Genomic DNA, 51,772 nt, shown 5'->3' with positions numbered 1-51,772 from the left:
TGATTAAGGAATTAGCAGACTAGAGCCTTGGGTTTTGCGTTGTTCCAGTGTTTGGTGTGCTTTTTGCACATCTTTCAGCGCAAAAATTTGTGATGAAGGAACATCCACATTGAGTTTGCCACTTAAAATCATATCAAACAGAGCTTTACTTGCTTGGTTTAACTCTTCTCTGTTCGTGACATAACCGCCAAGTGATGGGCGGGTTACATACAGGGAACCTTTTTGATTTAAGATCCCTAAATTAACACCCGTCACGGCACCTGAGGCATTACCAAAGCTTACCATTAAGCCCCGACGTTTCAGTGAGTCTAAAGAGGCTAGCCAAGTTGCCTGACCTACTGAGTCATACACCACATTGACTTTTTCACCCTGCGTAATTTCTTTCACACGCTCAGCAATATTTTCGGTTTGGTAATTAATGACTTCCCATGCGCCTGCGGCTTTCGCACGCTGCGCTTTCTCGTCTGAGCCAACGGTACCAATCATTTTTGCGCCTAACGCTTTTGCCCATTGGCAGGCAATTAAGCCCACACCGCCAGCGGCAGCATGGAATAAGAAAATTTCATCTTTTTGAACTTGGTAGGTTTGGTTTAGCAGGTAATAAACAGTCATTCCTTTCAATGAGCAAGCCGCGGCTTGCTCAAACGTAATGCCATCTGGGAGATGTGCAACCGCACTTTCGGGAACATTATGCACTTCGCTATAAGCCCCTAGTGGACCTTGAGCGTAAACGACGCGGTCACCCGGTTTGAAACCAGTTACTTGAGAGCCGGTTTTAACGATGACGCCAGCGGCTTCAGTACCAAGCCCACATGGCAAGCTTGCAACTGGGTATAGGCCACTACGAACGTAAGTATCAATAAAGTTGATGCCAATTGCGCGGTTTTCAATTTGAATTTCGTTTTCCGCAGGAGCGTTCGGGGAATAGTCAACAAAATTGAGAACTTCAGGACCACCATGTTGCGAAAATTCAATACGTTTTGCCATGATCATCTCCAATAGGTGAGTTTGTTTTTATTAACAGTATCAATAGCGCCATCATAACGCGATGCTTTAATAAGAAGAATTATCGGTTTGTGCGCTGCGTTAAGATAGCGGCTGTAATAATATCTTGTATAGATAACAAGAAAGACGCCACATGACACCTCAGATTGGCGTATACTAACTGTTGGTTAATTATAGACGTGGATATTTCAAGTATGGCTAAAAAACCCTCCTCAGATTACAAGACAAACCCACCGCGCGATCAGCAAATGGAAGGATTAAAACTTCCACCGCACTCTATCGAAGCGGAACAGTCTGTATTGGGGGGACTGATGTTGGACAACGAACGTTGGGACACCGTATCAGAGCGTGTCACTTCAGCCGATTTTTTTAGCCGCCCTCACCGTACTATCTTCGGGCAAATGCAAATCCTGCTGGAGCAGGGCAAGCCGATTGACTTGATCACATTGTCAGAATCCCTTGAGCAACAGGGTGAATTGGACAGTGTGGGTGGCTTTGCATACTTAGCCGAATTATCAAAAAACACCCCAAGTGCGGCGAACATCAATGCTTATGCGGATATCGTCCGTGAACGTGCAATTGTACGCGATATGATTTCTGTCGCTAATGACATCGCGGACGCGGGGTATGATCCTCAAGGGCGTAGTAGTGAAGATTTATTAGATTTCGCAGAGTCCAAAGTGTTCCAAATTGCGGAATCGCGGGCGAATAAAGATGAAGGCCCAAAAGGGATTGAAGCAATCTTGTCGGAAACGGTTGAAAAAATTGAACAACTCTATCAGCAACCTCACGACGGGGTGACTGGGGTTTCTACTGGTTACCAAGATTTAGACAAGAAAACCGCAGGGTTACAAGGTTCTGACTTAATTATTGTTGCTGCACGTCCATCAATGGGTAAAACCACATTTGCGATGAACTTATGTGAAAATGCGGCAATGACCGAAGAAAAGCCAGTTCTTATCTTCAGCTTAGAGATGCCAGGTAACCAGATCATGATGCGTATGTTAGCGTCACTTTCCCGTGTCGACCAAACTCGTATTCGTACAGGGCAGCTTGATGATGAAGATTGGGCACGCATCTCGAGCACCATGGGCATATTGATGGAAAAACGTAATATGTATATCGATGACTCTTCGGGACTCACACCAACGGAAGTACGTTCTCGCGCACGGCGAATCTACCGTGAACATGGTGGATTAAGTCTGATCATGATCGATTACCTACAGTTAATGCGTGTGCCTGCTTTGTCGGATAACCGAACGTTAGAAATTGCAGAAATTTCTCGCTCTCTCAAAGCATTAGCTAAAGAATTGAATGTACCTGTTGTCGCGCTTTCTCAGCTAAACCGTAGTTTGGAGCAACGTGCGGATAAACGCCCAGTGAACTCCGACTTACGTGAATCCGGCTCCATCGAGCAAGATGCTGACTTAATTATGTTTATCTATCGTGACGAGGTCTATCATGACAACAGCGACCTCAAAGGGGTTGCTGAAATTATTTTAGGTAAACAGCGTAATGGTCCTATCGGGACGGTAAGATTGACGTTTAATGGGCAGTGGTCGCGGTTTGATAATTATGCGGGACCGGCCTACGACGACGAATAACCTAACCTCGTCATACTTCACACTGTGGCGTTGTTGGCTGTGTTCGCTAACCTGAGTCACATACTTATGTATGCTCCCCAGGCTTAGCTTCTCTTGCCGCCTAGCCACAGTGCGAATTATTTAGAGGTTAGTAAGCTCGTCATATTTTGAGCTGTAGCTGTGTTGGTTGCTCTCAGCAACCCTAGTCACATACTTGTGTATGCTCCTAGGGATAGCTTCGTTTACCGCCTTGCTACAGTTCAAACTATTTAGAGCTTATACGTATAGAAGATTAAAGATTAAATAAGTTAAATTTTAAAATGAATAATTAAGAGGAAGAAATGAAAGCGGCAACAGCATTAATAAACCGCCGCGCTCTGCGACACAACTTGCAACGGGTTAGAGAATTGGCGCCGAATAGCCGTCTGATTGCAGTTGTTAAAGCAAACGCTTATGGTCATGGATTAATTGGGGTTGGCACAGAAATTCAAGGGAGCGTCGACGGATTTGGTGTTGCACGTTTAAATGAAGCTTTGCTTCTTAGACATCAAGGCGTGACAAAACCGATTATTTTATTAGAGGGTTTCTTTGAGCAATCTGATTTGCAGTTGATGGTGGAATATCACATCGATACGGTGATCCACTGCGTTGAACAACTGGAAATGCTGGAAAGTGCACAGCTCGCTAAAAAAATTAAAGTCTGGATGAAACTCGATACTGGTATGCACCGCCTTGGTATTCTTCCTCAACATGCAGAGAGTTTTTACCAGCGTCTACAAAGCTGTAGCAACGTTGATTTACCTATCAATATTGTTAGTCATTTCTGTCAGGCTGATGCGCCTGAGCTTCCCACAACTCAGAAACAAATCGAATGTTTCCAACAGTTTGTTTCTGACAAGCCCGGTGAGAAATCTATCGCTGCTTCCGCAGGGATTCTGTTATGGCCTGAAGCTCATTATGACTGGGTTCGTCCGGGTATCATGATGTATGGCGCCTCCCCGCAAGAAGGCAAAAGTGCAGCTAGCTTCGGTTTATTGCCAGTGATGACGCTAAAGTCCACTTTGATTGCAGTCAGAGAACACTCGGCAGGGCAGTGTGTTGGTTATGGTGAAACATGGTGCAGTGAACGTAATACCCGCCTTGGCGTGGTCGCAATTGGCTACGGAGATGGTTATCCACGTAACGTACCATCGGGGACACCAGTGCTTGTAAATGGACGAAAAGTGCCAATTATTGGGCGAATTTCCATGGACATGACCGTCGTGGATTTAGGTCCAGATGCCACCGATAAAGTGGGGGATGATGTCATTCTCTGGGGAAATGCTCTGCCAGTAGAAGAAATTGCCACACAAACAGGCATTATTAACTATGAACTTCTAACGAAATTAACCTCTAGAGTCGCAATGGAATATGTAGACGAATAGGTTTTAAAGGGTTATTTTCACTAGACAAAAGCAATAAAGAAAACCTACAAGTGGGAGATATCCTGTGTACCAACATGTTGATGCTTATCCGGGCGATCCAATCTTATCGCTGATGGATGAATTTAATAAAGATACTCGTGAAGGCAAAATTAACCTAAGTATTGGTCTTTATTATGATGCAGAAGGGAAAACCCCTGAGCTGGAAACCGTCGGCACAGCGAAAGCTGCTCTGAGCAAACTTCCAGCAAGTGCATCGTTATATCTGCCAATGGAAGGTTTGAAAGATTACCGTACTGAATTACAAAAATTGGTATTTGGTGCAGATTGCCCACTGATTGCACAAGAGCGTATTGCAACCGTACAAACCATCGGTGGCTCCGGTGCCCTGAAAATTGGCGCAGATTTTTTACACCATTATTTCCCAAATTCTGAAGTTTGGTGCAGTAACCCGACATGGGAAAACCACGCTTCTATTTTCTCTGGTGCAGGTACAAAAGTTCATTACTACCCTTACTTTGATGAAAAGAGCAAAGGGGTTAAGTTTGATGAAATGCTGGAAACTTTCAAAAAGTTACCAGAAAACAGCATTATCTTAATGCACCCATGCTGCCATAACCCAACGGGCTCCGATTTAACACCAGCTCAATGGGATGAAGTGACAAAAGTGGCACTTGAACACAAATTGATTCCATTCTTAGACATCGCGTATCAAGGTTTTGCTGAAGGGATCAATGAAGATGCTTACGCCATTCGCGCGATGGTTAAAGCGGGCTTACCTGTCTTTGTAAGCAACTCATTCTCCAAAATCTTTGGTATCTATGGAGAACGTGCGGGCGGTTTATCCGTTATCTGTAAGGATAAAGATGAGCGTGACCGTGTGTTAGGTCAGCTTAAAGCGGGTGTTCGTCGCCTGTATTCAAGCCCACCGTCTAATGGTGCAAAGATTGTGGCTGCGGTACTCACCGATAGCCAGCAAAAAGCGAAATGGTTGGAAGAAGTCGAAGAGATGCGTCTGCGTATTCTTGAGATGCGTACTGTACTCGTGGATGAGCTGAAAAAAGCGTTGCCAAACAAAAACTTTGACCACCTACTAAAACAGCGCGGTATGTTTAGTTACACCGGGTTCTCTCAACAGCAAGTTGATCGCTTGAAAGACGAGTTTGCGGTTTACTTGGTTGGAACTGGTCGTGTGTGTATGGCTGGTGTGAATCGCCATAATGTGAAACGTATTGTGGAAGCATTTGCGGCTGTTAGCTAATAACAAATTGTTATTTAAGCATTAAAAAGGGGAACAATGAGTTCCCCTTTTTGTATTCGGACTTATTTAGTATCCACGAGCGAGGATCGGTTTTAAAAAGCGTGCTGTATGGGATTTTTCACATTCAGCAACTTCCTCTGGGGTTCCAGAAATTAAAATCTCACCGCCCCCACTACCACCTTCTGGTCCTAAATCAACAATCCAGTCTGCCGTTTTGATGACATCTAAGTTATGCTCGATAACCACAATGGTATTACCTTGGTCTCGTAGCTGATGCAGGACGACTAACAGCTGTTGAATATCGGCAAAATGCAGTCCTGTGGTTGGTTCATCCAAGATATAGATGGTTTGCCCTGTTCCTCGTTTAGATAACTCGCGAGCTAATTTCACGCGTTGAGCTTCACCGCCAGATAATGTGGTGGCGGATTGACCTAAACGAATATATGACAAGCCAACATCCATCAGTGTTTGTAGCTTACGAGCCAGAGCAGGAACAGCATCAAAGAACTCACGAGACTCTTCGATGGTCATATCCAGCACTTCATGGATACTTTTACCTTTATATTTAATTTCTAAGGTTTCGCGGTTATAGCGTTTGCCTTTACATTGGTCACACGGCACATACACATCCGGCAAGAAATGCATTTCAACTTTAATCACGCCATCGCCTTGGCAAGCCTCACAGCGCCCACCTTTCACGTTAAAGCTAAAACGCCCTGGGTTATAGCCACGAGTACGTGATTCTGGTACGCCAGCGAATAGCTCGCGGATCGGCGTAAATATCCCTGTGTAAGTTGCAGGGTTTGAACGAGGCGTTCGTCCAATAGGGCTCTGGTCGATGTCGATAACTTTATCGAAATGCTCTAAACCTTCGACATGAGCATAAGGTGCAGGGTTAATCACCGTTGCACCATTCAATTGGCGCTGCGCAATTGGGAATAACGTATCATTAATCAGCGTTGACTTTCCTGAGCCTGAAACCCCTGTAATACACGTAAATAAGCCAACGGGAATCGTTAAGGTGACATTCTTCAGGTTGTTACCCGTTGCGCCAACGACGGTGAGCACTTTATCTTTATTAAAAGGAACGCGAGCTTGTGGGATCTCAATTCGGCGTTCTCCACTCAAGAATTTACCTGTTAGAGATTCTGGATTAGAAACAATATCGTCCAGTGTACCTTGTGCTACGATTTGCCCACCATGAACCCCCGCACCGGGTCCAATATCAATCACATGGTCAGCGGCACGAATCGCATCTTCGTCATGCTCAACTACAATCACGGTATTGCCGAGATTACGCAGGTGAACCAGCGTTTCGAGTAAGCGGTCATTATCCCGTTGATGTAATCCGATTGACGGTTCATCTAACACATACATGACACCAACCAGACCCGCACCAATTTGGCTAGCCAAACGAATACGCTGAGCTTCGCCACCGGATAACGTCTCTGCGGAACGGGAAAGCGTTAAATAATTCAGACCCACGTTAACTAAGAACCTTAGACGATCGCTGATTTCTTTCAGTACTTTTTCAGCGATTTGAGCTCGCTGCCCGCTGAGTTTTAAGTTTTGGAAAAATTCCATCGCATGACCAATGCTGTAGTCAGCAATTTCTGGCAGTGTTGTATTTTCTACAAACACAAAACGGGCTTCTTTACGTAGGCGGGTTCCGCCACAAGTTACACAAGGGCGATTGCTAATGTATTTAGCCAATTCCTCGCGCACCGCAGTAGATTCTGTTTCTTTATAGCGGCGCTCCATATTGTTAAGAACGCCTTCGAATGGATGGTGACGTACAGTGATATCGCCACGATCGTTACGGTATTTAAACTCAATGCTCTCTTTGCCTGAGCCATATAAAATCACTTTTTGAATGGCTGGACTGAGTGACTCATAAGGCGCTTCAACATCAAATTTGTAGTGCTCACCTAATGACATGAGCATTTGAAAATAATAGAAATTACGACGATCCCAACCGCGAATTGCACCGCCCGCGAGAGAGATTTCTGTATTTTGAAGCACACGCTCAGGGTCAAAGAACTGCTGAACCCCTAAACCGTCACAACTTGGGCAAGCCCCGGCTGGATTATTGAAAGAGAACAGGCGTGGCTCTAACTCCATCATGCTATAGCCACACACCGAGCATGCAAAATTGGCGGAGAACACGAGTTCTTCGGCTTTCGGGTCGTCCATATCGGCGACAACTGCAGTACCACCCGAAAGTTCTAGTGCAGTTTCAAAGGATTCAGCAAGTCGCTGAGCAATATCCTCACGCACTTTGAAGCGGTCAACGACTACTTCAATGGTATGTTTTTTCTGTAATTCAAGCTTTGGTGGATCGGATAAGTCACAAACTTCACCATCAATACGGGCGCGGATATAGCCTTGACTCGCCAAGTTATCGAGTAACTTAACATGCTCACCTTTACGCTCTTTTACCACAGGGGCAAGCAGCATCATTCTACTGTCAGTGGGTTGTGCGAGAACGTTATCCACCATTTGGCTGACAGTTTGCGCGGCTAGCGGAATATTATGATCAGGGCAGCGAGGTTCACCAACGCGGGCAAACAGTAAACGCAGATAATCATGAATTTCAGTAATTGTCCCGACAGTTGAACGCGGGTTATGAGAAGTCGATTTTTGTTCAATGGAGATAGCGGGGGATAGCCCTTCAATATGGTCGACATCTGGCTTTTCCATTAAGGATAAGAACTGACGAGCATAAGCGGATAGAGACTCAACATAACGACGCTGACCTTCGGCATAGAGGGTATCAAAGGCAAGGGATGACTTCCCTGAGCCAGATAGCCCCGTAATAACTATCAGCTTGTCTCGGGGGATGATGAGATTGATGTTTTTTAGGTTATGCGTGCGAGCGCCGCGGACTTCGATATTCTCCATTTACCACTTCCCGAATGAATTGATAGTGAACAAAAATAAACTTGGCAGTACGAATAAACGAAAGAGCAAGTATTAACGAACAAGTTAGTATTGCACAAAATTTGCTGAATGGATATACAGTATATGTGCTCTTTATATTTCATTCCAGAGGGTGAAGATGACAACTTATCTGTAGTGTGAATAATTAGCGTCTATACTAAAAACCAGTAATGCAGATTTCACTTAAATTTGGAAAGTGCTTCGCAACTTCTCATCAAGCAATCTCAATTTATGGTGCAATACAGATAGGTCGTGTTAAACTTCACGGTCAGTCCAGAGATTAAAAATTCAATGCATCAGGAGTAACAAATGGCCAGCAGAGGCGTAAATAAAGTAATTCTTATCGGTAACTTAGGACAAGATCCAGAAATCCGTTATATGCCTAACGGCGGAGCTGTCGCTAACCTGACTCTGGCAACTTCTGAAAGTTGGCGTGACAAGCAAACCGGTGAAATGCGTGAAAAAACAGAATGGCACCGTGTTGTTATTTTCGGCAAATTAGCGGAAGTTGCCGGCGAATATCTGAAAAAAGGTTCACAAGTTTATATTGAAGGTTCACTGCAAACGCGTAAATGGCAAGACCAAAGTGGTCAAGATCGTTACAGCACCGAAGTTGTGGTGAATATCGGCGGTTCAATGCAAATGTTGGGTGGTCGCGGTGGTGATGCACCATCACAAGGCCAAAGCGGCGGACAAGGCGGTTGGGGTCAACCACAGCAGCCACAAGCAGCGCAACAGTTCAGTGGCGGCGGCGCAGCACCAGCGCGTTCACCAGCACCACAATCGAATGAACCACCAATGGATTTTGATGACGATATCCCGTTCTAATTTTTCTATTAGAAAATTCAAGTCATTAAATAAAGCCCTTAAATTTAAGGGCTTTATTTTTTTATGGAAAACTTAATTCAAGTTATCACAACACAACAATATTTTGTGATGCGTCTCTCATTTGAAATCCGCAACCAAGAAAAACGAAAAAAAGGGTTGTGAAGGTTAGGATTTTATGGTTTCTTAAATGCAGCAAACACAATAACGAAAAATCAGACAGACTTTAACTAGACAGAATTAAATTACAGGAAAACCCCGTGAAAATGACTGCTAACCGTTCAAACCTACTACTTACCGCGCCACTAGCCGCGGTAGTCGTGCGTGTGGTGGTGGTCGTGGGCTTAGCGCCGTAACGGGAACAAATCACGCGATTTAGAAACCCCGCCGGCGCAAACCGAGCGGGGTTTTTTTATGACCTAAAACTCGGATCCGCAGGCTAGTGAAGGAATAAAAAATTATGAGCGAGTCGGGCACAACATCACCACAAAAAACCTGTTTTACAGGCGCAGAATTAATCGTCCATTTGTTGGAAGAACATGGAATTACTCTTGTTTCTGGGATTCCGGGCGGGGCGGCATTGCCATTCTACGATGCACTGGGGCAGAGCAAAAAAATTCGTCACATACTGGCGCGCCATGAGCAAGGCGCTGGCTTCATTGCGCAAGGAATCGCGCGTAGCACAGGTAAAGCCGCGGTCTGTATTTCTTCAAGCGGTCCCGGTGCAACGAACTTAGTCACTGCCATTGCGGATGCCAAACTGGACTCTATTCCATTGGTTTGCATCACTGCGCAGGTGCCTTCTTCTATGATTGGTACTGATGCATTTCAGGAAGTGGACACTTACGGTATTTCAATTCCGATTACGAAACACAACTATTTGGTGCGTAGCATTGAAGACCTGCCTCGGGTTATCTGCGAAGCCTTTCGCATCGCTGAATCAGGGCGTCCGGGACCTGTTTGGATTGATATTCCGAAAGATGTTCAAACAGCAACCATTGAATTAGAGACCTTGCCAGAGGTTTTACCGAAGGATAAAACACCAAGCTTCGATATGGAGAAAGTGATCCAAGCGGCGGAGATGATCAACCGAGCTAAGCGACCAGTGCTTTATTTTGGTGGTGGGGTGATTAGCTCAGACTCGACTGCGACGGCTATCGCATTTGCAGAAAAAGCCTCGTTACCAACCACGATGACGTTGATGGCATTAGGAACCATTCCAATGCGCCATCCGCTGTATTTGGGTATGTTGGGTATGCATGCGGCGCGTAGTACTAATATGGTAATGGAAGAGTCTGATTTGCTGATTGTTATTGGTGCACGTTTTGACGATCGTGCTATTGGTAAAGCAGAAAAGTTTTGTCCAAATGCCAAAATTATTCATGTGGATATCGATAAAGCTGAAATCAGTAAAATTAAGCGTCCTGATATTGCGATTCATGCGGATGCAGGGCAAATCTTAGAATTACTGCTGCCATTAGTTGAGCGTAATGATCGCCAAGAATGGGTGCAGCAAGTTAATGATCTGAAAACTCATTATCCGCTGAATTTAGCGAATGCGGATGATCCGTTAGATCACTATGGTTTAGTCTTAGCGACGGCAAGAGCTGCGGGTGAAGAGGCGATTGTAACAACAGATGTGGGGCAGCATCAGATGTGGGCTGCACAAGTTTACCCATTATCGCGCCCTCGCCAATGGTTGACGTCAGGTGGTTTGGGTACGATGGGCTTTGGATTACCAGCCGCCATTGGTGCTGCCTTAGCTCACCCAGATAAAACTATCGTGTGTTTTTCTGGCGATGGTAGCTTGATGATGAATATTCAGGAATTAGCCACTGCTGCCGAGCATCAGTTAAACATTAAAATTATTCTAATGAATAACCAAGCATTGGGAATGGTGTACCAGCAGCAAGATCTGTTTTTTGAAAATCGGATATTTGCTGCAGCTTATCCTTATCAGACGGATTTTATTAAGATTGCTTCTGGGTTTGGTTTCCAAACGTGTGATTTGAATAATGAGGCCGATCCTGAAATGGCGCTGGAAGCGATTATGAACACTAAAGGACCGTGCTTAATTCATGCCTTGATTGATGTGAATCAGAAGGTATATCCAATGGTTCCTCCCGGTGCCGCTAATATTGATATGATCGGAGCGTAATTATGGTATTTGAACATCATCCAATCGCCTTAGAATTAATTGTTCGCAACCATCCGGGCGTCATGTCACATATTTGTGGGTTGTTTGCTCGTCGAGCATTTAACGTGGATGGCATTTTGTGTATGCCAATTAAAGATAAGGACGAAAGTAGAATCTGGTTATTAGTTCAGAAAGATGAACGCTTATCTCAAATGGTTAACCAAGTTGAAAAGCTAGAAGATGTCCGTGAAGTGCGTTTTAGCGATGACCTTCGCGTATTTGAAATTATGCAGGATTATGTGCAGTAATTCTTAATGAGCATGATTGGCCTACAGGGATGGTAGGCTGATAAATTAAACGCCATCACTTAAATGAGCATAGGTCATCACGACAGTGGCATGGACATCCCCTTCAATACATAAATAAGCGTGAGGAAAATCTCCGCTGAAGGCATAAAAATCCCCAGCGTCAAGTACCACACTATGTTCATCGTCCAATCGCAGCATTAAGGAACCTGAGTGCACCATAATATGCTCATGGGTACCCACCATGTGGGCGGGACTGTTAATAATCGCGCCTCTCTTCATACTTAGCTGCCAGATCTCAGACACATTTCCCATGCTAATGCGGAATTTAAATTGTTCTAAATAGTCGCCTTCGAGTGGTGTCGATTTTACTAAATAGGGATAGGATTCATTTTGGCGTGTAAATAAATCACTGAGAGGAAAACGCAGTGCGGCAGCTATGGATTCTAAAGTGTCGATACGCGGGTTCGAATCTCCCGATTCAAGCTTAGAGAGGGCGGCTTTAGAAATGCCCGATAAGTGCGATAGCTCACTGAGAGACAAATTTCTCGCTTGGCGCAATAAACGAACTTTCTGACCAATTTTTATATTTATTTTATTTTCCATGATATTACTTTCCTACATCTAGCTTCCATGAACTCTAATTTCTGCTGCCAATTCTAACATCTTAAATATGAAATGTCAGAAATTCGATATTATGAAAATAATATTTTGCTGGTAGATGATAAATGGAAAGATAAATTTTTAATACATTGTTGTAAATATAATATTTCTTATTTTTGAGTGTCTTATTTTGTTGATTAAATTCGTGGTATAATTTATTTGCATTATTCTGATAGATAAACATACAACAGCTTTTTATTTCAATTAAATAATAATATTTTGGAGTTTATATCCGCTGGGTGATTCTAATTTAGCGGATTAATACAAAAATGAGCCCTGACAATCAGCGTTTCCAACATTTTCGACGTTCCGCCTCTTTTGCTATTTTTACGATTACAACCAGCATTGCTGTTATCGGTATTGTGATTGGTCTCAGTATCCCTATGGTGGCGCTGAGACTGAATAATTTTGGTGTCGGGGAATTGTATATTGGCATTATTTCTGCCGCGCCCGCGTTGGGAATGTTTTTAATCGCGCCAGTGGTACAGCGTATTGTGCGGTGGAGTGGTAAGCGCAAAGCGATGCTTATCGCTACGATTATTTCCGCTATCAGTTTATTACCTTTATTGAGTTCACTACCGTTATGGTTACTGTTTCCGCTACGGTTGATTACGGGGTTAGCCAGCGGAGTGATGATTTGCTTAGGAGAGACATGGATCAATGAGCTATCTCCGGAAAACAAACGTGGGCGTATATTAGCGATTTACACGACCGTGTTTACTGTCAGCCAGCTATTAGGTCCCTCTTTTATTGCTTACTATGGCGTGGAAGATAAATCGCCACTATTCATTTGTACGCTAATTCACTTAATTTCAGTTGCTTTATTCCTACTGATGGATCAGAAAATCGGGGATAAGCTAACCGAAACAGCCTCTGAATCTCATTTTTCGATCACGCAGTTTGTGAAAGTCGCCCCCGGAATCTGTGCTGGCATTTTATTTTTTGCTTTTTTTGATGGCACGATTCTATCTATGTTCCCAATTTATGGCATGGGAATGGGGCATACAGAAGCAGTTGCTGCGATGATGATCAGTGCGATTCTGGCAGGGGATGCCATCATGCAATTGCCTTTTGGCTGGCTTGCTGACCATATGAATCGCGAAAAATTGTACCGCATTTGTGGTGTTGTCACGCTAGGGGCGAGCATCTTGTTGCCCTTCTGGATTACGCATACTTACTTTATTTGGGTATTACTGTTTGTGCTAGGCGCAACGGCGGGAGCAATTTATACCATTGCATTGGTGCAAATAGGGCAATATTTCAGGGGTAATGAGCTCATTATTGCGAATGCCGCAGCAGCTATGTTATGGGGAATTGGTAATCTTTCAGGTCCGTTATTAGCGGGTGCTGCAACTGCGATTTCACCTTCTGGTTTACCTATTTTGCTGATTGGGATTGCCGGATTATTTTTATGGTTTACCCGTGAAAAATACGGTGCACAAGCAATTCAGCAGCAAGCGCAATAGAATCTACTCATTTCAACAGATGAAAACAATCCCCGAGTTTTTAGCTCGGGGATTGTTTTATTCGGTCGCGCGGTAAACCACTAAATTTTCGTGGAATTCATCAGGGCGGTGATTCGACCAAAAGAATTCCATGCCTTCAGGTGCAGGGTTTACTGCTTTGGAATAGACAATAAGCCAGCGGCAGTGTTGCGGTTTTTCAAAGTGCATCTGCCTTTGGTGCAAAATACCCGTGTAATAATAGAGCATAGGTGTTTCCGACTCCCCAAGACCTTGAGATGCCATACAGTCATTGGGGGCGAATTGCCCTTCCAAGTGGTGACGAAGATCCACGAATACACCTTCGTAGCCTTTCGAGTAATCAATCCAACCAACAAACAGCGTCAGGATAATGCTCCAGACACTCACCATACCGAGTGACCAATTTCTCATGGCGAGGAACGCTGTATTGGAAGAAGAGATTAAGCGATGACGAAAGAACCAAAAACAGGTAATAAACATACCCGAAATCAATGAAAAAATTGAAAATTCCAGATGATAATCAAGAGGAAGCCAGCGCCCAAATACAGGTAACCATTGTGCTTGGTGCCCCATAAGCACAATCACGTAACAGATCCACAAAAAGAGAATGAGTCCCGACCAAAATAGTGCCGAGAAACGTGCAAATACGTTTAAGGCTTTATCGGAAAACCAGCCCAAAGTATGTACTGCTAAAATCGCCATCGGAGCAATGAAAGGCAGTAAATAGAGTGCGCGACCACTGGCAGACATTTGCAAGAACGTCACACCCAATACAGGGAAAATGACGAGTAAATATTCATTACGATCGCGAAGGCGTTTCAGTGGGTGGCGTAGGAAATAGGCGGTTGCAAGTAGTCCCGCGGGTAGGGCAAAGAACACAATGGCAGAAGGAATTCGCGTAAAATTCGCTTTTGCGCCGAGTTTTTCAACGGAGAATCCAAGGAAACGACCAATATTATTTTCCCAAAACCAAGTAACAAACAGTTCTGGATGCTGTACATACAGCATGATTGGCCAAGGTAAAATTGCGATGAGAGCAACAACCCCCGCCAATAGAGTAGGTAGCCAAAATAGTTTAATACGGCATTGTGTGATAAATACAGGCGCGAGTAATAGGCTGATCCATAAAACGCCAGGAATAAACACCCCTTTAGAAAGCGTAGTGATGATTGTCCCAAGGGCAAGCCAGCAGGCAGATGCGGTAATTTTTTGCTGTTGAATCAGCCCTAATAAGCCATATAAACCAATTGTCGCTCCCGTCATTAACGAAACATCAGTAAACATTTCATGGGTATGACGTAATACCCCCGGAGCACAAACATACAATGCAAATGCTGTCCAAATACGGGCATCTGCAAAATGTTCAGATTTAAAAAAACGACGTGCTAATAAAACAAAAAAGGAAAAGTTAATAATAGAAAAAAATAGGCTGGCACTGCGTGCTGCATCATACAGTGGCATAACACCTGAAAGCAGATGAGAAAAAACGGTAGCGGTCCAATAATATAATGGTGGTTTTTCCATGAATGGTTCACCAGCATTGGTCGGAACAAGCCAATTTCCGGTTTCATACATGGTTTGGATGATACCAAAACTGTAGTTTTCGTCCTGTTTCCATGGGCTATGACCATAAATTCCAGGAAGAAGATAAATAAGTAAAAACAGAAAAAAAAGCATTAAGGCGCTTTTCTTTGGTGTTGTAATGGATGGTGCAGTCATTGACATGGTATTTATAGAGAATATTTAAATGTTATATTGAAAATATTTTTATAAAAACAATCACTGAGTAAATTAATTATTTAATCAGTGTTGGAAATAAATGCTTTTATAAAAAGATGATTTTTATAAATAATAAAAAATTATTATTAAATAGTTTATCAATACTTTTAAATTTGTCTTTAAACGAAAGGTATATAAAGGTGAATAAACTTAACTATTCTGGATAATCGCAAAGATACAGCTCATTTTTGATATTTTTTGCATTTGTCAGGTTGAAAAATAGGCAGGCATAAAACACTTGATCAATTCCCCCCTTTCGAACGATAATTACGCTCTTCACAATTTGCCTCACTTTGCTCTAAAAGCCAAACGATTGCGTACTGTTCCTAGAGAATAATTTTGCCTTGATAGATATCTCGGTTCAGTGAGTGTTTTCAAAAAAGTAATCGTTTACGTGGATTTAAAGCTGAGACAATGTTCGCTAAGCATTTGGGCAAAATTAAAAAATTGCTTAGTAAAAATAGTGACATAGAATTTTCTAAAATTAATAGCAGAGGTATACCATGGCAGGCCAACAGGCTTCATCCAATTGCAAATTGGATTCATATTTTAAGATCACAGCGCGTGGCTCATCAGTACGCCGCGAAATCATTGCGGGATTAACCACATTCTTAGCGATGGTTTATTCTGTCATCGTGGTGCCAGGTATGCTAGGGCAGGCGGGGTTTCCTCCTACTGCTGTGTTTATTGCAACCTGTTTAGTGGCTGGCTTCGGTTCATTATTAATGGGGCTGTGGGCGAATCTACCGATGGCAATTGGCTGCGCCATCTCACTCACCGCATTTACGGCATTTAGCTTAGTATTAGGGCAACATATCAGTATCCCAGTTGCACTCGGGGCCGTGTTCCTAATGGGGTGTTTATTCACCATTATCTCGATCACTGGGATCCGCAGTTGGATTTTACGTAATATGCCAATGGGTGTGGCGCACGGGACCGGTATTGGTATTGGTCTATTTTTATTACTTATTGCCGCTACCGGTGTTGGCTTAGTAGTGAAAAACCCAAATGCTGGCTTACCTGTGGCATTGGGTGAATTTACGTCATTCCCAGTTTTAATGTCCCTGATTGGATTAGCGGTAATTTTTGGGTTAGAAAAACGCCGTGTGCCGGGTGGGGTATTACTGGTGATTATCGCTATCTCAATTATTGGGTTAATTTTCGATCCTGCGGTGAAGTATCAAGGTTTCTTTAAGCTGCCTTCATTGGGGGAAGATGGTTTGGCTCTGATGTTTAACATGGACATCATGGGGGCTCTGCAAGCTGCGGTTCTACCAAGTGTTCTGGCGTTAGTCATGACAGCGGTTTTCGATGCGACAGGTACGATTCGTGCTGTGGCAGGACAAGCTAACTTGCTGGATAAAGACGGCCAAATTATCGATGGTGGAAAGGCATTAACCGCTGACTCAGTGAGCAGTATTTTTGCAGGGGCAATCGGTGCATCCCCAGCTGCCGTGTATATTGAATCAGCAGCAGGAACTGCTGCGGGTGGTCGTACAGGCTTAACCGCGGTGGTTGTCGGTATTTTATTCTTATTTATCTTGTTCTTATCACCGTTATCTTATCTGGTTCCTGCGTATGCAACAGCGCCAGCGCTAATGTATGTGGGTCTGTTGATGCTGAGCAATGTCTCGAAATTGGATTTCGATGATTTTGTGGATTCGATGTCAGGTCTACTGTGTGCGGTGTTCATCGTATTAACCTGTAATATCGTTACCGGTATTATGTTAGGTTTTGCATCACTGGTTATTGGGCGTATCTGTGCGGGTGAGTGGCGTAAGCTAAACCTAGGTAGCGTCGTTATCGCGGTTCTACTGGTAGCGTTTTATGCTGCCGACCTCGCTATCTAAAGGTAATTCTCATGATAGGGCGGCATCCATTGTCGCCCTTTAACGGATTGTTGCGATTAATTCTAAAGTTAAAATTATTTTCCCGTCAGATAGCTTGTTAAGGATAGAATAGTGGTAAGGCGGAAAATGAAGTGAAAATGCCTATTTTCAATGAGTGACTGCCTTGACTGAAAATCTCATGGTCTGGACGGTGCTATCTCTTACTATGCGGCGGCAGGCAAATTTTGGGTTATCCCGTTATACTTTAAGCTGCGATATTTAGGGTATGCATTAGTCAATAAGTAAGGGCAACATGGAAATTTTCTTTACTATTCTTATTTTGATTTTGGCTGTTTCAGTTTCTGGAGTGGTGACGAAAGTCATCCCTATCCGTATTCCCCTTCCTCTTATTCAGATAGCTATCGGTGCATTGTTGGCGTGGCCTCAATTTGGATTGCATGTCTCTTTTGATCCTGAACTATTTATGGTTCTGTTGATCCCCCCTCTGTTATTCGTCGATGGCTGGAAAACGCCAACCCGTGAATTTTTCCAGAATGGAAGAGAAATTTTTATTCTGGTGTTGGTGCTCGTCTTGGTGACAGTCGTCGGGATTGGGTATCTGATTTACTGGCTAATGCCCGGTATTCCACTTATTGCGGCCTTTGCTCTGGCGGCGGTATTATCCCCAACGGATGCGGTGGCGTTGTCCTCTATTGTGGGTAAAGGGCGCATTCCTAAGCGTATGATGAGCGTTCTAGAGGGTGAAGCATTGATGAACGATGCTTCAGGTCTGGTCGCGTTAAAATTTGCCGTCGCCATTGCGATGGGAACCATGGTCTTCAGTGTCTCTGAGGTTACCATTGAATTTATTAAAGTGGCAGTGGGCGGCTTGTTAGCCGGTGTTGCCGTCACTTGGCTATACAGTAAATCTCTACGTTTGATGAGCCGTTGGAGTGGTGATGATCCTGCAACACAGATCGTATTTATGTTGTTGCTGCCATTTGCATCATACATGATTGCAGAACATATCGGTTTCTCCGGTATTTTAGCCGCGGTGGCGGCGGGTATGACTATCACTAAATCCGGTGTTATTCGCAATGCACCTTTAGCAATGCGCCTGCGTGCGGACAGCGTCTGGTCGATGTTAGAGTTCGTCTTTAACGGTTTAGTGTTCATTATGCTGGGTCTGCAACTACCGGGCATCTGGGAAACGTCGGTCGTTCAAGCGGAACTCGATCCAAGCGTTGAAACGTGGATGCTATTTACCGCAGTCGTTATCATCTATTTCGCCTTACTGATTTTACGTTTCTGTTGGTTGTGGCTGATGAAAAGATTTAGCCGCCTCTTCCTGAAAAAGCGTCCGCTTCAATTTGCAAATTATACTGTGCGTGAGCTGTGGCTAGCTTCTTTCGCGGGGGTTCGCGGGGCTATTACTTTAGCGGGTGTGCTCTCTGTGCCATTGTTTCTAACCGATGGTTCTCCGTTCCCAGCAAGGTACCAGCTGGTGTTTATCGCCGCAGGGGTTATTTTATTTTCCATTTTTGCGGGCGTTGTGGCGTTACCACTCCTGCTGCGCAATTTTAAAGTGGGGGATAAAGAGGCGGATATCAACGAGATCCGTATGGCGAAAGCCGCAATGGCAGAAGTGGCGATTGTCAGCTTGAACAAGATGCAAGAGCGTTTATCGGCGGATGCGGAAGAGCAATTAGATTCGGAAGACATCAACGAGGTCGCGACAAGGGTGATTGGTCATTTACGCCGTCGAACCGCCGACCAAGACGAGATGGAACACAACTTGCAGGTTGAAGACCTTGAACGGCGTTTTCGCTTAACGGCGCTACGTGCAGAACGTGGTGAGCTCTATCACTTGCGTGCAACACGGAAAATCAGTAATGAAACCTTGCAAAGCTTGCTGGTGGATCTGGATTTATTGGAAGCCGTGCTGATCGAAAAAGAGCATTAAAACGAAAAACCGAGTATTCTACGGGCATTCTTGTTTGATAGACAATCGTGCTTAAGAGTGGATAGCAATGTGGTTACTCGTGATTACGACGCTGCTGTGGGCAGCGTCTTTTAGTTTAATGGGGGAATACCTTGCAGGGCAGGTGGATAGCTGGTTATCTGTTCTGATTCGTGTGAGTTTGGCCGCCTTGGTATTCCTTCCTTTCCTTCGCTGGCGTAATTTCAGCGCCAAAGTGATCTTGTTGTACATGCTGGTGGGTGCTTGCCAGCTGGGGATCATGTATTACTTTGTTTTCCAAGCCTATAAATACCTGAGCGTGGCTGAGTTTTTGCTATTTACGGTATTAACTCCTCTCTACGTCACACTGATTTACGACTTTTTAGAGCGCCAGCGTCTACGTATAGGCTACTTATTTAGCTCTATTCTCGCTGTGATTGGCGCTGCCATTATTCGTTATGATCATTTAAGTGAGTCATTCTGGGTTGGATTGATGTTTGTTCAGCTTGCCAACATCTTCTTTGCCCTTGGGCAAGTTGGTTATAAGCGTTTAATGGAAGTGCATCCTATTCCTCAACATCAAGCTTTTTCGTGGTTTTATATTGGTGCAACCCTGATTTCGTTGGTGGGATGGCTGCTGTTTGGTAATAAGGCGATGGTGCCGACAAGCCAAGCCCAATGGATTGTTTTATTGTGGTTAGGCATGGTTGCGTCGGGTATTGGTTACTTTATGTGGAACTATGGGGCAACGAAGGTGGATGCCGGAACCCTTGCTATTATGAATAACATGATGGTTCCAGCAGGGTTGTTGGTTAACTTTGCAATTTGGCAGCAACACCCTAATTGGATCAGCTTTACCATGGGATCGAGTCTGATAATTGCTTCTCTGTGGGTGCATAAGCGCTGGATCCTTGAACCGGCTTCACATAAGACAAATTCTCTACCGCGTGATCAGTAGCTGTATTGGTAAATGTTTCAATGGCTGGCTGACGCTGTTCTCCTTCACGACATGCAGCGTACAGTCGGCTCCATAGCCCATTCCCTAATGTTTTTGTCTTAATCAAACCTTGTTTTTCAAAGGAATCGACTGCCCAGTGAGGCAATGCCGCAATACCCATTTTGGCCGCCACCATCTGAATTAAAATTAATGTATTGTCGACGGTTTTAATGTTGGGTGAAACTCCCGCAGGCTGCAAGAAATGACGCCAGATATCAAAGCGTTGGCGTTGGACTGGGTAAATCAGCAGCGTCTCTTTGGCGAGATCATGGGGTTCAATCAACGGCTTTTGTGCTAACGGATGGTCATTTGCCACCACCAGCTTCACCTCATAATCAAACATAGGGGTGTAATGTAAGTTTTGCTCCGCAAGAATATCCGAAGTCATGACGATATCTAGTTCTCGTGAGAGCAATTCAGGTTGCGGATCAAACGTCACGCCAGATTTAAAATCAACAGTCACTTGCGGCCATGTCTGTCTGAACTGTTGTAAAGCCGGCGTTAGCCACTGGATACAGCTGTGGCATTCAATAGCAATACGCAAAGTGCTTACGGTTGGCTCATTACAGACGCGAATCGCATCTTTGACCATCGGTAAAATGCGTTGTGCGAGTTGAAGCAACACTTCGCCCTGAGGCGTAAAATGCACAGGTTGGGTTTTACGTACAAACAGTTTGTAGCCTAAGCGATGCTCTAAATCACTGAATTGGTGAGATAGCGCAGACTGAGTCTGATGCAGGTGCGTCGCAGTGGCAGCTAATGATCCGTATTGGCTGAGCGCCTGCAACGTTTTTAAGTGTTTTAATTCGATCATGAGAAACCTTCAAGTTGACGATGAATAATTTGCGCTTGTGCTTTATACAGTACCTGTTGATTATAGATGTGTAAACATCTAGACGGCTAAATATTTTAAGGGGTCAATATGTCTGTTATAAATCATACACTTGGGTTTCCGCGTGTCGGTCTGAAAAGAGAACTAAAACGTGCACAAGAAGATTATTGGGCAGGCAAGATTGACCAAACTGCACTTCTTGAGACGGGCTACCAACTGCGTGTTCGCCATTGGGAACAACAAAAAAATGCAGGGATAGACCTGCTGCCAGTCGGCGACTTCGCATGGTATGACCAAGTATTAACGACCAGTTTATTACTCGGTAACGTTCCACCGCGTCATCAAAATGAAGATGGCACTGTTGATTTAGATACTTTATTTCGTGTGGCTCGCGGTCGTGCCCCTACGGGCAAGCCTGCTGCCGCAGGGGAAATGACAAAATGGTTTAATACTAACTATCACTATATCGTGCCAGAATTCCAGCAAGGGCAACAGTTCAAATTGTCGTGGAATCAGCTGTTTGATGAAGTGGATGAAGCGTTGAAGCTTGGGCATAAAGTGAAGCCAGTGGTGATTGGACCGATTACCTACCTATGGCTAGGGAAAGTGAAAGGACCGACATTCGACCGATTATCTTTACTGAAGGATTTACTCCCCGCATACCAAGAGATACTTTCTCGACTCGCTGAAAAAGGTGTGGAATGGGTGCAAATTGATGAACCTGCACTGGTATTAGACTTACCTATCAAATGGCAGCAAGCCTACCAAGAGGCTTATCAAGCCCTCACAGGGAAAACGAATTTACTATTAACCACCTATTTTGACGGTATTAGTCATCACTTGGATGTGATTAAACAACTGCCAGTGCAAGGACTACATGTGGATTTGGTTGCGGGCAAGGATGATATCGCGGCACTGCATCAAGCACTTCCTAAGGACTGGGTGCTTTCGTTAGGGTTAATTAATGGGCGTAACGTATGGAAAGGGGATTTAGGCGAGAAATTCCAACGGGTGAAACCGCTGCTAGGAGAGCGCACTCTGTGGGTCGGTTCATCTTGCTCGTTACTGCATAGCCCAATTGATTTAAATGATGAAACGCGTTTGGATGCCGAAGTGAAAAGCTGGTTTGCGTTTGCACTGCAAAAATGTGAAGAACTGGCGTTATTGACGAAAACACTCAATCAACCAACGGCAGAAAACATCGCAGCGCTAGAAACCTATAGTTCGCCTATTCGTGCTCGTCGCACCTCTTCTCGAGTCAATAATACGCAGGTCGCTCAGCGCTTAGCGGCAATTAACGCGAAAGATACCGAGCGTACTCGTCCTTATGTAGAGCGTGCTGAACTTCAGCGCCAACGTTTTAATCTACCGTTGTGGCCAACTACGACAATTGGCTCTTTCCCGCAAACCAGTGAAATTCGTTCTTTGCGTCTTGATTTCAAAAAAGGCAATGTGGATCAACTGAATTACCGTACCAGTATCAGTGAGCACATCAAACAAGCTATCAAGGAGCAGGAGCTACTGGATATTGACGTCCTCGTGCATGGTGAAGCTGAGCGAAATGACATGGTGGAATACTTCGGTGAACACTTTGATGGCTATATCTTTACGCAAAATGGTTGGGTACAGAGTTACGGTTCTCGCTGCGTGAAGCCACCTGTGATCATTGGTGATATTAGCCGCCCAGAAGCTATTACCGTGGAGTGGGCGAAGTATGCACAGTCGTTGACGGATAAACCGGTGAAAGGAATGCTGACAGGTCCGGTGACAATACTGTGTTGGTCATTCCCGCGTGAAGATGTGAGCCGTGAAACTATCGCGAAGCAGATTGCGTTAGCGCTGCGTGATGAAGTGGATGACTTACAAAAGGCGGGCATTGGCATCATTCAAATCGATGAGCCAGCATTGCGAGAAGGCTTACCGCTACGCCGTAATGAATGGAAAGCATATCTCACGTGGGCGGTGGATGCCTTTAAACTGAGTGCTGCTATCGCGGAAGATGAGACTCAGATCCACACCCATATGTGTTACTGCGAGTTTAACGATATCATGGATTCTATTGCCGCATTGGATGCAGATGTGATCACTATTGAAACATCGCGCTCAGATATGGATTTACTCGATGCGTTTGAAGATTTTGATTACCCTAATGAGATTGGTCCAGGTGTTTATGATATTCACTCACCGAACGTGCCGAATGTTGAATGGATTGTGGCGTTGCTGCGCAAGGCTGCGCAGCGGGTGCCTGCCGAGCGTTTATGGGTCAATCCAGATTGTGGTTTAAAAACCCGAGGTTGGGAGGAGACTCGCCAAGCGTTAGCTAATATGGTGGAAGCCGCGAAAAAACTGCGTAATGAGTATCAACGCTAACTGAGTAAAAAGCCCACGAATGAGTGGGCTTTTTCATTAGTCTTTCTTGTCACAAGCGGAACTTAGCCAAACAGTTTTTGTTTCAGTAAATTCATACCAATTGACGCTAAATCAATATTTTCAGGTAATTCACCGTTCGGAGTCGCACTATCAACTAAAGTGGGTAGGTACTTGGCAACCATATCTGTTGCTTGTTGTGGATCTAAGCCGACACGTTGAGCGAGTTCTTGGATCCCTGAGTCACCAAAGACTTGCATTAACTGGCTAGCATCCACTGGCAAATTTTCACCTTCTGAAATCCAAGATGAAACAATCCCGCCTAAGCCTTCAGTGTTAAATTTATCGACGACACCAGCGAGCCCGCCTTGCTTTTCAACCCAATCAATAACGGATTGAAACTGTTGCAGTTTATCACCAGCAACCATGCTTAACATTTGATCAAACAGACCCATTTTTGACTCCTCGATAACGTAATTAATGTGTTCAATACCAAGTATGGAACATTTTACAAAAAATAATAGGCGGCTATTTTGGGGAATTTACTCAACAGGTCAATCAAAATTAGAAGGAATAGTGGGAATTAAATACTCACCAAAATACACTGACTAGAAATGCATCAGAATGCTCACAATTTTTATCACACTTTCTTGTGAAGGAGTAGAAGGCGGTGTGAAATTATTATCTTGTTAAATTTCAGTATAATAAATGAAATTTGGTTAAATTTTATATTCTCTTTAGTGTGATGGTAGTCATGTGTTTGTGAATTTGATTGTGTGAATATTCACCAGAATTCACAATATTGTTAGAACTGACAACATCAGGGGGCTAGATGAAAAATATCGTTAACCATGTTGGCGTTATTGGTCTGGGTTCGATGGGAATGGGGATCGCGCAATCACTAATAAGAAAAAATATCCCAACCTATGGATTTGATTTAAATCCTCAAGCGTGTGACGCGCTACTTAAATATGGCGCGCAAGCAACAGGGAAAAATGCAGCGCAGTACGCCCACGAGTTGGATGCAGTGTTGATGGTCGTCGTCAATGGAATGCAAGTTGAAGGGATTTTGTTTGGTGGCGAAAAACCACTGGTAGAGCAGCTTCGCCCAAATACCATCATTGTGTTACACAGCACATTGGCGGCAGAGCAAACGAAGCAGATTGAAAAGCGTCTTGTTGAGTATCAACTTCCATTGGTGGATGCACCGATTTCTGGCGGTGCGATTAAAGCAGCGGAAGGCAAGCTAACGGTAATGGCATCGGGTTCTTCTGAACTATTTACTCAACTTGCTCCTGTATTTGACGCCATTTCTGAACGCTTATATCGAGTGGGAGATGAGGTTGGACTAGGGTCTACCGTGAAAACTATCCATCAGCTGTTGGCGGGTGTTCATATCGCGGTTGCTGCTGAAAGTATGGCGTTGGCGGCAAAAGCGGGAATCAACTTGGATGTGATGTATGACATTGTGACTCATGCCGCAGGAAATTCATGGATGTTTGAAAATCGTATGCAGCATGTTCTTGATGGGGACTACACACCAAAATCGTCAGTGGATATTTTTGTGAAAGATCTTGGTTTGGTGATGCAAACCGGAAAAGCGCTGAATTTCCCACTACCACTCGCCGCAACCGCTCACCAAATGTTTATTTCAGCCAGCAACGAAGGTTTTGGCTCTCAGGATGATAGCGCGGTGATTAAAACCTTCAAAGGAATTACCTTACCGGAGAAAAAGGCATGACAGTGAAATTAGGCGTGATTGCTGATGATTTTACCGGCGCGACGGATATCGCAGGCTTTATGGTACAAAACGGCTGGAAAGTGGTGCAATTACTGAATGAGCCGAATGAAAATACCCCAATTCCACATGATGTAGATGCCATTGTGGTGAGCTTAAAGAGTCGCTCTTGCCCTGTTGATGAAGCGGTCAGCTCCTCGCTAAATGCATGTCGTTGGTTGAAGGAATCAGCACAATGCCAGCAAATTTTCTTTAAATATTGCTCAACGTTTGATTCAACAGAAAAAGGCAACATTGGTCCTGTCACTGATGCGTTGATGAAGCAGTTGGGTACAGATTTATCCTTAGTTTGCCCAGCACTGCCAGTCAATGGACGTACTGTGGTTCATGGACACTTGTTTGTAAACGGTCAATTACTGAATGAAAGTGGCATGCAACACCATCCAGTCACGCCAATGACTGATGCGAATTTGCTGCGAGTCATGGAAAAACAATCAACAGGGAAGGCTGGGTTGATTAATCTAGCAACAGTGCAGAAAGGGAGCTTGGCAGTCGCTGAACAGTTAGCACAGTTGCGTCAACAAGGCGTGAGTTATGCCGTCGTCGATAGTTTTACCATGGATGACCTGTTGCCTATTGCCCAAGCTTCGCAATCACTGCCTTTATTAACAGGTGGGTCAGGGTTGGGTGCAGCACTAGCAAATATAGATAGCCAAGTGGCATGGGGGCAAAGTGAAAGTCGCGGGATTAAGCCGGCAGGAAAAGACAGGAAAACCGTGATTTTATCAGGTAGTTGCTCACAGATGACCAACAAACAAGTACAGAACTACCAGCGAGTGGCACCAAGTAAGGCGTTAGATGTCGGTGAATGTATCAATAATCCAGACTATGCGAATGCCTTAGCTGCGTGGGTTCAAGCACAGCAAACGACGGGTTTAGCACCTTTGCTTTACGCCACTCAGCCACCGGAGTTATTAAAACAAACACAAGAAAAATACGGCGCCGCATCATCGAGCACGGCGGTGGAAAATGTGTTTGGGCAAGTGGTGACCTTATTGGAGGACCAAGGCTTTAACACGTTCATTATCGCGGGGGGAGAAACCTCGGGGAAAGTGGTTCAGAGCCTTGGAACAGAACAATTAAGTATTGGTTCACCTATCGCACCGGGTGTGCCGTGGGTACAGGATTTAACAAGCGGTAACTGGTTAGCACTGAAATCAGGCAATTTCGGTCAAGAGAATTTCTTCCAGTTAGCACAGGAGATGTTTAATGAGTAATGAAAAGGCGCTACGCCAAGAGTTGGTGGATTGGGCAAAATCGATGTTTAACCGTGGCTACAGTAGCGGCGGCGCTGGCAACATTAGCGCTCGTTTAGCGGATGGCTGCATTATTGTCACCCCGACTAACTCAAGTTTTGGCGATTTAGACCCTGAGCGTCTGAGTAAGCTCGATGCACAAGGAAACTGGATTGATGGTGATAAACCCACAAAAGAAGTTTCTATGCATATGGCAATGTATTTACAACGTGCTGATTGCCAAGCGGTTGTTCACCTACATTCACCTTGGTTAACGGCATTATCTTGTTTGCCGAACTTAGATACGGCGAACTGCTTACCCCCAATCACACCATACTATGTGATGCGCGTGGGCAAATTACCATTAATTGAATATTTACCGCCAGGTGATGACCGAATCGGTGAAGAAATCGCGAAATTAGCCCCAAATCATAATGCGATTTTACTGTCAAACCACGGTCCGGTTGTCGGTGGAAAAACGTTAAGACAAGCATTTTTCAATGCGGAAGAATTAGAAGATACCGCTCGCTTGTACATTACATTACGTCCACATGGCTTCACAACGTTAACGCCAGAGCAAGTTCATGAGCTCGAAAGCCGTTACCCACAGAAATGAGGTGATAGACATGGCTAAATTTGCAGCAAATCTCAGCATGATGTTTAACGAAGTTCCATTTATTCAACGTTTTGAACGTGCTGCTCAAGCTGGGTTTAAAGGGGTTGAATATCTTTTTCCTTACGAAGAAGATGCGGATGCTATTGCGGGTGAATTGAAAAAACATCAACTCACTCAAGCGCTATTTAATATGCCCGCAGGAAATTGGGGTGCCGGCGAACGAGGAATGGCATCTCTTCCTGGGCGTGAAGCTGAATTTGCTCAAGGCGTGCAAACGGCGCTGAAATACGCTAAAGCCCTTGGGTGTAAGCAAGTGCATGCAATGGCAGGTAAAGTGGATGAAAAATTCACTTTTGAAGAGCAAAAAAACTGTTTTATTAAGAACATACAACAGGCTGCGGATGTGATGGCGGAGCATGGAATTCGTGTGCTTATCGAGCCAATTAATACCCGCGATATGCCGGGGTATTTCTTAACGACCCAAAAGCAGTCTGAAGCGCTTTTACCTGAAATCAATCGCGAAAATGTATTTATTCAATTGGACTTGTATCACTGCCAGATTATGGAAGGTGACTTATTGAAAACAATTGAGCGTCTTTGGGGTAAATTTAGTCATATTCAGATAGCATCAGTACCTTTTCGCCATGAACCTGATAGCGGTGAAGTCAATTACCCATGGATTTTTAATCAACTCGATGAAATGGGATATGAAGGCTGGCTGGGATGTGAATACCACCCAGCAGGACGCACCGAAGACGGTTTAGGCTGGCTCAAGCAAGCTAATTCCTAGGAGAACCGCATGATCCCTTCCGAACGTCGTGATTTTATTTATCGCTATGTCTATGAGCACCAAACTGTGTCTATCAATGACTTAGTTGGCTTAATGAATGTGTCTCATATGACGGTTCGACGTGATATTCGCATGTTGGAAGAGGAAGGGAAGGTTGTCGGAATTAGCGGTGGAGTTCGGTTAAATGATGCGTTACGCCAAGAGCTACCATGGAGTGAGAAGGCGAGGCTGCATCATCAAACCAAACGCGAAATCGGTCAATTTGCCAGCTCACTGGTTGAAGATGGTCAGGTGGTTTACCTCGATGCGGGAACAACCACGTTTGAAATCGCGCGTGTGTTAGGTGAGCGTTTTAATCTCACCATTGTGACCAATGATTTTTCTATCATGCAATATTTGATGAATAAATCGCAGCTGAATTTGTATCACACAGGTGGACAGGTTGATAAACGCAATCACTCTTGTGTGGGAAATACAGCCGCAGCCATGTTGCGAACACTGAATGTGGATATCGCGTTTATTAGCACCAGCTCATGGGACTTGCAACATGGCGTGTCCACGCCTCATGAGGAAAAAGTTCAAATAAAACAAACTTTATTGGATGTAGCCCGTCGATGTGTACTGGTTTCAGACAGCAGTAAATTCGGTAAATACGGTATGTTTCGTGTTTGCCCATTAGATCAATTGCACGACATCATTTGTGATAAACATTTACCGCCTGATGTCGTGCAACGGATAGTCGAAAAAAATATAAAACTTCATTTAATAAATACATAAAAAAACATCTTACCGAGTGATGCATAGCCCGTCAGGGCTATAGCAAGGAGAATGACAATGAAAGTTATTATTACTGGTGGCGCAGGTTTTCTGGGCCAGCAGCTAGCCGCTGCTTTGCTTAAAAACAACCAAGGATTAAAATTTAGCCAACTCGTTTTAGCGGATATTCAATGCCCTACATCACCAATTGAAGATTCTCGCGTGAGTTGTGTTGCGTTAGATTTAACTCAGCCAGAAGCCGCAGATAAATTGATTGATGCGCAAACCGATGTGGTTTTTCACCTCGCTGCGATTGTGAGTAGCCACGCAGAAAGCGATTTCAATTTAGGCATGAAAGTAAATTTTGATGCGACGCGTCAATTACTTGAAGCCGCTAGAGCTAAAAACCCTGCCATCAAATTCCTTTTCACCAGCTCCCTTGCGGTATTTGGTGGTGAATTACCTGATGTAATCACCGACCTTTGCGTGGTAAACCCTCAGTCTTCTTATGGCGCTCAAAAAGCCATGTGCGAACTGATGGTGAACGATTATTCACGTAAAGGGTATGTCGATGGTCGAGTGATGCGCTTACCAACCATTAGTATTCGTCCTGGCGTCCCGAATAAAGCAGCGTCTTCTTTTGCTAGCGGTATTATCCGTGAGCCTCTTAATGGGATTGAGAGTGTTTGTCCTGTGTCTCCAGCGCTGGCGCTATGGTTATCTAGCCCAGAAACGGTCATCAACAACTTCATCCATGCAGTGTCGATTCCTGCGGAAAAATTTGGTCTTTCACGCACCGTGAACCTGCCCGGGATCACCGTGACAGTGCAAGATATGATTGATGCACTGCGTGATGTTGCAGGACAACAGGCCGTTGATTTAATTCGTTTTGAACCGGATGAAGCGATTAATCGCATTGTGGCAAGTTGGCCAGGTAAATTTGATATTCGCCGTGCACTGGATTTAGGTTTTAGAGCTGATGGATCATTTAGCGATGCGATCCGTTCATTTATTAAGCATCATAGCGCGAAAAAATAGGAGATTAAATAATGTCCTATATTCCTATTATTGGTCTCGCGGTGGCCATATTTGTCCTTATCTTTTTAGTATTACGAACGCGTGTTCACGCACTGTTAGCCATGCTAATTGCCGCTGCAATTGCGGGGTTATCCGGTGGGCTAACCGCGGCTGAAACCGTCACGGTGATCACAAAGGGCTTTGGCTCGACCCTCGGTAGCATTGGTATTGTTATCGGTCTCGGGGTGATGATGGGAAGGGTGCTGGAAGTTTCAGGTGCTGCTGAGCAAATAGCCTATAGCTTTATCAAATGGTTAGGGAAAAAACGTGAAGAGTGGGCACTGGCAATCACCGGCTATATTGTCAGTATTCCTATCTTTGTGGACTCGGCATTCGTCATTCTTTACCCGTTGGCAAAGGCATTAGCCAAAAATGGTAAACGGAGCATCTTAACGCTTGGGGTCGCATTAGCGGGTGGGTTAGTGGTAACTCACCATACTGTACCACCAACACCGGGTCCTTTAGGGGTCGCAGGTATCTTTGGGGTTGATGTTGGTGCGATGATTTTAGCGGGTATGACGCTCGCGGTACCCTGTGTCATCGGTATTGTGTTCTATGCCAAATGGCTAGGAACCAAATACCCTGAGTTTATGCCAGATGAGACGGGCAGCGAAGATCTAAAAGAAGTGCATGCACGTTACATGGAAGAAAAAGCGAATAAACCATTACCAAGCTTATTCTTATCATTGTTACCTATTATTACGCCAATCTTGTTGATTTTTATTAATGCTATCAACGGATTATTGCTAAAAACAGCCACCTTCCAAGGCATGGATGATAACTGGTACTTCCAATCATTCCAATTCTTAGGCGCCCCGATTATTGCACTCTCAATTAGCGTATTGATTTCAGTCTATACGTTAATGCCAAAAGCCTCGAAAGAAGAAGTCATTGACCGTATGGAAGAGGGATTGCAGGCGGCAGGGATTATCTTACTGGTCACGGGGGCTGGTGGTGCATTAGGTGCAGTATTACGTGATAGTGGTACGGGAACAATTTTAGCGGAGCACGTTGCGAATTTACCGATTACGCCAGTGCTAATACCGTTCATTATTGCCACGTTAGTGCGTTTAATTCAGGGATCAGGAACGGTTGCAATGATCACCGCAGCATCGATTTCTGCGCCAATTATTAGCCAAATCCCTGATATCAACTTATTAGTTGCCGCTCAAGCAGCAACAATGGGCTCTCTGTTCTTCGGTTACTTTAACGACAGCCTTTATTGGGTTGTGAACAGAATGATGGGGATTAAAGACGTTAAACAGCAAATGATAGTTTGGTCTATCCCAACAACAATAGCGTGGGCTATCGGGTTGGTTGGCGTCTTGATCCTTGATGTTGTGCTGTAAGTCTAGCACATTGATATTGTAATATTTTTTATCTTCTGCCTATCCAAAGCGCCTATTCAGGCGCTTTTTTTCGATAATCGCAAACATTCATCTATACTGGGTGTATCTCATCATTAGCTTTAATGTCACCGGACTTTATTTGTGATATATATCTCATTTTCATGAAAATGAAGTGAATCAGTTTCTATTAAAAGCGATATTGGTCACTAAATTAAGTCGAGCTAAGCGCTATATTGACTATAACGTACTAATTCAATGATGCCATTGTGTAAAGGAGTTTGATATGTCTGACGTTTTCCACTTAGGTTTAAAAAAGAGTGACTTACAGGGTGCAACTGTTGCTATTGTTCCTGGGGATCCTAACCGTGTTGAAAAAATTGCACGTCTGATGGATAACCCTGTGCATTTGGCTTCATTACGTGAATTCACTTCATGGCGTGGTGAACTTGATGGAAAAGCCGTGATTGTTTGCTCCACAGGTATTGGTGGTCCATCAACCTCTATCGCAGTTGAAGAACTAGCTCAGCTAGGCATCCGTACTTTCTTGCGTATCGGTACAACAGGTGCAATCCAAGAAAACATCAATGTAGGTGATGTTTTAGTGACTACCGGTGCAGTGCGTTTAGATGGTGCAAGTCAGCATTTTGCTCCGCTGGAATTCCCTGCGGTTGCTGACTTTACTTGTACTAATGCGCTGTATGCTGCGGCGACAGAAGCGGGTGCAACTGTTCATGTTGGTATTACTGCATCTTCAGATACTTTCTACCCAGGTCAAGAGCGTTACGACACCTATACAGGTCGTGTGATGCGCCACTTCAGAGGCTCAATGAAAGAGTGGCAGGATATGGGCGTGATGAACTATGAGATGGAATCTGCAACGCTGTTAACTATGTGTGCAAGCCAAGGTCTGCGTGCAGGTATGGTTGCTGGCGTTATCGTTAACCGTACTCAGCAAGAAATTCCAAATGAAGCGCTTCTGAAAAAAACAGAAGGCAATGTTCTGAGCATTGTTGTCGAAGCGGCTCGTCGCCTGCTGTAATCCTAATTAGCTGACCCGTTTACTGACTTCACTCGGTTGTGGATTTTCGGTAAACGGGTTCAGTTATCATCATGCTACCCATGTATCTTAAATATTCTTGTATCTCTAATTGATCAGCGCAAAATTTATTTTCTCGCGTTTTTCTTATTCCCTTCATCGATGAATCTGTTATTGTCATTTAAAACAATGAATAGAAGCCTCTTAAGTTACTCAAATTACAAGTAATTGATAATTTCGTTTATTTTTAGTTTGAGCAATGACAGCGCTAAAAAGGGAAAACGTATGTCAACCAAACCTTACCTTCACCCCTCTGTACTGCCTTTAACCGGTGGAATTAACTTTCGTGATTTAGGTGGAAAAAAACTATCCAACGGCGGAAAAATTAAACCTGGGGTTTTATTTCGCTCAGGTGCATTAGACCGCTTAACCCAAGATGATGAAAAAGTCTTACAGTCACAAAACCTTTTCCAAATCATCGACTATCGCGATGAAGCTGAAATTTTGGATAAACCGGATGTGGTGTGGAGTGGCGCTCATTATGTGCATGCCCCTGCGAACCCGCTGGCAAAAGAAGTGAGTGCGAATTTAGATAAACTCACACCAGAAGTGCTAGAAAAATTTGATCCTCAAGCTTTCATGTTCCGCCTTTACGAGTTACTTCCATTGAATAATGCGGCATATCATCAATTGGTCAGCATGTTGAAGCAACCGGAAAAAGGTGGTCTTGTGCAACACTGTGCAGTCGGTAAAGACCGCACTGGAATTGGCTCGGCTTTAGTACTATTTGCGCTGGGCGCGGATGTTAATACGGTGATGGACGATTACCTATTAACCAATGAAACGTTAGCGCCATTCCGTAATCACCTACTGGAAGAATTTTCAAAAACTATGAGTGAGAATGTGGTAAAAAAATTCGAGTATGTGTTCTCTGTACGTGAAGAATTCTTACAGACTGCATTGAAAAGCATAGAAAATAATTATGGTGATGTGGATAAATGGCTAGAAAAAGATTTTGGCTTAGATAACGCTCAACGCAGCGTGCTACAAAGTTACTTCCTCGAATAATCTAATAAACACTGAAGTTGCAATGAGCGGGTTTTGTTGCAACTTTATTTACTTCCTATAACTATAATAGTGTTATTCAACTCATTAAAATTAGGAACGAACCCTTGAGCATCAATGAAATTGTCACTGCCATTACGGAATTCACTCGTGCTCACGAAGTGTGGGCGATCCCTATTGTCTTCATTCTTGCTTTTGGCGAATCACTCGCTTTTCTCTCTTTATTGCTCCCCGCAACCGTGATTTTACTTGGACTTGGTGCGTTGATTGGTGAAAGTGAAATCGCCTTCTTTCCGATTTGGTTAGCCGCCGCCTTGGGCGCATTTTTTGGCGATTGGGTCTCTTATTGGTTTGGTTTTCACTATAAAGAAAAAGTCCGTGAAATGTGGCCGATTTCTCGCAACCCTGAAATGATAGATAAAGGTCATCGTTTCTTTGAGAAATGGGGTGTTTGGGGGATTTTCTTTGGGCGGTTTTTTGGACCTTTGCGCGCGGTCGTTCCTCTTGTCGCAGGAATTTGTGAAATGCGCCAACGCCATTTTCAAATTGCCAACTTCGCATCCGCAATGATTTGGGCATTTGGCATTTTAGCACCGGGGGCGCTTGGCTTACGTTGGTTCGCTAGTTGGATGGGATAAGCTGCGAAGCTGCTCGCAAAAAGTCGCCATAGGGAGATTTACCTCTGGACACTTATACAGTATCCCATTACCTTACTCTAGATTTTAAAAAGTAAGGATGGATTCGTGGATACCTCTCTTTTATATGCAATTATTGGCGCCTTAAGTGGCATTTTGGTCGGCGGTTTAGCGGTCTGGTTTTCTATTGTCCAAAAAATAGCGGGGAAAGAGCGAGAGCTACAAGAGGTATACCGTCAATTGGCCGCGAGCGATGAGAAAAATGTACATTTGGCTCAATGGAAAGAGGAATGTGACAAGCTTGACCAAGAGCTACGTACACAGCGGGACATTAACCGTGAACAAGAGGCTGAGCTGCGAGAGGTGATGACTCGCTTTGAACAAGCTCAACTGGCGAACGAAGAGAAACAGCGAATTTTGCAAAATAGTGAGCAGCGCCTCACGGCACAGTTTGAAAATTTAGCTAATCGTATATTTGAGCAGAACGAACGGCGTGCTTCTGAGCAACATCAGAAAAACTTAATGGCGATGTTGTCACCTTTTCGTGAACAACTTGAAGGGTTTCGCCAACAAGTACAACAAAGTTATGGTGAAGAGGCAAAAGAGCGTCATACGCTAACCTATGAGATTCGCCAGTTACAGCAACTGAATAATCAAATGACCAAAGAAGCGGTCAACTTAACACGAGCTTTAAAGGGCGATAATAAAATTCAAGGGAATTGGGGCGAAACCATTTTAACTCGGATTTTAGAGGTATCGGGTTTGCGCCGCGGTAGTGAATTTGAAACACAAGTCAGTATCAATACGGGCTATAATAGCCGCTACCAGCCAGATGTCATCATTCATCTTCCTGAAGGCAAAGATGTCGTTGTTGACGCAAAAATGTCGTTGGTCGCTTATGAACATTACTTTAATAGTGATGACCCAGAACAGCAGCAGCAAGGTATCAAAGATCATGTGGCATCCATTCGGAACCATATGAAAATGTTAAGCCGTAAAGATTATCATCAGTTACCAGGGGTTCGCTCTTTGGACTATGTGCTCATGTTTATCCCTATAGAGCCTGCATATTTATTAGCATTAAAAGAAGCTCCTGAGCTACTTGATGAAGGATTAAAACTGAATATCATGTTGGTCTGTCCATCCACATTGTTGGTGGCAGTACGTACCATTAATAATTTGTGGCGATATGAACGGCAAGAGCAAAATGCGCAAGAAATCGCCGATAGAGCCGCTAAAATGTACGATAAACTGCGTTTGTTTATCGATGATATGCAGGTATTAGGTTCTAGCCTAGAAAAAGCAAATCACACATATTCATCAGCTATGAAGCGTCTTGCTGAAGGTCGAGGTAATTTGCTAGCTCAGGCAGAAAGTTTTAAAGAGTTAGGCGTGGAAGTTAAGCAATCTATAGACCCTCAGCTAGCAGAGCGGGCTGACAAGTCTAATTGTGCGGAATCTTAGAGTTATAATAGGGTTTTCACTCAAAGGCTGTTACACTTCTCAAAAAAGTTTGAACGATTAACAGGCATAATAGAAATGACCGAACCAACAAAAGAAACCATTGATTTTGGTTTCCGTACTGTAGAGAAAGAAGAAAAAGCTGGCCTCGTAGCAAATGTTTTTCACTCTGTAGCCTCTAAATATGACCTGATGAATGACTTAATGTCTTTTGGTATTCATCGCATTTGGAAACGTTTCACAATCGAAGCGAGTGGTGTGCGTCGTAATCAACGCGTGCTTGACCTTGCGGGTGGAACGGGTGACCTCACTGCAAAATTCTCTCGCCTTGTTGGCGAAAAAGGCGAAGTGGTTCTCGCAGATATCAACGACTCTATGTTAAAAATGGGACGTGAAAAACTGCGTGATTTAGGCATTGTCGGTAATGTTAATTACGTACAAGCTAATGCGGAAGAGTTACCATTCCCTGATAACTATTTTGATTGTATTACCATCTCGTTTGGCTTACGCAACGTGACAGACAAAGACAAAGCTCTGCGTTCTATGTTCCGCGTTCTCAAACCAGGTGGACGCCTATTAGTGCTTGAGTTCTCTAAGCCAGTTATTGAACCTTTGAATAAAGCTTATGATGCATACTCATTCCACATTCTACCGCGTATTGGTCAAGCGATTGTGAATGACCCTGAGAGCTATCGTTACTTAGCTGAGTCCATCCGTATGCACCCAAATCAAGAAACCTTGAAAGGGATGATGGAAAATGCAGGTTTCGAGCAAGTCTCTTATGACAATATGACTGGCGGTATTGTTGCATTACATAAAGGGTTTAAATTCTAAGATGGAAGCACCATCAGCGCATATTGAAAATCCCAATACTGTTTTGTATTCCGTAATGACAGCATTCATGGAAACATCCTTGAACCATATGTTGTTCAAGGAAAAAGTGCTACAACCAGCAAGAATGCGTTTAGCGGGTAAAGTGATGGGAATTGAGCTCAAAGAGCTGAATAAAACCCTAACATTAGTTTTTGCTGAAAATCATGTTGATGTTTTAAGTGAATGGCAAGAACCCGCAGACTGTACCATTAAAACATCGCTATTTACCTTGATTAAGCTGAAAGATAAGCAGCAGCTTTCACAGTTAATCAATCACGGTGATATTGTGATTGAAGGCGATATGCAGATTGTGCAGCACTGGTCGTCATTATTGGATTTAGCGATCTGGAATCCAGCACACTATTTATCCCCTTATATTGGTGATATTGCTGCAGAAGGTATTAGTAAAGTATTGGGCAAAGGGGCGTGTCTTGCTTCCCGATTAGTTAGCCGCCAAAAAACTTACGTTAAAGACATTATTCTGGAAGAGTGGAAAATGGCGCCTAGCCAGCTGGAATTAGTGCACTTTAGCGATGAAGTTGAGCAAGTTTCAAATTCAATGAGTCAATTAGAACAGCGACTCAATCAGTTGGAGGAGAAGAATGTCTCCCGGTGAAATAAAACGCCTTTACTTCATTATTCGGGTTTTTCTCTCTTATGGACTAGATGAGCTGATTCCTAAAATTAAGCTGACATTGCCTTTAAGAATTGGGCGATTAGGTTTTTTTTGGATCAAAAATAAACACAAAGATAAAGATCTTGGTGAGCGCCTACGTTTGGCGCTGCAGGAGTTGGGGCCAGTTTGGATCAAATTTGGTCAAATGCTTTCGACTCGCCGAGATTTATTTCCCCCTACCATTGCCGATCAACTTTCATTATTACAAGATAAAGTCGCAAGTTTCGACGGTAAGTTAGCGCGTCGCTATATTGAGGAATCGCTTGGCGGACCGTTAGAACAATGGTTTGATAATTTTGATGAGCAAGCTTTGGCGTCAGCATCTATTGCCCAAGTGCATACAGCCATATTAAAAGAGAATGGCAAAGACGTTGTTTTAAAAGTCATTCGCCCAGATATCCTGCCAGTTATCAAAGCAGATATTAAGTTGATGTACCGAATTGCTAATTGGGTTCCACTTCTTCCAGATGGACGACGTTTACGCCCAAAAGAAGTTGTTCGTGAGTACGAAAAAACGTTAATTGATGAATTAAATTTACTTCGTGAATCCGCGAATGCAATTCAACTTCGTCGTAATTTTGAAAACAGCGCCATGCTGTATATTCCCGAGGTTTATCCAGACTATTGTCGTGAAAACGTGATGGTGATGGAGCGTATTTATGGTATTCCTGTTTCCGATATTGCGGCTTTAGAAGCTCAGGGAACCAACATGAAATTGTTGGCGGAAAGAGGCGTAAAAGTCTTCTTTACCCAAGTATTTCGTGACAGTTTCTTTCATGCAGATATGCATCCCGGCAATATTTTTGTTAGCTATGAACACCCTGAAGACCCTCTCTATATAGGAATTGACTGCGGAATTGTGGGTTCTCTCAATAAAGAAGACAAACGCTATTTAGCTGAAAACTTTATTGCCTTCTTTAATCGTGATTACCGTAAAGTGGCTGAGCTGCATGTCGATTCTGGTTGGGTTCCCGCAGATACCAACGTTGAAGATTTTGAATTTGCCATTCGCACTGTTTGCGAACCTATTTTTGAAAAACCATTGGCGGAAATTTCATTTGGGCATGTGTTATTGAACCTGTTCAATACCGCTCGTCGCTTTAATATGGAAGTTCAACCACAGTTAGTGTTATTACAAAAAACCTTATTGTATGTTGAAGGGCTTGGTCGTCAGCTATACCCACAACTGGATTTATGGAAAACGGCAAAGCCATTCTTAGAAGATTGGATTCATAGCCAAGTAGGGCTTCCTGCAATCACTAAAGCGTTAAAAGAGAAAGCGCCTTATTGGGCAGAAAAAATACCAGAAATCCCCGATTTAATTTATGGGGCATTAAAACAGCATCGATTCTTGCAGTCTAATATTGATCAGCTTACTCAAGAGTTAAAGCATCAACGCACGAAACAACGTAAATCACAGTATTTATTAGGAATTGGGGCAACTTTCATTCTTTGTGGTAGCTTATTCTTTATTTCTGACTTAACTCGAATTGCAGCAGCATTTATGGCTGTGGGTGCATTGTCGTGGCTTGTAGGTTGGTGTAAAGGAGAGGATAATTAAGTAGACTTTGTTTTGCGACAAGTTTATAAGGCTGTGATCATTTCCGTATTTAGCGTTGGTTGTATATAATAGAGTTAGTTACAATTGATCCCAAAACTATAGAGGTATTAACAATGGAATCAACATTTGCAATGGCTTCTTTCGGCAGCCCTTGGCAATTAATTATTATTGCTTTGCTTATTATTTTAATTTTCGGCACCAAAAAACTGCGTTCTTTAGGTTCCGATTTAGGTGAGTCACTGAAAGGCTTTAAAAAAGCAATGAGTGATGATGAAGCTGCAAAAGCAGAGCAAGAAAAGCAAGATGCTGATTTTGCAACCAAAAATATCACGGAACAACAGGCTGCTGAGAAAAAAGACAGCCCAGTTGAGAGCAAAAATAAAGAGCAGGGATAAACCGTGTTTGACATAGGTTTTAGTGAACTACTGCTAGTTGCAATCATCGGTCTTGTGGTATTGGGCCCTCAACGTCTACCAGTAGCAGTGAGAACTGTTGCTGGTTGGATTCGTGCTATGCGTTCTATGGCCACTAATGTCCAGAATGAACTATCACAAGAATTGAAATTGCAAGAACTGCAAGAGACTCTTAAAAAAGTCGAAGAGAAAGCAGGTTTGGAAACGCTTTCTCCGGAACTTAAAAAATCGATGGATGATTTGCGCCATGCTGCTTTGTCTTTACAAAGTGGTTATCAAGCAACAACCAACGACGTCCAATCTGAGTTGAACAAAGCAAAAGAGATCACAGAAAACTACGATGCAGCGGTAAAGGAATCCCATGCTAGTTCTTCGCAAACTCAAGAGTCAGACCCTGATCCTGAGTATGCTGCTAAGATGGCTGCGGTTGTTGAAGAAAAAACAGCTTCAACAGCACCAACAGACTCTAAGCCACTCGATGCTAAAGTAACAAACTCCAATCAAACAGAAAGTGAAAAATAACACATGGCTGTCAATGATGCTCAACCACTTATTAGCCACCTGATTGAACTTAGAAAGCGGCTACTAAACTGTTTGATTACGGTATTAATCGTCTTTGCGGCGCTGGCTTATTTTTCAAATGATATTTATCGCCTTGTTGCTGCGCCTTTGATTGATAAGCTACCTGTTGGCTCTCAAATGAGTGCGACAGATGTAGCATCGACGTTTTTTACCCCAATTAAACTGACCATGATGGTATCTGTGTTTATTTCGATACCTGTCATTTTGTACCAGATTTGGGCTTTCATCGCGCCTGCGTTATATAAGCATGAGCGTCGGTTAATGCTGCCACTGCTGGTTTCAAGTAGCTTCCTATTCTATTTAGGAATGGCATTTGCTTATTTTGTGGTATTCCCGTTAGCTTTTGGTTTCTTTGTAAAAACAACACCAGATAGCGTTAACTTTATACCTGATATCAGTAAGTACCTCAGTTTTGTCATGACATTATTTCTGGCATTTGGGGCTGCATTTGAAGTGCCAATAGCGATAATTTTATTATGCTGGACTGGCGTAACGACACCTGAATCTCTCAGACGTAAGCGTCCATATATCTTAGTGGGTGCATTTATTGTCGGGATGTTCCTGACTCCTCCAGATGTACTATCACAAACTTTACTTGCGGTACCAATGTACTTGCTATTTGAGCTTGGGGTCTTACTATCTAATTTCTATGTTGGCAAAGGTCGACGTAGAGATGAAGATGAGGAGCCAGAAGAATAGCCATAGTAGGCGACTCTTGTGAAAAAAAGCCCATTTAAGCAATGGGCTTTTTTTATGTGTTCAATATTTAAATATGATGCCAAAGTCTACTCAATAGCTTTTTTAAATTGAGTATTATCAATGACTTTTTCAACCGTGGTATTTAATATATTGAGCAAGAGGATTGAACGAGATTCGCCATTAGGTTCATTAAAAATAGCGTTAACACCTGCAAAAATACCTTCAGTAATCACAACATTATCTCCATGGGAAGGGAGGTCCGGTGATTGGGTATGGCTGATAGGTGTTTGCTGTATCAGCTCAATAATCTCTTCGGGAACTTCAGCGGGTAATGCACCGAAGCGAATAAAATGGCTGACCCCTCGGGTAGATTGGATCGTTGTTGTATGAATTTGCTCATGATCGAACTTAACAAACAGGTAATTAGGAAACAGCGCTTCAGTGACAACCGTACGCTTTCCACGAACGACTTTCTCCATTTCGGTCATGGGGGTCATACATGCCACATTTTGGCGAGTTAAATGTTCAACAGCCCTTTCCAATTGTCCTCGTTTGCAATACAGCAAATACCATTTTTCCATTTTTTGATCCCATCCAACAAATTTATGCTCATGATAACAAATTAAGGCATAAGAATGTGACTAATGATGAATGGCACAATATTATTCATGCACACAAGTATAGATTAATTCAGTAGTTACAAAATTAGCTATACGATAAACACAGCAGTTAATACTTTTTGTAGGAGACACCATGGATATCTTTTTACTGAGTAACGGCAAACTTTCCGGGAACCCTGTATGGCTAAGTTATGCATTGCCAAGAATCAATGAAATGATTGAACGTAAAAACATTAAGTCAGCAGTATTGGTACCGTATGCTGTTTTACGTGGTTCTCATGATGAGCGAGCGGAGCAATTGAGCGATGCTTTAGGTATTAAAGTGACTTCGATTGAGCATTTCGAAAGCCCTGTAGAAGCGATTGAACAAGCCGAATGTATTCTGGTGAGTGGTGGTAATACATGGTGGTTAAATAAATGCTTACATGAGAATGGGCTAATAGTCGCAATTCAACGTGCTGTACGTGAACGTGGTGTACCTTATATTGGTTGGAGCGCAGGTTGTAATGTAGCGACCCCAAGTATCAGAACAACAAATGATATGCCAGTAAGCAACGCCGTAATTATGCCGTCTCTGGGGCTATTCCCAATGCAAATAAACCCTCATTATATCGATGCTCATATTTCTGGGCACATGGGCGAAACCCGTGATGAGCGTTTACAAGAGTTCTGTGTTATCAACCCTCATGAGGTTGTTGTTGCATTACGTGAAGGGAGCGGATTGCAGATTAAAGGAAATGAGCTGAGTTACTTCAGTGGCAAAAATGAAGGCTTTAAACTGTTTCAGCACAACAAAACATTCCCTGAGCAATTTGATACCGTATCATTAAAGGAACATGTTCCGTTTGATTGCAAGTAAAGTGATATACTTGAACTGAACATCTTGATTATTAAGTATGTTTAACAGTAACTTGTAACCTTGGCTGGGAACCTTATAATGAGGTTCCCCCTGTAATAGTAAAAGAAGATAATGAAATACCGTGACCTTAGAGATTTCATCGCGCAGCTTGAAAAGCAAGGCGAATTAAAACGCATTACGATGGAAGTCGATCCTTACTTGGAGATGACTGAAATCGCAGATCGTACACTAAGAGCAGGGGGACCAGCCTTATTATTCGAAAACCCTAAAGGCTATAACATGCCTGTCTTATGTAACTTGTTTGGTACAACTAAACGCGTTGCCATGGGAATGGGGCAAGAAGACATTAAAGCATTGCATGATGTGGGCAAGTTACTCGCTTTCTTGAAAGAGCCAGATCCTCCGAAGGGGTTCCGTGACTTAATGGATAAGTTACCGAAATTCAAGCAAGTGCTGAATATGCCAGCTAAACGCTTAAGCTCTGCACCTTGTCAGGAAGAGATTTGGGCTGGAGATGATGTTGATTTAACAAAAATCCCCGTTATGCATTGTTGGCCTGAAGATGCAGCACCCTTGATTACTTGGGGGTTGACTGTGACCAAAGGTCCTCATAAAGAACGCCAAAATTTAGGCATCTATCGCCAGCAAGTGCTGGGTAAGAACAAAGTGATTATGCGCTGGTTGTCTCATCGTGGTGGCGCATTAGATTTCCAAGAATGGTGCCAAGCTCACCCCGGTGAGAGATTCCCTGTCGCTGTCGCATTGGGGGCTGATCCTGCAACAATTTTAGGTGCGGTGACGCCTGTTCCAGATACCTTATCTGAATATGCATTTGCAGGATTGCTCCGTGGCAATAAAACGGAAGTAGTGAAATGTATTTCTAATGATTTAGAAGTACCAGCAGGGGCTGAAATCATTCTTGAAGGGTATATTGAACCGGGAGAGATGGCACCGGAAGGTCCTTATGGTGACCACACTGGTTATTATAATGAAATTGATGATTTCCCAGTGTTTACTGTTACCCACGTCACTCAGCGCCGTGATGCAATATATCACTCGACTTATACAGGGCGCCCGCCGGATGAGCCTGCGGTATTAGGGGAAGCCCTGAACGAAGTTCTAGTTCCTATTTTACAGAAACAGTTCCCTGAGATAGTCGATTTCTATTTACCACCAGAGGGTTGCTCGTATCGTCTGGCTGTCGTTACCATGAAAAAACAGTATGCAGGACACGCAAAAAGAGTAATGATGGGAGTCTGGTCTTACCTGCGTCAGTTTATGTACACTAAGTTTGTCATTGTCTGTGATGATGACATCAATGCTCGTGATTGGAAGGATGTTATTTGGGCGATTACAACGCGCATGGATCCCGCTCGTGACACCGTGATGATGGAAAATACACCGATTGATTATCTTGATTTTGCATCACCAATTTCCGGATTAGGTTCCAAAATGGGCATGGATGCGACCAATAAATGGCCGGGAGAAACCAATCGAGAATGGGGACGCCCTATTGTCATGACTCAGAGTGTTAAGTCCCGTGTGGATGACATCTGGGAACAGTTAAATATTATTGAAAAGTAAGAGGAAAACCATGGCAACTTTGAGCTGTAAAGTCACATCTGTTGAATCAATCACGGATACAGTTTATCGGGTTATTTTGTTGCCAGATGGTCCTTTTCACTTTAAAGCTGGTCAGTATTTAATGGTCGTTATGGATGAAAGAGACAAGCGACCATTCTCCATGGCCTCTACGCCTGAAAATAATCAATCTATTGAGCTACATATCGGTGCATCGGAATTCAATTTATACGCAATGGCTGTAATGGATCGTATTTTAGAACAGCAACGTATTGATATTGATATCCCTCACGGAAAAGCATGGTTTCGTGAAAATAGCTCAAATCCAATGATCTTGATTGCGGGTGGTACTGGCTTCTCCTATACCCATTCTATTTTGCTGGCAGCCCTTGCTGAAAATCCTCAACGTGACATTACTTTTTATTGGGGTGGGCGTCAGTTAGAACATCTGTATGATTTGGGAGAGCTTCAAGCTATTAGTGAACGATATCCAAATCTGAAAGTGATCCCTGTTGTTGAACAGCCTGATGAGAATTGGCGCGGAAGAACGGGAACTGTCTTGAGCACGGTATTAGAAGATTTCGGTGATTTGTCAGGTCATGATATCTATATTGCAGGTCGTTTTGAGATGGCGAAGATTGCACGGGATAGGTTTTGTGGTGAGCGGAATGCAAAGGCAACTCAATTGTTTGGTGATGCCTTCGATTTTCTATAACGCGTCATCTTTCAAGTTGTAGGGGGGCTTCATAAAGCTACCCTATCACATACTCCAGTATGCTCAAGAGATAGCTTTACTTGCCGCCTACACTTGCCGCCTACCTGTGACTTGAACTATTTAGTGGATGTATGGAGTTGTATTTAACATTCGAATTGATTGATTTTTCGATTTTGACTGAGCTGATTTTGCTGTTTTGAAGATAAAAAAATCCCGCCCCTGACTAGGCGGGAACATTGCAAGATACGACAATGTAACGGCAAAATGAATTAAACGCGTTCAATAATTGTGGCAATACCTTGCCCAAATCCAATACACATTGTGGCTAATCCAAACTGCTTATCATGTTGTTCTAACTGATTAAGTAGTGCAGTTGTGATCCTAGCGCCCGAGCAACCGAGAGGGTGCCCTAAGGCAATTGCGCCACCACTCAAGTTTACTCTCTGGTCTACTTGGCTTTCTGAGATTTGTAATCCTTTCAAGCAGGCAATAGATTGCGCGGCAAACGCTTCATTAAGTTCAATGATATCAATATCATTTAGCGAAAGTCCTGCGCGTTTTAATGCCATTTCAGTGGCGGGAACAGGTCCAAAACCCATAATTGATGGATCGCAACCGACGACTGCCATTGCTCGAATTTTTGCGCGTGGTTTTAATTCATGCTGTTTGGCATAAGATTCACTGGCAAGTAGCATGGCTGAAGCGCCATCGGACAGTGCTGATGAATTGCCTGCGGTCACAGTGCCGCTCACAGGATCAAATGCTGGTCTTAAAGAAGCGAGACCTTCTAAACTGGCATCAAATCGGATCACTTCGTCATAGTTAACTGAAATGAGGTTACCGTCGGCATCGTGACCTGATATCGGAACGATTTCACGGCTAAATTTACCATTCTTAGTTGCAGATGCCGCACGTTGGTGAGATCTAAGCGCAAATGCATCTTGCTCTTCACGACTAATTTTGTACATTTTTGCTAGCATTTCGGCGGTTAAACCCATCGCTCCTGACGCTTTAGCTACGCGCAATGTTAATTTTGGATTGAAATCAATGCCGTGAGTCATTGGGACATGACCCATATGCTCAACGCCCCCAATCAAAACGGAATGGGCATCTCCAGTCATAATAAAACGGCTAGCATCGTGGATGGCTTGCATTGAAGACCCACATAGTCGGTTGACAGTGACAGCAGGAACGGTATGAGGAATGTCAGTCAACAGAGCGGCATTTTTTGCGATATTAAAACCTTGTTCTAATGTCTGCTGAACGCACCCCCAAATAATGTCATCTATTTCTTTCTTTCTCGCATTTGGATTGCGTTCGAAAATCGCATTCATCAAGTGTGCAGAGAGGTCTTCTGCTCTTACATGACGAAATACACCGCCTTTGGAACGGCCCATTGGTGTGCGTATACCATCAATAATGAAGACATTTTCCATAGGATTAACCTCTCGCAACTTTTTTGACATCGATAGCCACAACCGGTGGCTTCGGATAGTATCTAGCATTAGTCACCGCTTTTTCTTTCAATCCATCAGGAACTTGATAAAGCGGGCTTAAATGAGAATAGAATTCGGCAGTTTTAACGTAAGATTGGCTGCCAAGAGTATCTAGGTAGCAGAACACACCGCCGCGGAATGGAGGAAAGCCAAGACCATAAACTAGGGCAATATCAGCATCAGAAGGGCTTTGAATAATTCCCTCTTCTAGACAACGAACTACTTCATTCACCATTGGAGCCATCATTCGAGCAATAATTTCTTCTTTAGTGAATGAGCGTTTACTCTGACGAATAACGTTTAATAATTCATCGGTTTGCGGGTCATCAATTTTCTTTGGTTTTCCTTTTTTATCTTTTTCATATTGGTAAAAACCTTTGCCATTTTTTTGACCGAAACGTTGTTGCTCAAACATGATATCAATCGCGTTCTTACCAACTTTTTGCATACGCTGTGGGAAACCTTGAGCCATGACTTGTTCTGCATGAAATGCGGTATCAATACCGACAACATCAAGCAGATAAGCAGGCCCCATTGGCCAGCCAAACTCTTTCTCCATGATTTTATCGATTTCTCGAAAATCTGCGCCATCCTGAAGCAATAAGTTAAACCCTGCAAAATAAGGGAATAGGACTCGGTTAACGAAAAAGCCAGGGCAGTCATTTACAACGATAGGGGTTTTTCCCATTTTATACACATAAGAAACTACTTTTGCGATAGTGCTATCACTGGTTTTTTTGCCCCGAATGATTTCTACCAATGGCATGCGGTGTACAGGGTTGAAAAAATGCATACCACAGAAGTTTTCTGGGCGTTTTAATGAGTTAGCCAACTCTGTGATGGGGATGGTCGATGTGTTGGAAGCTAGTATCGTCTCTGAAGTAATTAATGATTCAACTTCAGATAATACAGCAGCTTTAATTTTTGGATTTTCAACAACAGCCTCAACGATGACTTGAGCGTTTTCAATACCAGCATAAGATAAAGAAGGATGAATAGAGGCTAACGTAGTTGCCATCTTATCTGCAGTGATTTTTCCTCTTTCAAATTGACCATTGAGAAGTTTTTTCGCCTCATTGACCCCTAAGTCTAATGACTTGTCACTGATATCTTTCATTAAGACGGGGACACCTTTACTTGCAGACTGATAAGCAATGCCACCGCCCATAATTCCCGCACCTAGAACGGCTGCTTGTGTAGGCGCCGTAGCGGAACCTGCAATTTTTTTACTGGTGGATTTAACGCTTTGGTCATTCAGGAAAACACTGACTAATGCGCGAGCTACATCACTATGAGCAAGAGGCACAAAAGCTGCTGTTTCGTGTTTTAATGCCTCTTCACGCGTACAATTAGCGGCTTTTTCTATCGTATTAACTGCGCTCATAGGTGCAGGATAATGTTTTCCGGCAACTTGATAGACCATCCCTTTGGCAACATTAAAGCTCATTGCTTGCTCAAGTGCGCTAAGTTTTAGTGGTTCAAGTTTAGGTTGACGCACCTGACGCCAGTCTAATGCGCCAGAGATTGCTTGCTCTATAATTTGCAAAGCTGCTTGAGGAAGCTTTTCTGTTTCAACCACCGCATCGACGAGTCCTAGCTTAAGTGCTTGTGGACCGCTAACATCTTTTCCCGCAGTGATAATTTCAAGGGCACTATCAAGACCAATGAGTCGAGGTAAACGTACGGAACCACCAAAGCCAGGCATAATTCCTAGTTTAGTTTCGGGTAAACCAATTCTGGCATCTGGTGAGGCAATTCTAAAATCTGTCGCGAGCACACACTCACATCCACCGCCTAGGGCATAACCATTAATTGCGCTAATAGTTGGAACAGGGAGATCTTCAAGGCGATTAAATATACTATTTGCGTAACCAAGCCAGTCACTGAGGGTTTCTTTGGATGCCTCGAATAGGGATAAAAATTCTTTGATATCTGCGCCAACAATAAACGCAGGTTTATCTGAGCGCAAAATAACGCCTTGTAAATCGCTTTGTTGTTCGAGTATTGCAACAGCTTCATCAAGTGAAGCGACGGTATGAGTATCCAATTTATTGATTGGTCCTGATGAATTAAACACCAGTTCTGCAATACCTTTTTTCAACCATTGAATAGAGATTGTCTCACTTTGATAAAGCATGCTGTTCTCCTTTACGTGGCAGGTTTATCTGGTATGACCAGATGAAATTTAGTGTGACGATAATGTTAATTAAATGCAAATGATTAATAACAAAATTGGAAGGCGGCTCACAGGAATTAAGGTAAATAAGACAGGATGAAAATGATATTTTTATTAATAATCAAAGTATTATTTGTGACATGTAATTGAGAGCATACACGTTATTATCAGAACGTGATAAGCTTGATTTTTCTAACTAATACTGAAAGGTTGAACGAAATGGAAAAACTGGCTGGACTCTACGCAGAACATATTAAAACGTTACAAAAAACGACTCAGCAAGTTTTACAACGCAGTAAATTAGATGCCATATTGATTCATTCAGGAGAACCCATTCGCATTTTTCTTGATGACAGTGATTACCCATTTAAGGTCAATCCACACTTCAAAGCTTGGGTTCCTGTGACGGATGTTCCGCATTCTTGGTTATTAGTAGATGGTGTGAATAAACCGAAACTATGGTTTTATTCTCCGGTTGATTATTGGCATAGCGTTGAACCTTTACCGACCAGCTTTTGGACAAAAGAAGTTGAACTCATTCATCTCAAAAATGCAGATGAAATCAAAGGTTTTTTAGCTAGCATTCAAAAAGACCATCTGGCATATATTGGCTCTTCTGCAACTAAAGCAGAGTCTCTAGGTATTTCTACTCACAATATTAATCCAAAACCGGTACTCGATTATTATCATTATCATCGCTCATATAAGACAGACTATGAGTTGTACTGTATGCGTGAAGCGCAAAAAATGGCAGTAAATGGACATTTATCTGCTTTTGAAGCTTTCCAAGCAGGCGCGAGTGAGTTTGATATTAATATTAGTTACTTAGAAGCAACTGGGCATCGTGATACAAATGTACCTTATGGAAACATTGTGGCGCTGAATGAAAACGCTGCTGTGCTCCACTATACTAAACTACAGCAAACAGCCCCTAGTGAATTACGCAGTTTCTTGATTGATGCTGGTGCGGAATATAACGGTTATGCCGCTGATATTACACGTACTTATGCTGCAAAAAGCAAAAGTGAGTTTGCAGAGTTAGTGGCAGATTTAAATGCAGAGCAACTTGCACTGATTGGTTCAATCAAAGCGGGTGTGCGCTACACTGATTACCATGTAGACATGCACCATCGTATTGCTAAATTACTGACGAAACATGGTATTGTGAAGGGCATCAGTGAAGATGCTATGGTTGAAAATGGCTTAACAACACCATTTCTACCACATGGTTTAGGTCATCCTTTAGGTCTGCAAGTTCATGATGTTGCTGGTTTTATGCAAGATGAAGATGGGACTCATTTAGCAGCACCCAAAATGTATCCATTCTTACGCTGCACTCGTATTTTAGAACCGAGAATGGTTTTAACGATTGAACCAGGTCTCTACTTTATTGAATCCTTGCTCTCATCATGGCGTACTGGTGAGTTTAGTCAGCACTTTAATTGGGATAAAATCGAGCACTTTAAGCCTTATGGTGGGATTCGTATTGAAGACAATATCGTCATTCATCATAACCATATTGAAAATATGACTCGAGATTTGCATTTACCGTAATGAAAGCGTATTCAATTCCGGCAGAAACGATCTCTTTTTCGGAAGAGATCAAAAAAAGCCGTTTTATTACCTACATCGCTCACACAGAGGGTATTGAAGCAGCAAAAGACTATATTCAGTCTATTAAAGCGCAATACCCCGATGCTCGGCACCATTGCTGGGCATTTGTGGCGGGTCGTCCCGATGATTCCCAACAGCTAGGTTTTTCCGATGATGGTGAACCAACGGGAACGGCAGGTAAACCCATTATGGCACAGTTACTCGGCAGCAATTTAGGTGAAATCACCTGCGTTGTTGTGCGTTATTTCGGTGGGATAAAGCTCGGAACTGGGGGGCTCGTTCGTGCGTATGGGAGTGGGGTGCAACAAGCACTTAAACTATTACCGACACAAACGAAAGTGCCTCAAAAAGTCTTCAACGTGGTATGTGACTACTCACTTATCAATGGTATTGAGCAATTATTAGCTCAGGTAAATGGTACTATATTACTCAGTGATTATAATGAGTCTGTATCTTTGCAAATTTCTATTCCTGCTACTTGTGAGCAGGAGGTCAATGATAAATTACGTGATATCAGTCGTGGTGAGGTAACTCTCTCAGAACCGTCACAAGAGCAAACAGTATAGCAAGGAACCGGCCGAATGCACTTTCGCGCAATAACTCGTATTGTCGGGTTACTCGTCATTATCTTTTCTTTTACTATGGTCATTCCTGGTATTGTCGCACTAATATATCGCGATGGTGCGGGACGAGCATTCAGTCAAACCTTTGTCACTGCATTATTAATTGGTCTTTTTTTATGGCTGCCAACACGTAATAGCAGACATGAATTAAAAGCGAAAGAAGGCTTTTTAATCGTTGTTCTATTCTGGACGGTGTTGGGAAGCGTCGGAGCGCTACCATTTATCTTCTCGGAAAAACCAAATTTATCTGTTACGGATGCATTTTTTGAGTCATTTTCGGGCTTAACTACGACAGGTGCAACAACCCTGACGGGATTAGACTCGCTTCCAAAAGCAATTTTATTCTATCGACAAATGCTTCAATGGCTTGGTGGGATGGGGATCATCGTACTCGCTGTGGCGATTTTGCCTCTGTTAGGTGTTGGGGGAATGCAGCTTTATCGAGCTGAAATGCCGGGACCTTTGAAAGATAATAAAATGCGTCCGCGTATAGCGGAAACGGCGAAAACCCTTTGGCTTATTTATGTTTTACTGACTATAGCGTGTGCAATTGCGCTATGGATCGCTGGCATGGATGTGTTCGATGCGATATCACACAGTTTTTCAACCATCGCGATCGGTGGGTTTTCTACCCATGATGCCAGCATAGGCTACTTTAATAGTCCAGCCATTAATACCATTATTGGCGTCTTTCTTATTATCTCGGGTTGTAACTTTGGTCTGCACTTTGCGGTTCTTACAGGAAGAAGTCTTGGAATTTATTGGCGTGACCCTGAGTTTAGAATGTTCATCAGTTTCCAGTTTGTTCTAGTCGTGATCTGTACCGCGGTGCTGATGTATCACTCCGTATATGCTGGCTTTGGGCAAACGCTGGATCAAGCTTTTTTCCAAGTTGTCTCAATGGCGACGACTGCTGGGTTTACAACAGACAGTTTTTCAGGGTGGCCGCTATTTTTGCCCATGCTTCTATTATGTGCCGCGTTTGTTGGGGGATGTGCAGGATCAACGGGTGGGGGCTTAAAAGTCATCCGTATTCTTTTACTATTCTTACAAGGTTCCCGTGAATTAAAACGATTAGTACATCCGAACGCTGTCTATACCATTAAGTTAGGGCAAAGAGCACTACCAGAAAGGATTATTGAAGCTGTTTGGGGATTCTTTTCCGCTTATGCTTTAGTTTTTGTTGTTAGCTTGCTGTTATTAATTGCAACGGGAGTCGATGAGTTTTCTGCGTTCTCTGCAATTGCTACGACATTAAATAACTTAGGTCCAGGATTAGGAACTGTTGCTGATAATTTCACGACGATGAATCCAGCGGGCAAATGGATCTTAGTAGTAACAATGTTATTTGGTCGTTTAGAAGTATTTACCTTATTAGTGTTATTGACTCCCACTTTTTGGCGTGAGTAACAAAATAGTCTGGCTAATATAATAGATAGTAACGATTAGGAAGAAAAATGAGTTACCTACTTTTGCACTCAAGTACTGACGGACAAACAAAAAAAATCATACTCAAAATGGCAGACCAATTACGCCGTTCCGGACGCGAGTGTGATATTCGAGATTTAAACTCAGATAAAAGCTTCAATTTATCTGCTTATGAGAAGGTGCTAGTGGGGGCTTCTATTCGTTATGGTCATTTCAATAAACAGCTAGTCCGTTTTGCTTCAACACACCAAAACCAACTGAATTCTATGAAAACGGGATTCTTCGCTGTAAATCTTACGGCAAGAAAAGAAGGCAAGAATACAGTTGAAACGAATGCTTACACGCGTAAGTTCTTGGAAAAGTGCCCATGGCAGCCAACTGTAAAGTCAGTTTTTGCTGGCGCACTGTTTTATCCCCGCTATAAATGGTTTGATAGAGTGATGATTCGGTTCATCATGAAAATGACGGATGGTCCTACAGACCCAAATACAGAAATTGAATATACCAATTGGGATAATGTTGCTGCGTTCGCAACAGAATTTGATAATCTTTAGCCTTATTTTTAAACAAACTGTGGTTGATTTGTACGATTTGTTTAAAAAGAAAACGGTCGAACAAAAATATTTAAAAAATACTTGCAGGATTTCTGC

45 protein-coding genes are annotated in these 51,772 nt (G+C 43.3%); 36 read left to right on the top strand and 9 right to left on the bottom strand.

What is annotated here, in order from left to right:
* Nucleotides 1-3: 3 nt before the first annotated feature.
* Nucleotides 4-987, bottom strand: a complete 984-nt coding sequence (locus PSF16_RS05170; RefSeq protein WP_272688905.1) for a quinone oxidoreductase — start codon at nt 985-987, stop codon at nt 4-6.
* A gap of 212 nt (nt 988-1,199) precedes the next feature.
* On the opposite strand from PSF16_RS05170, the gene dnaB reads away from it, so the two are divergent.
* The 3 genes from dnaB (at nt 1,200) to PSF16_RS05155 (ending at nt 5,270) form a co-directional block, all read left to right on the top strand.
* On the top strand, nt 1,200-2,609 hold the full coding sequence (dnaB, locus tag PSF16_RS05165; protein ID WP_006658307.1) for a replicative DNA helicase: 1,410 nt from the start codon (nt 1,200-1,202) through the stop codon (nt 2,607-2,609).
* A 320-nt stretch (nt 2,610-2,929) separates the two neighbouring features.
* Nucleotides 2,930-4,012, top strand: coding sequence for an alanine racemase (alr, locus tag PSF16_RS05160; RefSeq protein WP_272688904.1), 1,083 nt, complete (start codon nt 2,930-2,932; stop codon nt 4,010-4,012).
* 64 nt (nt 4,013-4,076) lie between these two features.
* Nucleotides 4,077-5,270, top strand: coding sequence for an amino acid aminotransferase (locus PSF16_RS05155; protein ID WP_272688903.1), 1,194 nt, complete (start codon nt 4,077-4,079; stop codon nt 5,268-5,270).
* A gap of 66 nt (nt 5,271-5,336) precedes the next feature.
* Here the strand turns inward: PSF16_RS05155 and uvrA are convergent, their stop codons facing one another.
* Nucleotides 5,337-8,171, bottom strand: a complete 2,835-nt coding sequence (uvrA, locus tag PSF16_RS05150; protein WP_006658310.1) for an excinuclease ABC subunit UvrA — start codon at nt 8,169-8,171, stop codon at nt 5,337-5,339.
* A 348-nt stretch (nt 8,172-8,519) separates the two neighbouring features.
* Here uvrA and PSF16_RS05145 point away from each other — a divergent pair, with 348 nt between their 5' ends.
* From PSF16_RS05145 to ilvN, 4 genes are all read left to right on the top strand, one after another.
* Nucleotides 8,520-9,038, top strand: coding sequence for a single-stranded DNA-binding protein (locus PSF16_RS05145; protein WP_036968568.1), 519 nt, complete (start codon nt 8,520-8,522; stop codon nt 9,036-9,038).
* Between the two features lie 263 nt (nt 9,039-9,301).
* Nucleotides 9,302-9,391 (top strand): ilvB operon leader peptide IvbL, encoded by a 90-nt coding sequence (gene ivbL, locus PSF16_RS05140; protein WP_108479355.1) that lies wholly within the window; start codon nt 9,302-9,304, stop codon nt 9,389-9,391.
* A gap of 104 nt (nt 9,392-9,495) precedes the next feature.
* Nucleotides 9,496-11,193: an acetolactate synthase large subunit gene (ilvB, locus tag PSF16_RS05135; RefSeq protein ID WP_181480556.1), complete on the top strand. Its 1,698-nt coding sequence runs from the start codon at nt 9,496-9,498 to the stop codon at nt 11,191-11,193.
* Nucleotides 11,194-11,195: 2 nt separating this feature from the next.
* Nucleotides 11,196-11,480 (top strand): acetolactate synthase small subunit, encoded by a 285-nt coding sequence (ilvN, locus tag PSF16_RS05130; protein WP_006658314.1) that lies wholly within the window; start codon nt 11,196-11,198, stop codon nt 11,478-11,480.
* A 45-nt stretch (nt 11,481-11,525) separates the two neighbouring features.
* On the opposite strand, the gene PSF16_RS05125 is transcribed toward ilvN, so the two are convergent.
* Complete coding sequence (locus PSF16_RS05125) at nt 11,526-12,083, bottom strand: helix-turn-helix domain-containing protein (RefSeq protein ID WP_006658315.1); 558 nt, start codon at nt 12,081-12,083, stop codon at nt 11,526-11,528.
* A 326-nt stretch (nt 12,084-12,409) separates the two neighbouring features.
* On the opposite strand from PSF16_RS05125, the gene PSF16_RS05120 reads away from it, so the two are divergent.
* Nucleotides 12,410-13,606, top strand: coding sequence for an MFS transporter (locus PSF16_RS05120; protein WP_036974020.1), 1,197 nt, complete (start codon nt 12,410-12,412; stop codon nt 13,604-13,606).
* Between the two features lie 57 nt (nt 13,607-13,663).
* Here PSF16_RS05120 and PSF16_RS05115 read toward each other — a convergent pair whose 3' ends face one another.
* Nucleotides 13,664-15,343 carry an ArnT family glycosyltransferase gene (locus PSF16_RS05115; protein ID WP_272688906.1) on the bottom strand — a complete coding sequence of 560 codons (1,680 nt, stop codon included), beginning with the start codon at nt 15,341-15,343 and terminating at the stop codon, nt 13,664-13,666.
* Between the two features lie 563 nt (nt 15,344-15,906).
* On the opposite strand from PSF16_RS05115, the gene PSF16_RS05110 reads away from it, so the two are divergent.
* The 3 genes from PSF16_RS05110 to PSF16_RS05100 all read left to right on the top strand — a co-directional run bounded on the left by PSF16_RS05110 (nt 15,907) and on the right by PSF16_RS05100 (nt 20,150).
* Nucleotides 15,907-17,253, top strand: a complete 1,347-nt coding sequence (locus tag PSF16_RS05110; RefSeq protein ID WP_006658320.1) for an NCS2 family permease — start codon at nt 15,907-15,909, stop codon at nt 17,251-17,253.
* Between the two features lie 292 nt (nt 17,254-17,545).
* A complete protein-coding gene (locus PSF16_RS05105) occupies nt 17,546-19,195 on the top strand; it encodes a Na+/H+ antiporter (RefSeq protein WP_272688902.1) in 1,650 nt (549 codons plus the stop codon).
* 67 nt (nt 19,196-19,262) lie between these two features.
* Complete coding sequence (locus PSF16_RS05100) at nt 19,263-20,150, top strand: carboxylate/amino acid/amine transporter (protein ID WP_006663293.1); 888 nt, start codon at nt 19,263-19,265, stop codon at nt 20,148-20,150.
* Here PSF16_RS05100 and metR read toward each other — a convergent pair.
* The gene (metR, locus tag PSF16_RS05095; protein WP_006658323.1) at nt 20,047-21,003 is read right to left on the bottom strand and encodes an HTH-type transcriptional regulator MetR; all 957 of its coding nucleotides are present in this window, start codon (nt 21,001-21,003) and stop codon (nt 20,047-20,049) included. The genes PSF16_RS05100 and metR overlap by 104 nt on opposite strands.
* 108 nt (nt 21,004-21,111) lie before the next feature.
* Between metR and metE the strand changes: the two genes are divergently transcribed.
* Nucleotides 21,112-23,391, top strand: coding sequence for a 5-methyltetrahydropteroyltriglutamate--homocysteine S-methyltransferase (gene metE / locus PSF16_RS05090; RefSeq protein WP_006663292.1), 2,280 nt, complete (start codon nt 21,112-21,114; stop codon nt 23,389-23,391).
* 62 nt (nt 23,392-23,453) lie between these two features.
* On the opposite strand, the gene PSF16_RS05085 is transcribed toward metE, so the two are convergent.
* Nucleotides 23,454-23,843, bottom strand: a complete 390-nt coding sequence (locus PSF16_RS05085) for a YidB family protein (protein ID WP_006663291.1) — start codon at nt 23,841-23,843, stop codon at nt 23,454-23,456.
* 377 nt (nt 23,844-24,220) lie between these two features.
* Between PSF16_RS05085 and ltnD the strand changes: the two genes are divergently transcribed.
* The 17 genes from ltnD (at nt 24,221) to tatC (ending at nt 40,010) form a co-directional block, all read left to right on the top strand.
* Nucleotides 24,221-25,129, top strand: coding sequence for an L-threonate dehydrogenase (ltnD, locus tag PSF16_RS05080; RefSeq protein WP_272688901.1), 909 nt, complete (start codon nt 24,221-24,223; stop codon nt 25,127-25,129).
* Nucleotides 25,126-26,403: a 3-oxo-tetronate kinase gene (gene otnK, locus PSF16_RS05075; RefSeq protein ID WP_006663289.1), complete on the top strand. Its 1,278-nt coding sequence runs from the start codon at nt 25,126-25,128 to the stop codon at nt 26,401-26,403. The genes ltnD and otnK overlap by 4 nt, the downstream gene beginning before the upstream one ends.
* Nucleotides 26,396-27,037 (top strand): 3-oxo-tetronate 4-phosphate decarboxylase, encoded by a 642-nt coding sequence (otnC, locus tag PSF16_RS05070; RefSeq protein ID WP_006658329.1) that lies wholly within the window; start codon nt 26,396-26,398, stop codon nt 27,035-27,037. Before otnK ends, otnC begins: the two co-directional genes overlap by 8 nt.
* Nucleotides 27,038-27,047: 10 nt before the next feature.
* Nucleotides 27,048-27,827 (top strand): 2-oxo-tetronate isomerase, encoded by a 780-nt coding sequence (otnI, locus tag PSF16_RS05065; protein WP_272688900.1) that lies wholly within the window; start codon nt 27,048-27,050, stop codon nt 27,825-27,827.
* A gap of 9 nt (nt 27,828-27,836) precedes the next feature.
* Nucleotides 27,837-28,604 carry a DeoR/GlpR family DNA-binding transcription regulator gene (locus tag PSF16_RS05060; protein ID WP_006658331.1) on the top strand — a complete coding sequence of 256 codons (768 nt, stop codon included), beginning with the start codon at nt 27,837-27,839 and terminating at the stop codon, nt 28,602-28,604.
* Nucleotides 28,605-28,661: 57 nt separating this feature from the next.
* Nucleotides 28,662-29,621 (top strand): D-erythronate dehydrogenase, encoded by a 960-nt coding sequence (gene denD / locus PSF16_RS05055; RefSeq protein ID WP_036974016.1) that lies wholly within the window; start codon nt 28,662-28,664, stop codon nt 29,619-29,621.
* Between the two features lie 11 nt (nt 29,622-29,632).
* Nucleotides 29,633-31,009 (top strand): GntP family permease, encoded by a 1,377-nt coding sequence (locus PSF16_RS05050; protein WP_006663287.1) that lies wholly within the window; start codon nt 29,633-29,635, stop codon nt 31,007-31,009.
* Nucleotides 31,010-31,292: 283 nt separating this feature from the next.
* Entirely contained in the window at nt 31,293-32,048 is a 756-nt protein-coding gene (gene udp, locus PSF16_RS05045) for a uridine phosphorylase (RefSeq protein ID WP_006658334.1), read from the top strand.
* A gap of 282 nt (nt 32,049-32,330) precedes the next feature.
* The gene (locus PSF16_RS05040) at nt 32,331-33,113 is read left to right on the top strand and encodes a tyrosine-protein phosphatase (RefSeq protein WP_036959776.1); all 783 of its coding nucleotides are present in this window, start codon (nt 32,331-32,333) and stop codon (nt 33,111-33,113) included.
* Nucleotides 33,114-33,217: 104 nt separating this feature from the next.
* Nucleotides 33,218-33,748: a DedA family protein gene (locus PSF16_RS05035; RefSeq protein WP_006663285.1), complete on the top strand. Its 531-nt coding sequence runs from the start codon at nt 33,218-33,220 to the stop codon at nt 33,746-33,748.
* A 105-nt stretch (nt 33,749-33,853) separates the two neighbouring features.
* The gene (rmuC, locus tag PSF16_RS05030) at nt 33,854-35,209 is read left to right on the top strand and encodes a DNA recombination protein RmuC (protein ID WP_006658337.1); all 1,356 of its coding nucleotides are present in this window, start codon (nt 33,854-33,856) and stop codon (nt 35,207-35,209) included.
* Between the two features lie 75 nt (nt 35,210-35,284).
* Nucleotides 35,285-36,040, top strand: a complete 756-nt coding sequence (ubiE, locus tag PSF16_RS05025; protein WP_006658338.1) for a bifunctional demethylmenaquinone methyltransferase/2-methoxy-6-polyprenyl-1,4-benzoquinol methylase UbiE — start codon at nt 35,285-35,287, stop codon at nt 36,038-36,040.
* A gap of 1 nt (nt 36,041) precedes the next feature.
* Nucleotides 36,042-36,695 carry a ubiquinone biosynthesis accessory factor UbiJ gene (locus PSF16_RS05020; protein WP_006658339.1) on the top strand — a complete coding sequence of 218 codons (654 nt, stop codon included), beginning with the start codon at nt 36,042-36,044 and terminating at the stop codon, nt 36,693-36,695.
* Nucleotides 36,682-38,316, top strand: coding sequence for a ubiquinone biosynthesis regulatory protein kinase UbiB (gene ubiB, locus PSF16_RS05015; protein WP_272688899.1), 1,635 nt, complete (start codon nt 36,682-36,684; stop codon nt 38,314-38,316). The genes PSF16_RS05020 and ubiB overlap by 14 nt, the downstream gene beginning before the upstream one ends.
* Before the next feature lie 113 nt (nt 38,317-38,429).
* Nucleotides 38,430-38,711, top strand: coding sequence for a twin-arginine translocase TatA/TatE family subunit (gene tatA, locus PSF16_RS05010; protein ID WP_272688898.1), 282 nt, complete (start codon nt 38,430-38,432; stop codon nt 38,709-38,711).
* A gap of 3 nt (nt 38,712-38,714) precedes the next feature.
* Nucleotides 38,715-39,251 carry a Sec-independent protein translocase protein TatB gene (gene tatB, locus PSF16_RS05005; RefSeq protein WP_006658342.1) on the top strand — a complete coding sequence of 179 codons (537 nt, stop codon included), beginning with the start codon at nt 38,715-38,717 and terminating at the stop codon, nt 39,249-39,251.
* A gap of 3 nt (nt 39,252-39,254) precedes the next feature.
* The gene (gene tatC, locus PSF16_RS05000; protein ID WP_006658343.1) at nt 39,255-40,010 is read left to right on the top strand and encodes a Sec-independent protein translocase subunit TatC; all 756 of its coding nucleotides are present in this window, start codon (nt 39,255-39,257) and stop codon (nt 40,008-40,010) included.
* An 86-nt stretch (nt 40,011-40,096) separates the two neighbouring features.
* On the opposite strand, the gene rfaH is transcribed toward tatC, so the two are convergent.
* The gene (gene rfaH, locus PSF16_RS04995) at nt 40,097-40,591 is read right to left on the bottom strand and encodes a transcription/translation regulatory transformer protein RfaH (RefSeq protein ID WP_006663282.1); all 495 of its coding nucleotides are present in this window, start codon (nt 40,589-40,591) and stop codon (nt 40,097-40,099) included.
* A 172-nt stretch (nt 40,592-40,763) separates the two neighbouring features.
* On the opposite strand from rfaH, the gene pepE reads away from it, so the two are divergent.
* The 3 genes from pepE (at nt 40,764) to fre (ending at nt 43,785) form a co-directional block, all read left to right on the top strand.
* Nucleotides 40,764-41,489, top strand: coding sequence for a dipeptidase PepE (gene pepE / locus PSF16_RS04990; RefSeq protein WP_006658345.1), 726 nt, complete (start codon nt 40,764-40,766; stop codon nt 41,487-41,489).
* A 111-nt stretch (nt 41,490-41,600) separates the two neighbouring features.
* Entirely contained in the window at nt 41,601-43,073 is a 1,473-nt protein-coding gene (ubiD, locus tag PSF16_RS04985) for a 4-hydroxy-3-polyprenylbenzoate decarboxylase (RefSeq protein WP_006658346.1), read from the top strand.
* A 10-nt stretch (nt 43,074-43,083) separates the two neighbouring features.
* Entirely contained in the window at nt 43,084-43,785 is a 702-nt protein-coding gene (fre, locus tag PSF16_RS04980; RefSeq protein ID WP_006663281.1) for an NAD(P)H-flavin reductase, read from the top strand.
* Between the two features lie 269 nt (nt 43,786-44,054).
* Here fre and fadA read toward each other — a convergent pair whose 3' ends face one another.
* Both fadA and fadB read right to left on the bottom strand, forming a co-directional pair.
* The gene (fadA, locus tag PSF16_RS04975; RefSeq protein WP_006663280.1) at nt 44,055-45,221 is read right to left on the bottom strand and encodes an acetyl-CoA C-acyltransferase FadA; all 1,167 of its coding nucleotides are present in this window, start codon (nt 45,219-45,221) and stop codon (nt 44,055-44,057) included.
* A gap of 4 nt (nt 45,222-45,225) precedes the next feature.
* Nucleotides 45,226-47,418 (bottom strand): fatty acid oxidation complex subunit alpha FadB, encoded by a 2,193-nt coding sequence (fadB, locus tag PSF16_RS04970; RefSeq protein ID WP_272688897.1) that lies wholly within the window; start codon nt 47,416-47,418, stop codon nt 45,226-45,228.
* A 258-nt stretch (nt 47,419-47,676) separates the two neighbouring features.
* Here fadB and pepQ point away from each other — a divergent pair, with 258 nt between their 5' ends.
* The 4 genes from pepQ to hemG are packed head-to-tail and all read left to right on the top strand — an operon-like array spanning nt 47,677 to nt 51,676.
* Nucleotides 47,677-49,011, top strand: a complete 1,335-nt coding sequence (gene pepQ, locus PSF16_RS04965; RefSeq protein WP_006658350.1) for a Xaa-Pro dipeptidase — start codon at nt 47,677-47,679, stop codon at nt 49,009-49,011.
* Nucleotides 49,011-49,637, top strand: coding sequence for an IMPACT family protein (locus PSF16_RS04960; protein WP_006658351.1), 627 nt, complete (start codon nt 49,011-49,013; stop codon nt 49,635-49,637). Before pepQ ends, PSF16_RS04960 begins: the two co-directional genes overlap by 1 nt.
* Nucleotides 49,638-49,652: 15 nt before the next feature.
* Nucleotides 49,653-51,104: a Trk system potassium transporter TrkH gene (gene trkH, locus PSF16_RS04955; protein ID WP_006663278.1), complete on the top strand. Its 1,452-nt coding sequence runs from the start codon at nt 49,653-49,655 to the stop codon at nt 51,102-51,104.
* 47 nt (nt 51,105-51,151) lie between these two features.
* Nucleotides 51,152-51,676: a menaquinone-dependent protoporphyrinogen IX dehydrogenase gene (gene hemG, locus PSF16_RS04950; RefSeq protein ID WP_036959764.1), complete on the top strand. Its 525-nt coding sequence runs from the start codon at nt 51,152-51,154 to the stop codon at nt 51,674-51,676.
* The last annotated feature ends 96 nt before the right edge of the window (nt 51,677-51,772 follow it).

Source organism: Providencia sp. PROV033 (assembly GCF_028484855.1).
Lineage (GTDB): Bacteria > Pseudomonadota > Gammaproteobacteria > Enterobacterales > Enterobacteriaceae > Providencia > Providencia alcalifaciens.
Note: the sequence above shows the minus strand (reverse complement) of the source record. Positions and strands in the feature narration are given on the sequence as shown.

Coding starts and splice junctions, on each gene's coding strand:
- PSF16_RS05170 (WP_272688905.1), bottom strand. CDS start 987: ATGGCAAAACGTATTGAATTTTCGCAACATGGTGGTCCTGAAGTTCTC.
- dnaB (WP_006658307.1), top strand. CDS start 1,200: ATGGCTAAAAAACCCTCCTCAGATTACAAGACAAACCCACCGCGCGAT.
- alr (WP_272688904.1), top strand. CDS start 2,930: ATGAAAGCGGCAACAGCATTAATAAACCGCCGCGCTCTGCGACACAAC.
- uvrA (WP_006658310.1), bottom strand. CDS start 8,171: ATGGAGAATATCGAAGTCCGCGGCGCTCGCACGCATAACCTAAAAAAC.
- PSF16_RS05145 (WP_036968568.1), top strand. CDS start 8,520: ATGGCCAGCAGAGGCGTAAATAAAGTAATTCTTATCGGTAACTTAGGA.
- ivbL (WP_108479355.1), top strand. CDS start 9,302: ATGACTGCTAACCGTTCAAACCTACTACTTACCGCGCCACTAGCCGCG.
- ilvB (WP_181480556.1), top strand. CDS start 9,496: ATGAGCGAGTCGGGCACAACATCACCACAAAAAACCTGTTTTACAGGC.
- ilvN (WP_006658314.1), top strand. CDS start 11,196: ATGGTATTTGAACATCATCCAATCGCCTTAGAATTAATTGTTCGCAAC.
- PSF16_RS05125 (WP_006658315.1), bottom strand. CDS start 12,083: ATGGAAAATAAAATAAATATAAAAATTGGTCAGAAAGTTCGTTTATTG.
- PSF16_RS05120 (WP_036974020.1), top strand. CDS start 12,410: ATGAGCCCTGACAATCAGCGTTTCCAACATTTTCGACGTTCCGCCTCT.
- PSF16_RS05115 (WP_272688906.1), bottom strand. CDS start 15,343: ATGACTGCACCATCCATTACAACACCAAAGAAAAGCGCCTTAATGCTT.
- PSF16_RS05110 (WP_006658320.1), top strand. CDS start 15,907: ATGGCAGGCCAACAGGCTTCATCCAATTGCAAATTGGATTCATATTTT.
- PSF16_RS05105 (WP_272688902.1), top strand. CDS start 17,546: ATGGAAATTTTCTTTACTATTCTTATTTTGATTTTGGCTGTTTCAGTT.
- PSF16_RS05100 (WP_006663293.1), top strand. CDS start 19,263: ATGTGGTTACTCGTGATTACGACGCTGCTGTGGGCAGCGTCTTTTAGT.
- metR (WP_006658323.1), bottom strand. CDS start 21,003: ATGATCGAATTAAAACACTTAAAAACGTTGCAGGCGCTCAGCCAATAC.
- metE (WP_006663292.1), top strand. CDS start 21,112: ATGTCTGTTATAAATCATACACTTGGGTTTCCGCGTGTCGGTCTGAAA.
- PSF16_RS05085 (WP_006663291.1), bottom strand. CDS start 23,843: ATGGGTCTGTTTGATCAAATGTTAAGCATGGTTGCTGGTGATAAACTG.
- ltnD (WP_272688901.1), top strand. CDS start 24,221: ATGAAAAATATCGTTAACCATGTTGGCGTTATTGGTCTGGGTTCGATG.
- otnK (WP_006663289.1), top strand. CDS start 25,126: ATGACAGTGAAATTAGGCGTGATTGCTGATGATTTTACCGGCGCGACG.
- otnC (WP_006658329.1), top strand. CDS start 26,396: ATGAGTAATGAAAAGGCGCTACGCCAAGAGTTGGTGGATTGGGCAAAA.
- otnI (WP_272688900.1), top strand. CDS start 27,048: ATGGCTAAATTTGCAGCAAATCTCAGCATGATGTTTAACGAAGTTCCA.
- PSF16_RS05060 (WP_006658331.1), top strand. CDS start 27,837: ATGATCCCTTCCGAACGTCGTGATTTTATTTATCGCTATGTCTATGAG.
- denD (WP_036974016.1), top strand. CDS start 28,662: ATGAAAGTTATTATTACTGGTGGCGCAGGTTTTCTGGGCCAGCAGCTA.
- PSF16_RS05050 (WP_006663287.1), top strand. CDS start 29,633: ATGTCCTATATTCCTATTATTGGTCTCGCGGTGGCCATATTTGTCCTT.
- udp (WP_006658334.1), top strand. CDS start 31,293: ATGTCTGACGTTTTCCACTTAGGTTTAAAAAAGAGTGACTTACAGGGT.
- PSF16_RS05040 (WP_036959776.1), top strand. CDS start 32,331: ATGTCAACCAAACCTTACCTTCACCCCTCTGTACTGCCTTTAACCGGT.
- ubiE (WP_006658338.1), top strand. CDS start 35,285: ATGACCGAACCAACAAAAGAAACCATTGATTTTGGTTTCCGTACTGTA.
- PSF16_RS05020 (WP_006658339.1), top strand. CDS start 36,042: ATGGAAGCACCATCAGCGCATATTGAAAATCCCAATACTGTTTTGTAT.
- ubiB (WP_272688899.1), top strand. CDS start 36,682: ATGTCTCCCGGTGAAATAAAACGCCTTTACTTCATTATTCGGGTTTTT.
- tatA (WP_272688898.1), top strand. CDS start 38,430: ATGGAATCAACATTTGCAATGGCTTCTTTCGGCAGCCCTTGGCAATTA.
- tatC (WP_006658343.1), top strand. CDS start 39,255: ATGGCTGTCAATGATGCTCAACCACTTATTAGCCACCTGATTGAACTT.
- rfaH (WP_006663282.1), bottom strand. CDS start 40,591: ATGGAAAAATGGTATTTGCTGTATTGCAAACGAGGACAATTGGAAAGG.
- pepE (WP_006658345.1), top strand. CDS start 40,764: ATGGATATCTTTTTACTGAGTAACGGCAAACTTTCCGGGAACCCTGTA.
- ubiD (WP_006658346.1), top strand. CDS start 41,601: ATGAAATACCGTGACCTTAGAGATTTCATCGCGCAGCTTGAAAAGCAA.
- fre (WP_006663281.1), top strand. CDS start 43,084: ATGGCAACTTTGAGCTGTAAAGTCACATCTGTTGAATCAATCACGGAT.
- fadA (WP_006663280.1), bottom strand. CDS start 45,221: ATGGAAAATGTCTTCATTATTGATGGTATACGCACACCAATGGGCCGT.
- fadB (WP_272688897.1), bottom strand. CDS start 47,418: ATGCTTTATCAAAGTGAGACAATCTCTATTCAATGGTTGAAAAAAGGT.
- pepQ (WP_006658350.1), top strand. CDS start 47,677: ATGGAAAAACTGGCTGGACTCTACGCAGAACATATTAAAACGTTACAA.
- PSF16_RS04960 (WP_006658351.1), top strand. CDS start 49,011: ATGAAAGCGTATTCAATTCCGGCAGAAACGATCTCTTTTTCGGAAGAG.
- trkH (WP_006663278.1), top strand. CDS start 49,653: ATGCACTTTCGCGCAATAACTCGTATTGTCGGGTTACTCGTCATTATC.
- hemG (WP_036959764.1), top strand. CDS start 51,152: ATGAGTTACCTACTTTTGCACTCAAGTACTGACGGACAAACAAAAAAA.